The organism is Chryseobacterium sp. CBo1 (genome assembly GCF_001693475.1).
Lineage (GTDB): Bacteria > Bacteroidota > Bacteroidia > Flavobacteriales > Weeksellaceae > Chryseobacterium > Chryseobacterium formosense.
Genome location: NZ_MAUH01000001.1, coordinates 1 through 57,671, shown reverse-complemented (window position 1 = coordinate 57,671; position 57,671 = coordinate 1). Strand labels below are relative to the sequence as shown.

Genomic DNA, 57,671 nt, shown 5'->3' with positions numbered 1-57,671 from the left:
AAGCGGCGATGAGCTTGTAGCTCCACCGAGCAATAACAAAAAGCAGGATGTACCAAAGGAAACCAAGCCAAGGGAAAAAGCCCGTAACAGTTCATCAAAAAAAGTGGACTATGAGGAAACGTTTTTGGTCAATCGATTTCCATCGGGGCGTAACGGCAAGGTCGTTTACATACGCCCTGAATACCACGAAAGATTGCTCCGCATCGTTCAACTGACAAGGGAAGAAAGAACAACGCTCTACTCTTACATTGACAACATTCTCGAACATCATTTTAGGGAGTACGGTGAAGATATTACCGATTATTTCAACGAACATTTTAAACCTATTCTATAAGCTATGGAAATAGTAATTGTGATATGCCTACTCATAGTCATTGTCCTGCTATTGCAGAATAAAATTGTAATTCATAAAAGGTCGAAACAAGACCCTCCGCATAAAAAAGTCAACCCGAACTTACCCGATATTATGGGACAGCCCAAACCTGTAGAACGCCTTTCCCTGCCAAACACTGCCACTGAACGCCAAATTCAGGAAAACGAAATAAACCCTGCTAATTTAGACATTGAGTACGACGAAAATGAAAACGTAAGTGTTCAAATTCCGCAGGAAGAGCTGGACGAAGTTTTCAGAAATATGCCTGATTTGGATGAAGAGGAAGAAGAATGGAACAGGTACGGAATATCCGGTGGTGATAACGGTTTTGCCCAAGGGGTTACCTTTGAAGAACTAAGCTCCGTGGGGGTGTTGCTCCAAAAAGAAGAATTGGAACCAGCCCAAAAGGAAACAGCGATATACAGAACGATTTTCCTTTCGAGGTAAACGTGATGCCAGTTCCAAAAGATGTAGCCAATGGACAAACGGTAGAAATACGCATTGCCATACAGCGAACAGGCAATTACAGCAACACACAGTATTTTCTTCGCTATTTCCAATTTGACGGACAAGGCACATTGCGGTATTACGATGAGCAACCATATTTACCGAACGATTTATACCCATTACCCACAGAGCAATTTCGGTTGTACTATACTTCAACATCTGCCGTTTCGCAATCCTTTGATGTTTGGATTTCGGACAGCTTTGGAAATGAAAAACAGATAAGTTTTCAGTTTAATAGTGCTGATTAAAAACAATGAAATCCTGCCACAAAAAGCAGGATTTCTCTTTTTAAGGAATATTAAAACTGTTTTTTTTTTAAATTTAAAAAGTAGATTTTAAGTGTTTTGTTATGGTCGCATCATTGGTTATAGGAATAATATTTTTGATTGCAGGTTTAGGACTTCGCTATTGGCTTAACCGACGAAAGTTTTACAGGCGTGGTCCGATGGGAGCCGAAGGTTTTTCATCTTATGAAAGTTCGGTTTTCATTAAATTTATTGAAAAGGTTGGTAAATGGATAGCTTATGGATTGATTATATTTGGACTTTTATCACTTTGGGTTTATTCTCGTGAGAAAAAAGATAGGGAAATCCAAAAATTGGAAATCCAGAAACAGAATTAATCATTTTTAAATGACAAAATCCTTTGATGACATAACCTTGCGAAATATATCTGACATTATATCAAATCTATTAACGCATACAAAAATCACAGAACATTTAGCTGGTGCTAATATTTCTCAATCGCAAATTGGTACAAACAAAACCGACAGACTTTTTTATGCATTAAAAGAAAAGCAAATACAAGACAATTGTGGAAATAATGTATTGGCATTTGTAGTTAGGTTATTAAATCCTAAAAGATATAATTCCGAAGACGAATTTGAAAGAGACAGAACAACTATCAATGAAAAATTAGTTTACGAAGGGATAGAAATTGATAAAACCGGACAACCCCGACTAGTTGAAAAGGCTAAAACCATTTCAGAAGCTAAAAGCAGGTCACTTAAAATCAAAGAAAAAGTACACGGTATCGGAGTTCATTCAGAAATTTTACCATACTGCGAAGCCGAATGGCTGAAAGAAAATTATTTTCACTCTATACTAGAAATCACAAAAAGTGTTGCGGAAAGACTTAGGCAGAAAAGTGGCTATACTTCAGATGGAGCAGATCTGGTTGATGATTGTTTTGCTTTAGGAAAAGACAAAAGACCTATGCTTGCTTTTAATATGCTGAATAATCCAAGCGAAGAAAGTGAGCATAAGGGTTTCGGCAACTTCTGTAAAGGATTTTTTTCTATGTACCGAAATCCAAAAGCGCATAACCCGAAAATATTAGAAGACACTCAACTTTCAGAAATGACTGAAGTATTGGTTGTAGCTACAATTATTCATAACAAACTTGATAACACTTACAAAACAGGACTTAAATAGCGCAAATCGGATAACCCAAAAGTTATCCGATTTTTTAACTTACAAATCGGTGCATATAAAAGATGAGAGTTTTAGAGGTAAATAAATTTCGTCTGGACTGTGTTTTATGTAATCTTCTTTATCATAGTCCCACATAAAGCCAGGTCTGATTAAAGTAAAATCGTTTGTTTTATTTACGTACTGAACGTAGCTATAACCCCAAGGCGATTTGTAAATAATTTGCCCGTTAACTGCTGATGTATCAAAGTTCTTATCTTCAATCTGTTCAATCACTTTTATAAACGAAGGACATAGTCTTTCGTAAAATATCTCTAAGTTTTTTTCAAATCCTTTTGTTCTGTTTTTCAGCTCGGAAATTCTAATATTAATTTTGGATTTTAATTCTACAAAATTGCTATTGAAATCATCTACATTCCTACAACCTAAATAATGAAGTGCATTTAAAGCCATAGTAAAAAAGTAATGTAATTCATCATCTTTCCATCGATTGTTAATTAAGCAAACAATTGTATTTATGAGTGCCTCTTTTTTTAGTTCCTCGATTTTCTTTTTTGTATAGTCAAATTCATACGCTTTAAATCCGCTTCTTGCCAGCATCAAAAAGTCGCCAATTAAGTTTAAACAACAACCCTTTACATTGTTATTGTCATAATCGTCTACAAATGGTAAATAACTGAAAAAATGGTGCGTGTCTTGTTCGTCATACTTTGCAGATTTCCCTCCGTATTCACTTATCAACTCAAGAGCGATTAAATATTTAGTCAAATCTGTAAGTGTAGGCCTATATGTTTTTGGTCGACTATTCCCATAGAGAATTTCTTGTTGGTAATTGTAAAGGTTATCAAAGTAGTTCATCAACTTTCTTTTTTCAGATTTAAGAATGACAAAAGAGAGGTTACGAACCGTTGCCACTTCTCCTTCCTCATTTCCATTTATGTTGCCTAAATCGTCTTCTTGCTCATCAATACTTATATCAGCTTGTTTATTTGTTGAAATTCCATTTAAATTGATGAACTTCAAAACATCTAAAACACGTAGGGAAAGAGAAGAGAGTAGAAGGTTTTTTTCAAATCCAGAATTTTCTATTGCTTTATAGGAAGAGAGATCGTAAAGTTTTTCAGGTTCTTTGTCATCATTCAGCTTTGTAAACGTGCTTCTCCTACTATCTAAAAAGCTGGCTCCTGTCTCATTTTCTGTTTCGTCAAAGATGGCGTAATGCAACAAGTCAAGAACTTTACTTAGTTCGCCATTTTGAATTTCGCTATAAATTTTCTCAATTTCCTCTGTTTTTGGGTTAGGATGCGTTTTCGCCAAAAGGAAATAATCGGAAATTAATAGTTTATTTGAGATAATCCCATCATTAACATTTGTCAATTGCACATATAGGAAACTGCCTAATTCTAAATTGACTGTTATTTTTAGCTCTTTCGCATAATTTGAGAAAGTTTTGGAATACAAAAATCGGTTTTGTTTATCGAAGAAAACAACCTTGAATTCATCGGTATAAGTTCCAGTGGAATGAAGTATAAATTCATCATAAATCAACTCTGCACAAAGCAACTGTACTTTAAATTGATTGTTCTTGATTATAGTTTCATAAATTGACTGATTTGTAGTCGCTGTAAATTCATCAAGGCTTTTACTATTGCTTGTTTTCAGTTTTATGCCTAATTGATTTAATAATCCACCTTTTTCTGACTGAATAAGGAGTGAAACTTCTGCATTTGAATTTTTGCCCAATAATCCCAATCCTGCAGGTGTAATATTGGCACTACCGAACAAGCAAAATTCTTTTCCATTTTTTGTCTTGAAATGAATAATCTTCCCGTGAAGTTTTGATTTTGAGTTTCTAGATTTTGCATATTGGATTTTGCTTACGCCTGCATCACACCAATCGTAAAATGTAAATGCTTTGCCAACCTGCATTGAAGAAGGAATTAAACAGCTTTCATCCAATATGACTTTTACTACTGCTGAAGGAAAAAGAGAATTGAGTTCTTGTAATACTTTCCCATTCTTGTCATAATATGGAGAAATGGTAGTTATTTCTACTACTTTCTCATTGCTAAGATGTTTTAAAAGTTCGTTCCAAATAGAAGTTGTTTCAGTATTAAACAGGAAAGCAACCTTCTCTTTTTGCGACGTTTCGAAAAATTGAAATGGTTTTGTCTTTGGCAATTCATTCAGCCATTTAGAATGTTCAAGTATCCATTTTGTAGTTTTTTCATTCATCTGTCCCTTAACTGACGAAGAAAAAGTTGATAGATAATCCCAAGCTGACGAAAAGATTGATGAATTTTCGGTTGAACGAATATCAAAATGAAATGCTCCCCAAATCTCATCATTGTTACCATTTCCAGAATTTGTAAGGTTTCCAGAACCAACAATAAGCAATCCTTCTTTTTCACCAAACAACATCCAAATTTTTGGATGGAATACTGACTTTTGAAAAACAGGATAAAGTGAATAACCGGCAGAAAGTTGCATTTCTTCTCCTGTCGCTTGTTGCATTAACTCTGAATAATAATGTCCGTCAATAAAAACGTTGATGTTTCTCACGCCACAAGAACGCAACCATTTCATTGCTTTCATTTCAAAAAAATAAAAGTCAAAGCTGAAGGTAGTAAGAATTGCAGAATGATATCTTCTGCTTCCTATCAATGTTAGTATGTTTTCTCTTTCTAGTATCATTAGTCAATCAAAAGTTTCTTATGTAATGGCGATAAAACCCTTTGGTCGTTGATTACCTGTAAATCAAACATTATGTTTTGCAAGGCGTTCATTCTTGGCGATGTGTTTCTTGGAGGAAATGTATCTATGAAACGGATGTATTGTTCCTCAATAAAAAATTTGTGAGTAGCCTGTGAACCGTTGCCCATTTTTCTGAGTGCAACCATTGAGTGCCTGTAAATAATTTTGCGTAAAATAAATTGTTCAACAAAATCTTGAAGTGTATCGTTTTCTGCTGTGTGAACTGTCAAGATACCATCAACCATATTCCCATCCCTTTCTATCTTTTTTCTGCTCATAAATTCTTTCAATGGATGAAGTTGCTCTCTATTATTTTTGAATATTTGAAGCAAAAGCATAAAGCCATATTTTGCGGCCAAAACAGGGTCGTTTGTTGCATCAATTTCCCTTTTGATGTTTTCCTCGTCTTCTGTTTCAGGGATTAACTCCAAAATTTCTGCAAGTGTACTTGTTGGCTCTATGGCTTGCTTTAGCTCTTTGCATATTTCATTTGTAATACTGCTTGAAAATTTCTTTACAAACAATGGCAGATATTGGTCTTGTTGAAAATCGTAAAGATGTTGTAATACAGCCCAAAATATTGTTCCGCAACTGTATTGCCAATACTCATTTAATTGATAGCAGTACCAACCAATATTAGTTTCCGTTTCAGGATAACTATTTGTGCCCAATTTCTTTCGGTAACTTTCCAATAGAAATCTATGCCAGTCGTAATTATTTTCATTTTTAACAGCTGTATTTAAGAGTGACAAAATTGTTTCCTTTCTGTGAAAAGTAAAGCGTTCTTCCATTTCTTGACTTGGTTCGTCTTTGTCCAAAAGCATTTCCACATATAGTTGCCATTCGGCATTTTCTGTTTGTATCGTGTCAATCGCAAAATATTTTATCAGTTCTGAAATATCAGAGTGGTAAAGTTTTCCTTTTTTAATATTACTATAAAATAACTCTTTTATTTGTGGTGACAATGAAACTTCAAAAGCCTCGGCTAATTGTTCCCCAGAAACTTTTTGTCTTGGGTGTGGTTTACTAATGTTGTAAATAACATCTCCATCATCATTTATTGCTGTAATAATTAAGGAAAGTGCCTGCATTGCTCCGTAATAATATTGTCCGAATGCACCGGACGGATATTTCCAATAAACATTTTTATCGGTATTGTCCTTGTCTGCTCCTTCGGCTAAGTCAAAATAAGTTTCCTCAGCTGTATTTATTAGGTTTGAAGCAAAGTTACTTCCTGTTATCTGTTGAACTCCTTTACGCTCGCTTTGCATAATTATGGCAATCATCAATTCAGCTCTGCGGATAAAACGATATTGTTCTTTTGAGTTGCCTTTCTTCTCGGTCTTGAAATAGAAGTCTAAAAGCCAACAATAAAACCCATAATAACGGAGACGATTAGTCAAATTGGAAATTCCAGGCAACATAGTGGCGTAAGTCGCTTCTGAGGTTGTTTGAAGGCCTAACGGGTCAAGTCCAGTGATTAGATTTATTGATGCTCCCCAAAACGGATAATTTGAATTGCCTTTTTGTAATACTGCCATTTAAAATTAATTTATCAGTAACCTATATTCTTCAAATTTACAAAATAAACTATCTTGAAATTTATATCGTGGCGACAAATACTACCTTTCAACGACAATCAATACAACATTTTCCAAGCCTTTACAAATCCTTGATAAATTCGACTTCCACAGCAAAATTGAGCAAAAAATGGAAGTTATCGCAATACAAAAATCCGTATTGGACGGAATGAAAAATGAACTGAAAGCACTTTTGGAATTGACCGAAAATGCCACACTGAAATACACTTCAATTTTTAAAGAAGAAAAATGGCTCGATAACCAGGAAGTGTGCCTGATGATGGATATTACCAAACGGACTTTGCAGACCTACAAGGACAAAGGCTTATTGCCTTATTCCAAACTAAACCGGAAGAATTATTATAAACGCTCGGATGTACAGGCTTTGCTCGAAGCCCACCAACCTTAAAATACCAATGACAATGGATTTATTGACGAATGAGAATGAAGAAATCATTTCCCATCAAGAAATGATTTTGATGTTGAGAAACCGTATTGAAAGCATATTAAAAAACTATCGTCCTGTAATGAATGGAGAAATTTATTTGTCGGGCGAAGATGTATGCAAACTGTTACACATTAGCAAACGCACTTTACAGCAATATCGTGATGATAATATCCTGCCGTATATTCAGATTGGTGGCAAAATTATTTATAAGGAAACAGATTTGATGACAATATTGGAGCAGAATTATATCAATCACAAAACTAATTCAGACTAAGCTTTTTTGTTGCATTAATACATCTAATAGCAAGAGTTTAGTATCTTTGCTATGTAAAATATAGAAATACTTAAAGTGTTTTTGCTTTAAGTCCCACATTGAAAACTGGTAATTTTTAGACAACGGGACAATAAGGAAGAACGCTCATGCCATAGGCGTGGGCGCTCGCTTATTCGTTGTCGGGTATACCAGTGCCTCAATGTGCGGTAAGTGTAGTTGCCTGCGCTTTCTTTTTGTGCAGGGCTACATCAACTTTAAAAAAGTATGATGATATGGAAACTGGTACAGCACAAAAAAAAATTACACTCGCCTTTATCAATGATAAAAGCCCAATTTTAGATTTCATTTGTAAAGACCTCATTGCTTCGGGAACTGAAGTCTTATTTCGTTCAGAAAGCATGGAAGATGGACTGTCACAATTATCTTCATTAAATGAACTCCCAAAAATTTGTATTATCGACCTTGATTTTTACAACAAGAATGTTTTTGTTGAACTTCAAGAATTAAGAACAAAATATCCAACTATAAAACTTATTGCACATAGTGATATTGATGATGAGAAAGTGGGTAAATATCTTTTAGATATTGGTTTTTCAAGTTACTTGCTGATTGGTAATGATGCGGAATATTTTAGAAAAGTAATAGAAGCCGTTATCAATTAGGATAAAATTCACTAATTCTCATACAAAATACTAGCGATTTTTTTATCATTTAGTACAAACCTTATCTGCTCATATTTTTGAGTAGGGTGCATATCCTTTTCTGTAACTGGCGGAAAATATTTTACTCCAATAGTCACGTTTGGTAAACTAAAACTCCAAGATGACCTGATTTTAAAATTCTTACCACACAATTGTTGATCGGATGAGTTCAGATATTCTTTGAATTTTGAAAGCCCTTCGATTTCAAATATTGTTTTCCAGTTTTTACGAACTTCAAAAACGATATTTTCGTCAAGATTTTTCAGGATACTACTTTCATCGGAACTGTTACAGGCGTTTATAAAATCTCTGATGATTTTTCGTGGTTGTTTTTGAATTTCTCTGATTTCTTTCTTTTTGTTTTCAAGATAAGTGCTAAAATCCTTGTCAACCAATTCAGATAACTTATAGTATCCTGAATGAAAAGCTTCTAATGGAGATTTGTATAATCTATCTTTAAAAAAAGTTGCTTCATCAGTTTCATTGGCTTTAAAATGATCCAGAAGCAAAAAACCTTTTTCTTCGGTTGTACTGTTAACACCATCCACAATGTTTACAAAGTAGAACTGCTCTTTATCTTCGAACAAAACTTTGATTTTAGAGTTGAATTTTTCAGACTTATTTGCCGATGCTTTCACAAGATATTTCGTTTCATCCAAAGGATTTTCAATCCGTCTTCCCCAGCCATCAGTCGATAATTCAGATTGGTATCGGGATATTTGTATCCGTATTTCCTTCCGTCCTTTTTCGAGGTCGGTGGTAAATTCATATCCAGGAAAAGAATTGAGAATAGCCGTGTCTAATTCCCATTCCTCATAATCACTTGTAAAATTTATTTGATAGCTAAATTCATATTCCCGAATGTAAACCGGAAATTGGAACTTGTTCCCGACGATTGTTTGCTCTAATAAGGTAATATCGGATTTCCTGTTTACGGTTATTGAGATTTCAGTTTCAATCATTTTGAAATTTATTTTTACTGACAGTTTTAAAGTAATGCCATTTTTTTGTTCAAACCATTGTGCTTGAGAGTAGAAAGGAAATCAAGTGAAGACTGCTTAATCATTGTCGTCACCCAATTGGTCAATGTATTTCAAAATTAGATTTACTTGTTTGTCCTCGGATTTTGTAGAGGATATTTTTTCAATAATTTTGATCCTATCTTCTTTTGGTAATTTATTGAACGATTTTAAAACACCCGAATTTCTAAAAGTATCTAATATTTCTTTTTCTGTAATCGGCTCCTTTGAAGTCAATAAGTAAAGTGTCACAGTTACAGTGTCGCCACCACTTTTGCTGATTGCTTTCCTGATTTTGTCATTAATTGAAATTAGCTTGTCTTGTCCTCCAATCGTAAACAAATTAATACTGTCAATTGTGTAGTTGTCAATTGTACCAGATACTTTCAATGAGCCCCATTTTCCTACGATATGTTTAGTGTTAGGTACTTGGATGTGATATGTCCAAGCACCTTTACCTGCTTCATATTTCAATTCGAGTTCCTCGTCCTTTACTAAGTATTTCATCTTTTATGACCTGTATTATAGCTTTACCGCTAACCCCATAATTTAGAAAATTTGGGTATTTTGTATAGGAATTAGTCTATTTGTTTTAAGGACAAATTTAATGAATTAGATGCTAGGGTTATCGCAAATATTCTATTATAAACCATCATTAATCAGGCGACGTTCTTTTGCTTCTTTTCTTTGGTCGCTGTGTGAAAAGAAAAGAAGTCATTACCAAATACAAAAAATGGGATACTGAATATCCCACGCAAAAAACTCGCAACCTGTTTGGTAAAATGTAAGGAAAGGGAATTGTGGGCCGGTGCATTTTTGCAAAGTGATTGCATCCGCTTTAAACCGCAAAAATGCGTTTCCGACCGTAGGAAGGAATTGCATTTTTGCCCGCCGATTTCGGCTTTTAGGCAACTTTTATCGGGTGGGTGCGGAAATCTTTCAGATTGTGAAAAAATCCTTTGTATTCAGTCATTCCCCTGCGAAACAAGTTCCATAACAAAGAACAACCCATTTGTGTAAGCGATGAATTGATAAACAAATCTTGGTGTTCCAACGCTTCGGCAAGCGAGCAACTTGGCGTGCTGTCCTCTTGTTCGGATTGCTTCAATAGTTCGCCAAATTCATCGGTAACAAATGGCAGGCTTGCCACCGTTTGGTATTTCTCTGAATTGGGTTGCTTTATCTCTCCGATGGTAGATAGTAACACTTGTCCTGTATCTTGGCTGTTGCCAAAATCCAGCCAATATTTTGGCTCATCTTGGTAGTGTCTGCGGTAGCTTATTTCTTTTAGAATTTCATCAACACCAAATCTCGCCTGTACATTGTCCACACATGTAATGGTAATTGTTGCCCTTGCTTTTTCGGGCAATCTGCCAAAATTGTCCTTTTCAAACTTTACCGTTTCGGCTTTCCAATTTGTTCCTGCCCAACGGTTGCAACGGTTGATTAAAGCAACGGATTTGTACAATCCTGTTTCACTTTCTGCAAATCGCTGTCTGCCTAAATTAGCACTCGTGATAACATCATCATCCCAAAGGTGGACTTGGAATCCTGCGTGTCCTAATGCTATCAAACTTTCGTTTATTTCCATTAAGGCGGTCAATACTTTTGAGCCTGTGCCACCTGCTCCGATAAGGTTTACCGAAATAGGGTTTGTCGGACTGAGCAGGTAATTATCCGTAAAATGAACTACTTTTTTTTGTGTATTCATCACAATAGATTTTTAAGGGTTTTATTATTCTTTTTCAATACCTCTTTAGGAAAGGGTTTATTAGTACCAACAAGGTCTTTCCAAAGGTTTACAATGTTTTTTCTTGTCACGTTTTCGCATAATGAATGACTGAAATAGGAATTGAAAAAATAATGTTCCCACGCCTGTATAAATTCCTCAACCGAAGCCGAATTTTTGACGTCAATACCCACAGTACCCATACATACATTGCCTTTTTCGTAGATATTGAAGAAAGGTGCATAATGCAAAGGTGCTTTCTCGGTGGGTCTTCTGTCGCTTGCCAAAGCAAATACCGTAAGATTGCTTTTGCTCGCTAACCAAAGCATTGGTGGTACTTGTGCTTTTCCATTGGATATGCCCAAACTATCCACAAAATACAGTTTCCGTTGCTGTGTTTTGGTGTACCAAAGTACCGTACCTTTTTCCGCATTTGGATTGATATGCAGAATATTGGTAGGCAAAATTCCCTTTGGTTTTAAAAAGGCTTGGTTCTTTTCTTCATCGGTCTGTAAAGACTTAGCTAAAATATTGGCTTCTTTTACGGTTAATGGATGGGCATTGATAGGCATTCCGTTGCTGTCCATATCAAAATGCTCCACGTACATATCGGTTTCAATTCCTTTGGTTTCATAGAAAACCAAAGCAGATTTTGAATAGTACAATGTCCCAAAATAGTCTGTTATATCTGTTGTTGTATTCATTTCTCTATTGTTTTGTATTCGTATAATATTCCACTCAAATCATTCAATAAACCAAACAATCGGTTCTCAAAATCAAGATTGGCTGTTGGTATTTCGCTTCCATCAAATCGCTTGGAAATGGTAGGTTCCTCCATTGCCCCGTACTCGTTAAATTCATTGTTGATGGTATCTGAAAGGCTTTCGTATAACCAGCCTCTGGTATCTGCAATAAATGAAATGTATTTCTCCATTCTGATTATTTCATTTTCGTCATCATCATTGTAAGGGTCTTTTTCGGGCAATGTGGCGTTTATGAAAATGGTTACGTTTGAATATTCCGTAAAAAGAGCAAACGCATTGTGAGCCACTTGCCAACATTCCTTGTCGAACGTATCAACATTTTTAAATCGGTTCAAACGCTGTTCAAATACCTTTAGATTGATACGGTTAAATAGCTTTTTTTCTATTTTATCGCCAATGTATTCGGCATTTCTCAATTCACGTTTGTTGGTTTCGGTTTCTGCCGTTTCCTCGTCTTGTTCCACCCAATCTGTCATCATTTCGTACAACCAATATAGATAACTTTCTTCCTGCCTATAATAGGGAATTTTGGGAAATGTGGTACAGATAACTGCATACGGATACTAAAAGCTGTGCGGTCTTTTTACGCTTCGGGTCTTTTAGCATTTGAAAGAGAGGCACAATTGGAATGTAATACAAGGTTGTTCCTGTGTTGTACCGTTCCTCACTTGTAAAGTAGGTTTTCGTACTGTCCTGTATCAATTTAAAACCCTCCCAATTTATATTGGTACGTTTTGCTTTGGTTTCCATATCCCACATAGCCAATGTTATATTGTATGGAAACTCAAAATCCTTGGTCTGCATTGGCTCAATGCTGTAATGCTCGGCAAGTTGGGAAAGGGACTTGTAAAAATCCCTCACCATTTTCTGACAAGCCTGTACGGATTGTGCTGTTTTCAGTTTAGGCAGAAACGTACACTTTAAAATACCATTGGTAGCATTGCTATTGGTACGGATTTCTGTTTGTCTTTCTGCACTTGGTTTGCATCCTTTGGTCTTTGCATCAAATTGGCGAACTCGCCCAACTGTCGGTGCAATTGCTGTTGTCGTTTTTGTTCGGGTATATTGATTGTTCCCGATATGATGTTGCGTTGCATAATTCATCGTTTTATAATTTTTGTTTATCCTTTCGTACCCATTACGCTCTCAAATTTGTACTCGACTGCATCGTCTTTTATTTGTGGTGTAGATACTTTTGCCGTTGTCAAAATCGGGTACATATTGGAGTAAAAATTCATTACTGCTTCCACGCTCCAACGTGGTTCGGGGTCGGTCAGTCTGATGTCCTGTCCTTTATCTTTGAGTATAAAAACTCGTTCTAATTGCGTTGCTAATAACATAATGTCTATTTTAATGATTACTATTCGTTTTCATCTTCGTCCGCTTCATCAATAGGATAATCAGCAGTAGCTTCTTCCTCTTTTTGCGGTTCGGGTTTTGTCTCGTCCATTGCTCCGAAAAGGCTCGGTGTTGCGAATTGGTCTGATAATGCTGTTTTACGTTTGCGTATCTCGTCTGCTTTTTCGGGAAACTCCGTTATATCGGGAACTTTTATCCACGCTTCACGGAATTTGCCCTCTTTCTCCAACTCGTCCGCCTTTGCCATTGCATCTTTAAACTTCTTGTCTTTGACTTCTTTTTCTTTTTTCTCTTTTTCGGTTTTTGCTTTCTCGATTGCCGATTGTGCTTTGGCTTCATCAAGTTGCTTTTGAAATTTCTCCATATCCACCATTAAGCCCGATACCTTTTGTATGGGTGTAGTTATCTGCTCAAAAAATCCCTCGTCAAACTCTTGGGGCATGGCGTTAAAGGTCAATGGGGGAATTAGATTTTTTGCACTATCTCCGCATTGTTCGTTGTTGAGCAATACAGTTACAATTAGGTTGCTTTCTATCCCTTTTGAAATGTTCAGTTGCAATACTCCTGTAAAGTCCAACTGCTGTATCTGATTGAAAAAATTGGTGTTCATCGTTCTAAAATTTTAATTGTTAATACTTTTTTCTTTTTTAAGTTTCTCGTGCATATCTGCCCAATATTCCTGTCTTTCCTTGTCTGTTTCTGTTGGTGGTCGTGCTGATATTCTTTATACCAACCTGTTTGTTGAATAGCTTTTATGAGGTCGGTAACTTCAATCCAATTCCCTTTTTTATCTATGATTTTCATCGTACTTGGCTTTAAGTGTTATTTGCTGATTTCCGCTATTTGGTCAATCCTACCATAAATGATACTTCTAAGACTTGTTTTGTCGGGAGCGTTGTATTCTGCCCAACTGCCGTACTGCTTTACGATATAGGATTTTAAAACATCCTCGAAACCAAAACGATAACCCATAAGCGGGACGGCTCTTTTGAAATAGGCGTTTCGGTTTACTGCTTCGGCAAGCCAATTTTTTTCGGCTCGGTTCAACTTGTCGCCTTTGTTCAGTTTTTCCCTTAATAGGTAAACCTTTGCATTTTGCAGGGTTGCCAATTCGGGTACATCTTGGCGTACAAACTTTGTAGCTATTGTTCTTGTTTCCATTGCCTTTGGTTTTAAGTTTCTTGAATTTTAATTTTCCGCTCCAACAAGTTTTCTAATATCTCGTAATCGCTTTCGTAATCATTACCCTCAAAATGGTAGGTTTCGTTTTCTTCATCAAATTCGTATTGCTCAAAATCCACGTCTTCCAAATAAACATCTGTGAGTAGCTTGTCATAAAATGTTGCCCTGCCATATACAAGATTGCCCATTTCTTCATAGTCGTGTGTGAAATTCACTTCGTAATGCTCCGCTATCTTTTGAATGATTTCCATATTTGGTGACCACTTTGTTTCATATTGAAATTGTCCTTCATCGCCTTCATTCCAATAGATATTGAAGAAATAACCACCATTATCTTTAGAAATAAATTCGGGTAATTGTCCTTCTTCGATTTTTTCTTCCTTTTCCTTCATTGATTGAAAAAGTTCCTGTATTGCTGTCATTGTTTCGGGTTTCCCCTCGAATACAACTGTATTACTGCACCAATTTGCCATAACTTTTGTTTTTAGTAGGCTACCACCGATTAAAGCGGTAGCCTGTTGTTATTTAATTAAGGTTTAGGGTTTCTGCACCATCTAAAGCAAAACCATTACACAATTCAAATGCTTTCTGTGATTTGAGTTGAGCAGTGCCACCCAATACAATGCTCTGCAACTTGGCTTCATCATTCTTGTAATTTCTTACGTTCTGATAGTAACCTGTAACCGCATTATAAGCTCCGAACAATGTTCCTTTTGTCGTATCCATTTGTTGGGTGTCGCTTATCATTGCGTATGCAAAAGCATCTTCAACGGTGTTTTTGAACACGGTTGAAATTTCATCTTCCGCACCTTTTTTGATTAAATCAAAGGTTTCCTTATTCGGGCAAAGTGCCAATTGAATTAGCTTTTTAACCTCTCGGTCTGTTACCTTTACTTTTGCCCATTCATTGAAAATTCCCTCTAATTGGTTGCTCAATGTGTTGGCAAGTCCCATAATCTTGTGAGCGTTCTCGATACGTCCTTTTGCTCCCGAAGTGTGTTTGATACGGACAACATTGGTCATATTGCGTAATGAAGCGTTTAAGGTATTTTGGCAAACGATACGGATTGGTGTAAATGCGGCTGTGATACTTCCGCTACCATCGTGCGAAGTGGTTAGGAAAATGTATTTTTCCGTAACATCATCGCCATTGCCTACACGGATATAGTCCGGCAGTTTGGCTGTGATAAAAATACGTTCTCCGTTGCCTAATGCTCCTGCGGTTTCGTACAGAATGCCCTCGCCACCACCTACAATAGCATCAAAGAAATTAAAGGCTTCACGGTTTTGTACGATATGGTAATCCTTACCGACTACGCCCAATACGGCATTGTTATCGGTGCGTATGTTGGCGAAATAGTTAGGTACTTCCAATTCGCTACTGCCTATCTCTATACCGTTGGTGGTTTCGATAATGCCCGAACCTTTGGTAAATAGTGGGGATTTTACGACTTCGTAATCTAATCTTGCGTGTTTGATAGCTTCCTCGCTTGTTGGGTATTGCTCCACGATTTGCCCTAAACCGTGCCACGCTTTTTGCTGAACGCTGAAAAATGAATAACGTCCTGTTCTCTCGTTGAAATTTATATTATGTGCCATAATGTTTAAAATTTTGATATAAAAAATGGATTGAATGTTCTTGATTAAAATGGAAGGTCGTCTTCTGTACCTTTTCCTGCTGTACTGTTGTTTCCTGTTTGTGCAGTAGCTTGTACGCTTTCGGTTCTCTTACTACCTCCGTGCAATTTGATTTGTGAGGTATGGAAATTCAGACCTGCTCTTGGCTCTCCATCATTACCTGTCCACGCTCTTGTACTTACTCGTCCCGATAGTTCTACCAAAGTGCCTTTTGTGAGTAGCTTGGCTACATTCGGGGTTATCCAATAGGAGCAGTCGAAATAGGTTGTTTGCTCTATGCGTTCGCCTTGCTTGTTACGGTAGCTGTCGTTGGTCGCTACTGAAAAATTTACTACTTGTTTGTCCTGTGACGTTGTGCGTACTTCCGCGTCCCTTGTCAGTCTTCCTGTGATGTTCATATCCCTTAATTTTTAGTTATTTATTTTTATTTTTTTAGATTTATTCGGCAATGAGAGGAGGTGCTGTTTCGTTTCATTACCATTTCCAATGTTTTTAATTTTCGTATCTGACATTTTTTTTATTCGTTTAAAGAGCCGGAGTATGCTATGTTTCGTTTCACGAGCATAAAAGGTTCGTGTTTAGCGGCACCAAGGTTTTGGAAAAAAATACTACCCAACGGGTGGAGATTATTTTCCAAACTTGCTTGACCTTTGTGATGCGTTAAGAACACGGAAATACCTTTGCTCTAGAAATGGGACAAAAAAGCATACGGGTCATTTGGATAAAATGAATGTGGAAGCCAAGAAGATGGCATTGAGAAATGGTTTACAATGAATTGAAATAACACTTCCAATTCGCTGAATTTTTAAAACACTTTTTTAAAGCGGTGGGTTATCAAAGCCACACTAGCAGAGGATTAGAAAATGTATTTGTGTGGGAGGCGTAGATGGCAACATTTTTTAATCTTCTGTTCCAGAAGTAGCCGAAAAGCTCTTTTACAGAAAGGGAATAGCAGAGCGAAGTAAATGTGCTTTGGCTATAAAATATGGGCATAAAAAAAGCAGAACCGTTAAGTTCTGCTAGTAATTATCAAATTGTGATTAACTATATAACCTGTAAAAACGCTTCTTCAATCTCCTTAAATTTAGGAGCTACTAAATCCATATCCTTACTAATCTTTTGGCTGGTAATTTTAGCATAAATCTGTGTAGTTGAAATGTTTTTATGTCCCATCATTTTGCTAAGGCTTTCAAGAGGTACGCCTTCGGTCAAAAACATCGTTCCAAATGTGTGTCTTGCGGTGTGAAAAGTTACTTTTTGTTCTGTAATAATTTCAGCTTTTTCAATTAATTTGCCAATGTGAGTATTGCAGGTTACATTAGTTGGAACTGGAAAGATAAACTCATTACGAGTGCTACCGAGGTATTTTTCTATAATACGTTTTGGGATTTCCATTAATCGAACATTAGAAGCAATATCTGATTTTTTTCTTCTGCTGATGATCCATTGATGGCCATCGAAGAAAGACTGAATATTGTTCCTTGTTAGTTTTTTAATATCCGCATAAGCAAGTCCGGTAAAACAACTGAAAATAAAAAGATCTTTCACAAGCTCATACCGTGGGTGGGGCGGTGCACACATCATCAGTTTTTCTACATCTTTTTTAAGAATATAACCCCTGTCGGTTTCTTCCATATTAATTTCATAATCTTGAAACGGATTATCACGTATCAAACCTTTTTTTATAGCCAATTCTACCAGACTTAGTACGGGCATCGTGTAAACCCAAACCGTATTATGTGTAGATTGTAAATCGTACCGAAGATAAAAATCGAATTCCCTAATAAAATCTCCAGTCAATTCCCGAAAGGCCATATCATCACGATGATAGCGTTCTTTGATAAAAGTGGTAAGATGATTATAAACCGTGATGTACTTGTTGTAGGTGCTTTGTGAACGTTCTTCCTTGTCAACCAATTTTTTAAAATCCTCATTTTTATCGTTAAAGACTTTTAGAATTGCATCATCCATTACACCAACACCCAAGAATGAGAGCTTTACTTTTTGGGAAGTAGCAAAGCCCTCGTGTTTCAGCATATCTTCATAAATTTTGTCGATACGCCCACGTATGTTATCCAACTTTTTATTAATATTTAAAGCTGTTGCGCTTTTGCCCTCAACTCTTCCATATTTTAGATCCCAATTGCTAGGGTCAATTTCTAACTTTGTCCCAAAAGTTTTAGGTGTTCCGTCAATGGTAATACGTGCCATAATTGGAGCATTACCATTTTTTTTCAGTTCGTTCTTTTTCAAGTAGAAAAGCAGTTTGAACGTTGATTTTTTTGTCTGCGTCATAACTCAAATGTTTAATGTTTAAAATTAATTTACATTGAGTTACAAGGAAATATAAAAATAAGTGCAAAACACTGAAATATAACCGTTTAAGCTAATAAGGAACCTCTATTAATCGGTAACGAATTAGTAACTTAACTTTGTCATTTCAAGCCCAAAACCTATCTGACACCGAGTTCCAAATAAAGACTACTTCTTTATAAAACATTGTATAGCAACGGATTTAATCGTTTTGCTTAACTTTGCTTTTTACTAATCTTTTTTGTAAAAAATAATAAATATTAAAACGTAATGCTGCAAAATAGATGTATAAATAATGCTGCAAATAATTGTTTTATTTTTTCACTGTAAATACCCAAAAGAAATGGTTGAGAAAAAGGGTGAGAAACTTTGTAGATTTTGAACCTCTTAGGTTTTGTCTGTATGTAATTCTTTAATTTTTTTTACCGCAAAAGATTTTACAGTGCTAAAGGAATTCAAAAGTTTGCAAAAATAAAATGGTAGATTCTTTAAAAGATGATAAACTTTCTGGATATTTTCAAATCATGAAAATAATGACTGCAACCCTAGCCTCGATTGCAGCATTTGTTTGAGCTCATTTTTTTGGTTCGGGGGCGCGGCTTCGCCGCGCCCCCGAACCAAAAAATTGCGAGTGCGGAAAGCGAGAATTGCTCTTACAAGCAATCGACATAGCCAAAATAGCTACAAATAAAAATAAAACTGCCTAACAAAAATATTTGTCAGGCAGTTTTATATTGAACAAGATTAAATTAAAATTATTTCACAACTCCTTTGAAAGAAAGTGTTTTAGGAGTTTTGCTGTCGCTGGTCGTAACATTTACCGTTTTCATAAACGCTCCTGCCGCAGCCGCGTTATAGCTTGCCTCAACAAAACCTTTTTTTCCAGGCTGGATAGGAGTTTTTGTGTAATCTGCAGTTGTACATCCGCAAGATGGCGCTACATTTTCGATGATAATTGGTTTTGAACTGGTGTTTGTAAATTCAAATCTGATTAATTTTGGTTTTCCTTGAGGAATATTACCTACATCAATCGATTCTGATTTCCATGTAATTGCAGCTTTAACTGTTTTTACGATAGGATTCGGAGCTACAGGAAGTACATTTGCATAAAACGGAGAAAATGCCATAACTGCAAGAAGCGCTGTAATTTTTAAATTTTTCATAGTGTAAATTTTAGATCAAATATTATTTTTTGTTGTAACAAATGTAGACATGAAAATGATTGTAAGTTGTTAACCGTTATCAAACATTTGTTAACGAGTTGTTAATGATAAAAAAATTATAGATATTTTTGGATAATATTGCTTCTGTAAATGGAAATCAAGAAACTCAATATTGTTATAAGCCTTGGTCTGGTTGCTATCATCGGGATTTTGATAGCTCAGTTGTTATGGACCAAGCAAGCCTATAATCTTGAGGACAGAAAATTCAATCAGAAAGTAAACATCGCTTTGATGGAGGTTGTCGAAAAGATGTCTGAAGGAAAAACCTCTTTTACGGAAAATCCGGTTCAGATTATTGCGAATGATTATTATGTGGTCAATATCAACAATGAATTTCACCCTTCGGTTTTAGAACATTATCTGAAAACGGAATTTACGAGATTCCAAATCAATACAGATTATGTTTATGCTTTATACAATTGCCACAGCGACCAGATGATTTATGGGAAATATATGACTCAACATCAGGAAGAACCGAGTGAAAAAGTAATTCAGTTTCCCAAACATAAAAATCTTACGTACTATTTTTCTATTCGTTTCCCTGATAAAACCACGTATCTTATCAGTTCGCTTCGTTTTTGGTATCTTCTGACTTTTGCGTTGATCATTATTTTGTTGGTATATGTTTATTCGATCTATACCATTATTCAACAGAAGAAGTTTTCAGAATTACAGCGTGATTTTATTAATAACATGACGCATGAATTTAAAACTCCCCTTTCATCCATACTTTTAGCTTCAGAATCACTCAATAAACAGGAAATTGTACAGGAAAATCCAAAATTAAAAACATACACTTCAATCATCATCAATCAAAGTTTTAAACTGAATAATCATATCGAAAAGATATTGAATATTGCTAAAAATGATGCTTCAGGCTTGTCATTAAAACCACAAAAAATTATTTTGCTGCCTTTTATTAAGGAAATTGCTGAAAATATCAAGCAGAAAAATGAAAATGTATCAATCATAGTAAATATTGAAGATCATACTTCAGTTGTGGCAGACGAATTCCATTTTACCAATATTATTTTTAACCTGATTGAAAACTCAATTAAATATTGCGAAACAAAGCCGGAAATTATTATTTCTTCAGATAAAGATTCAAAAGGTTTATATTTAAAATTTAAAGACAACGGAATGGGAATTCCTGCAAAGAGTATCAATCATATTTTCGATAAATTCTACAGAGTTAATGCCAATAAAAGTGACGAAATCAACGGCTTTGGACTGGGGTTATTTTACGTAAAAAAAGTGGTACAGCAGCATGGATGGAAAATTTTTGTCGAAAACAATACTGATAAAGGAATTACGGTTACTTTATTTATCCCGTTTTAATTAATTTGCGTCATAATGGAAAAATCTAAAATTTTATATGCAGAAGACGATCCAACCATCGCTTTCCTGATTCAGGACAGTCTGGAGAATTATTATGACATTGAACATCATTCTGACGGAAAATCAGCTTTTGAAGCCTTTGACTGTAAAGATTTTGACATCTGTCTATTAGACATTATGATGCCGGGAATGAACGGATTTGATTTGGCAGAACAGATACGGAATAAAAATTCAGAAGTTCCTATTATTTTCACCTCGGCAAAAGCACTGAAAGAAGACAGAATTAGAGGTTTAAAAATCGGAGCCGATGACTATCTGGTAAAACCATTCAGCATTGAGGAGCTTATTTTAAAAATTGAAATTTTTCTAAAACGTTCAAAAAAAACAGAATCCGTTGCTCAAAAATATAAAGTTGGAAAATATGATTTTGATCCTAAAAATTATACTTTAAACGATTTCGAAAATATCATTACGCTTACTCAACGAGAATCTGATTTGCTTTTCTATTTTATCCGTCACAAAAATTCTGTTGTAAAAAGACAAGATATTTTAAAGGCAATCTGGGGCGACGATGATTATTTTATGGGCCGAAGTCTGGATGTGTTTATATCGAGATTGCGCAAAATTTTTGCCGAAGAAAACAATATTGTGATTGAAAATATTCATGGGATTGGTTTCCGTTTTTCTGAGAAATAGCAATATTAATATTTGTTGGCAAATCGCAAAGGCGCAAAAATTTTAATTATTCGAATGTTTTTAAGACGCAAGAAAATCAAAGATTTTCGGCAAAGAATTAGGTATGCTAAATTTTATCAAAGATAAAATCCTTGCGTCTTAAAACGCACTGTTTTAATTAAAAATCTTTGCGCCTTTGCGAAGACCAAAAATCAATTTATTTTAAACAATAAAAAACGATAAACAATTATTGTTCAATTTTAAATAAATTTACTTTTCGAAAATATTCATCCATGAAAAGGTCAGGAACTTCCATTTTTCTATTTCTTTTATTTTTTGGTTTACATTTTAAAGCTCAAAAATTCGAAAAACTCTATCAATATGTCAATCCATTAATCGGAACAGAAAAAATGGGACACACTTATCCCGGAGCAACTGCACCTTTCGGAGCCATTCAACTCAGCCCTGAAACCGATACAATTTCTTATTCACTCAACGGAAAATACAACGGTGAAGTATATAAATACTGTGCCGGTTATCGATACGAAGACAAAACAATCGTAGGATTTAGTTCTACTCATTTCAGCGGAACAGGACATTCCGATTTAGGAGATTTCTTAGTGATGCCGATTGTTGGAAAATTACAACTCAATCCGGGAACAGCAACGAATCCTGAAAGCGGATACAGAAGCCGTTTTTCTCATCAAAACGAAACTGCAGAAGCCGGATATTACAAAGTAAAACTGGATGATCATCATATTTTGGCTGAATTGACTTCAACAACCAGAGTTGGAATTCACCGGTATACTTTTCCGAAATCTGATCAGGCTCATATCATTTTGGATCTGATGGCTGGAATTTACAATTATGATGGTAAAAACGTTTGGACTTACGTTCGTGTAGAAAACGGAAATACGATCACTGGTTACCGACAAACAAACGGTTGGGCAAGAACGAGAACGGTTTATTTTGCGATGAAATTTTCAAAACCATTTAAATCTTACGGTCAGAAAAACTTTGATGGGAAGCAGGTTTACAATGGCTTTTGGAGGAAATTCGATCAGACTAAAAACTTTCCGGAAATCGCAGGAAAAAATCTGAAAATGTATTTTGATTTTGACACCAATGAAAATGAAGCCATTGAAGTTAAGTTGGCAATTTCCCCGGTCAGTCAAATCAATGCTCTAGAAAATTTAGAAACAGAGGCAGGAAATCTATCTTTCGATCAGGTAAAAGCTCAAACTCAGGAAAACTGGAATAAAGAATTAAACAAAATCGTCATTAAAGGTTCAGAAACTGAAAAAACGAATTTTTATACGGCTATGTATCATACTTTTATCAATCCCACCACTTATAATGATGTGAACGGAGAATATAAAGGTTTAGATCAAAACATTCATACAGCAGAAAATTTTACCAATTATACGACTTTTTCACTTTGGGATACGTATCGTGCGCTTCATCCTTTCTTTAATATCATTCAGCCTAAAAGAACCGGAGATATGGTGAAATCGATGATGGCTCATTACAATCAGTTTTCCATGAAAATGTTACCAATTTGGTCGCATTATGCGAATGATAATTGGTGCATGAGTGGTTATCACAGCGTAAGTGTCGTTTCAGATGCGATTATAAAAGGAAATTACAACGGTGATGTAAAAGAAGCCTTGAAAGCATGTGTAGAAACAGCAAACAAAAGAGATTACGAAGGCATCGGACAATATATTGATTTGGGATATATTCCTGCTGAAAAAAACGGAACTTCGGTTTCCAACACTCTGGAATATGCTTATGATGACTGGGCGATTGCACAATTAGCGAAATATTTGGGTGAAACTGAAATTTACAATCAATTCATCAAACGTTCTGAGAACTGGAAAAATAATTTTGACAAATCTGTCGGATTTATGCGTCCTCGCTTGGCGGATGGAAGTTTTAAGAAAGATTTTAATGCTTTAAGCACTCACGGACAAGGTTTTATTGAAGGAAATTCTTGGAATTACAGCTTTTTTGTTCCTCAAAATCCGGATGAATTAATCCAATTAATGGGCGGAAAGAAAAAATTTGCTTCCAAACTGGATGAATTGTTCACCATGCATTTACCCGACGAATTTTTCGCAGATACAGAAGACATTACAAGAGAAGGAATTATCGGTGGATATGTCCACGGAAATGAGCCTGCACATCATGTTGCATATTTTTATAATTGGGCAGGACAGCCTTGGAAAACACAGGCACAAATCAGACGGATTTTGGAAATGCAATACAAAGCAAGTCCGGATGGATTGGGCGGAAATGATGATGCGGGACAAATGAGTGCTTGGTATATTTTCAGTTCACTTGGCTTTTATCCTGTTGCTCCGGGTTCGGAAGATTACGCCATTGGAAGTCCGGCTATTGATCATGCAATTTTAAATTTGGAAAATGGAAAAACGTTCGAAATTGAAGCCATCAATCAAAGTCCGAAGAATATATATGTTCAGAAAGTTCTTTTAAATGGAAAGGAAATTAAAAACTTTACGCTGAAACATTCTGATATTATGAATGGTGGAAAATTGAGTTTTTATATGAGTTCTAAAGCGAAAAAATAATTTTGTTTAAACACAAACTACACAAATATTTTACACGAATTTCACAAAGAATTTATGTGTGGCTTGTCATTCAGAATGGAGCGAAAGCGGAGTGAAGAATCTATTCTTATATTACAGATTTTTCCTTCTTCGAAATGACAATAACGCTTATTTTTTCTCGCTGATTTTGCTGATTACGCAGATTGTTTTCTCAAAATAATTAAATCTTTAAATAAAAACCAATCCGTATTTTGCATACGACAATCTTCATTTTGCATACATTCTATTCTTAATTTCTGCGGAATTTTGTATCAATAAAATTTACGATATGAAATTAAATCAGGTAAAATTAGGAAATCAGGGGTTAATTATCCCGAATATTGGTTTGGGATGTATGGGAATGACAGGTTTTGGCGATGCCGACATGTACGGCAAAACTGATGAAACGGAAGCTATCGCAACCATTCATCGTTCTTTGGAATTGGGTGGAAATTTTCTCGACACTGCCGATTTGTATGGTCCTTTCAAAAACGAACAGCTCATTGCAAAAGCGATTGAAGGAAATCGAGACCAATACATTATTGCCACAAAATTCGGGTGGGAAATTGATGATAATGAACAAATCACGTGGAAAATCAATGGGACAAAAGATTATGTGAAAAAATCGGTTGAACGTTCTCTGAAAAATCTAAAAACAGACTACATCGACCTTTATTATATGCATCGTCTTGATAAAAATGTTCTTATTGAAGAAACCGTCGGAGCAATGAGCGATTTGGTAAAAGAAGGGAAAATCGGTTACATTGGTTTGTCGGAAGTTTCTTCTGAATCGGTGAAAAGAGCGCACGAAGTTCATCCGATTTCTGCAGTTCAAAGTGAATATTCTCTGTTTGAAAGAACGGTTGAAGAAAAAGGCGTCATCAAAACATTGAATGATTTGGGAATTGGTTTTGTGGCTTATTCGCCATTAGGAAGAGGGTTTTTATCCGGAAATATTAAAAGCATTGACGATTTGCCGGAAAATGATTTCAGAAGAGGAATTCCGCGTTTTCAGGGAGAACACTTCCAAAAGAATATCGAATTAGTGGAAGCGATTGAAAATATGGCGAAAGAAAAAAATATCACGTCTTCACAATTGGCTTTGGCGTGGATTATCAGCAAAGGAATTGTACCAATTCCGGGAACAAAACGCAGAAAGTATGTTGAACAGAATATTGATGCAAGTAAAATTGTTTTGAGTGAATCTGAGATTCAGAAACTGGAAAGCATTGTACCTCTGGGAACGGATACGGGTGCACCTTATGACGAATTTAGTATGGGACTTTTAGATTATTAATCTTTTCTAAAATTAATTTATTTGCATTTTGTCATTCTGACGAAGGAAGAATCTCAACTTTATTTTTAGAGATTCTTCACTACATTTCATTTCGTTCAGAATGACAATCCGCTTATAAACGCAATACAATTGCGCCCCGGCTTGAACGGAGCTCTTTTTGTGGAGCGAAGCGGAACAAAAAAGCGGGAGTGGAAGACGGAAATCGGCGCCATAAAAAAATAAAAACTTTAATTCGATGAAGTTAAAATGGCTCTCAATAATTATTACCTTTACTATTTAGAATTTCAAATTATGAACACGATAAAATCTATTTCGGCTTTTCACAGGTTGCTTTCGCTTCCAGAACCGAAACATCCGATGGTGAGTGTTGTGAATCTTTCGGAAAGTGTTTTCATTGAAGATGATATGTGGAAGGGATTTGTGAGCCGTTACTACTGCGTTGCTCTGAAACGAAATGCGACCGGAAAAATAAAATACGGACAGCAACATTACGATTATGATAAAGGTGTACTGAGTTTTACTGCGCCGAACCAGGTGCAATATCTCGATTTGAAGACGATGGATTGTGAAAACACGGGCTACCTTTTGATTTTTCATGAGGATTTTCTGCTAAAACATTCTTTGGCGAATACGATTTCGTCTTATGGATTTTTCTCGTATGCCGTAAATGAGGCGTTGCATCTCTCTGAAGATGAGGAAAACGATTTACTTGAAATTTTAAATAAAATCGATAAAGAGTGTGCGCATATCGACCATCACACTCAGGAAATTATTTTGTCGCAAATTGAGTTGCTGTTGAATTATTCGAAGCGTTTTTATGAAAGACAATTTATTACCAGAAAAAGCGGGAATCATCAGCTTTTAACTAAATTTGAAACTTTTCTGAACAATTATTTTGATAAAGAATCTTCTGAGAAAGGTTTGTTGACCGTTCATCAAATTGCAGAAGCAATGAATCTTTCCCCGAATTATCTGAGTGATCTATTGCGCGTTCATACCGGACAAAACACGCAGCAACATATTCATGAAAAGCTGATTAGCAAAGCGAAAGAGAAACTTTCAACGACTGAACTTTCAGTAAGTGAGATCGCGTATGAACTGGGCTTTGAGCATTCTCAGTCTTTTTCTACGCTTTTTAAAAAGAAAACAAATATGTCGCCTTTGGAATTTCGGCAGTCTTTTAATTAATTATAAAATTTATTCTCTCGCAGATTTTGCGGATTGGGCAGATTTTTTTTAAACATGACTATCTGAGAAATCTGTAGGAAATAAAATAAAAGACTGCATTTTGAATTTTTGATTATTAAAAATCTTCTTTAATCTTTCGCTTGTGTGTTTTTCCCCATTGTGAAAGCGCCATGATAACAGGCTTAAGCGTTCGGCTGTAATCCGTCGAAATATATTCAACCACAACCGGTGTTTGCTGGGCATGAACGACTCTTTTAACAAAACCATTTAATTCAAGATCTTTCAATTCGTTAGAAAGTACTCTTGCTGAAATCCCCTGAATATTTCTTTGTAATTCATTAAAACGAATATTCCCGCTCTCTTGCAGGACAATAATGATTTTCAGTTTCCATTTTCCACCGATCACATAAATTGCATCTTCAACAGAGGAAAGATTTTCGGAACATTTCTGAGCTGTTATAGGTTCTTCCAAAACTATCGTATTTTCCATAAACTTCATTTCTTAACTAACCCAAAGGTTACTACTAACCTTTTGTTTACTACTAACTTTTGATAAGCAAATGTACATAATTTTGCTGAAGAAATTTTAATTAAAAAAAAATGAAATCGTAAACGAAGCGATTCCATACGACATTAAAAAAATAAATATTTATTTATGAAAAACATACTTCACATTATTTCAAGTCCAAGAGCTGAAATATCTGCAAGCAGAAAATTAGGAAATGCCGTTATCGAAAAAATTCAGGAAAAATATGCTGATGCTGTTGTAAAAGAACGCGACCTGACGAAAAATTTAGTTCCGCTTTTGGAGGAAGTTCACATCAATACTTTTTTCTCTCCGGCAGAAAGTCATTCTTCTGAACAAGCCGAAATTAATGAATATTCAACAGGATTAATTTCAGAATTGCAGGAAGCTGATATTATTGTTATTGATTCTCCGATGTACAATTTTTCAGTTCCGGCAACTTTAAGAGCTTATTTTGATTTTACTTCAAGAGCAGGATATACCTTTAAATATGATGAAAACGGACCGAAAGGTTTGTTGAATGACAAAAAGCTTTATATTGCTTTTACATCAGGAAATATTTATTCAGAAGGACCTTATCAGATTTATGACTCTAATGTTCCTTATATCAAAAATGTTTTTGGTTTCTATGGCGTTACAGACGTTAGCGTTTTCCGTGCGGAAGGTTTAGCGATTCCGGGGATTCAGGAAACTTCTTTGGAAAAGGCGATTGAGGGCATTACAATAGATTAATTTTTTAAAGTGTTAGTGAAATTTATCCTTGTCAAGGTTTCGAGCCTTGACAAGGATTTTTTTAAGGTATTATTAAAATGCTTCAAATTATTTCTCTCGCTGATCAACCAGATTTAGCAGATGATTGTGTTAAAAAATCTGCGTAATCAGCCAAATCTGCGAGAATAATGAATAAGTTTTGGCTAGATTGTCTTAAATAAAAAAACGGGCTTTAGCCCGTTCCTATTGATAATTTGTTTGTAATATTTATTCCTGAACTTCAAAAAGCAATCGCTCTCCGAATTTCTGTTCGTTTATTTTTCCGTTTTCGTAAACCAGATTTCCGTTGACAAAAGTGTGGGTTACTTTAGAATGAAACTCAGTTCCTTCCAACGGACTCCAACCACATTTGTAAAGAATATTTTCTTTTTCAACGGTCCAGTTTTCATTTAAATCAACCAAAACCAAATCTGCTTTGTAACCTTCTTTAATGAAACCTCGCTTTTCAATTCTGAACAAAATTGCAGGATTGTGAGCCATTTTTTCAACGATTCTTTCCAAAGAAATCTTTCCGTTTTTGTAATTCTCCAGCATCACCACCAAAGAATGCTGAACCAAAGGTGCTCCGGAAGGACATTTCGTATAAACATTCTGTTTTTCTTCCCAAGTATGTGGTGCATGATCGGTTGCAATCACATCAATTCTGTCATCCAGTAGCGCTTCCCAAAGTCCGTCTTTGTCTTTTTGAGTTTTTACTGCAGGATTCCATTTGATTAATCCGCCTTTTGTTTCGTAATCTTCATTCGTAAAAGTCAGGTGGTGAACGCAAACTTCCGCTGTAATTTTTTTGTCTTTTAAAGGAATATCATTTCTGAAAAGCTCAGTCTCAATGGCTGTTGACAAATGGAAAACGTGAAGTCTTGCTCCGGTTTTCTTTGCTAATTCGATTGCTTTTGAGGAAGACTTATAACAAGCCTCTTCACTTCTGATTAAATGATGAAATTTTACCGGAATATCTTCACCATATTCATCCAGATATTTTTGTGTATTGGCTCTGATTGTCGCTTCATCTTCACAGTGAACCGCAATCAGCATTTTGGTATTGCTGAAAATATTTTCTAAAGTTTCGGGATTGTCAACCAACATATTTCCAGTCGAAGAACCTAGAAATAATTTAATTCCGGGAACGTTTCTTGGATTTGTTTTTAATATTTCTTCCAGATTATCATTCGTTCCTCCCATCATAAAACCGTAATTGGCAAACGATTTTTGAGAAGCGATTTGATATTTATCAGCCAATAACTCCTGGGTAACCGCATTGGGAACAGTGTTTGGTTGTTCGATAAAACTAGTCGTTCCACCTGCAATTGCAGAGCGGGATTCAGATTCAATATCGCCTTTGTGCGTCAAACCCGGTTCACGAAAATGAACCTGGTCATCAATAATTCCAGGCAAAAGATATTTTCCGGAAGCATCGATTATCTGGTCTGCCTCTTCAGAAATATTAGGTTTTATTTTGGAAATCAAATCGTTTTCAATCAGAATATCGCTTTGAATAATCTTTCCTTCGTTGACGATCTGGGCATTTTTTATCAGGATTTTCATGTATTGCTTTAAAAAAATTAGATTGATATTGCACAAATTTAATATTTTCAAAAATGATTTTTAAGCATAACTCAGAAAATTGTGAATTCTAATATTTACATTTGCATTTTAAAAACCTGAAATTGTATAAAAAATTATTTGGACAAACTGCGGTTTACGGGCTCAGTTCGGTATTGGTAAGAATTTTCCCTTTTCTTATTGCACCTATTGTTACAAAAGCTTTCGGACCATCTGCTTCGTCACCATTCGTAGATTGGTATTCAATCGCCGGAGTTATCACGGTTTTCCTGACTCATGGTATGGAAACTTCTTTTTTCCGTTTTGCACAGGAAGGAGATATTGATAAAAAGACTTTAGTTTCTACGTGTGCCTTAAGTATTTTATCTGCTGGTTTTATTTATTTAATTCTTGGGTATGTATTCAGACAAGATTTAGCAAATGCTTTTGAAACTCCTGATCAGGTTAATTATCTTGTCATTTTCCTTTTTATGCTTTCGATCGATGCATTTGCAACAATTCCTTCGGCAATATTAAGACTTGAAGGCAAACCCGTTCAATATATGCTTTCAAAAGTAATCGGAGCTTTAGCATATTATTTTCTTGTTGTATTTTTTATAAAATGGCTTCCCAATTATCCAAATGGTATTTTAGGAATTAAATATGATCCTGAAATTGGTGTAGGCTACGTTTTCATTGCTAATTTGGTACAAAGTATCATAACATTACTTATTGTAGGAAAGGAATTTGTAAACTTCAGCTTTAAAAAGTTTGATTTTAATCTCTGGAAAAGAATTATGAATTATTCCTGGCCGGTAATGGTAGCAGGCTTGGCAGGAATTATCAATCAGACTTTAGACCGACAATTTTTGAAATTTGGGCTTCCCAAAGAAGAAGCAAAACATCAGATCGGAGTGTATGGTGCAGTTTATAAAATTGCAACCTTTATTACTGTTTTCAGACAGGCTTATCAATTGGGAATTGAACCTTATTTCTTCTCAAGTTTTAAAGACAAAAACAATCATAAGACTTACGCTGTTCTGATGGATGTTTTTGTAATCTGTAACTGTCTTATTTATATTGGATTAATGGTCAATCTTCAATGGATTGCTGAAAGATATTTGGGAAATGCTCAGTATTTTGAAGGAATCGAAATCATTCCTCTTGTAATGTTGGGCGCATTATTCTTAGGAATTTATCTGAATCTTTCGATTTGGTATAAACTTTCAGACCAGACAAGAGTGGGATTATACATTTCTCTGATTGGAGCAGCGATTACCATTTTTATCAACTTTACATTTATTCCCAAATACGGATATTGGGCAAGTGCTTTTGCAGCATTGATTACCTACACAAGTATGATGATTATTTCGTATTTTTGGGGGAGAGCACAGTATCCCATTCATTATAACATAAAAAAAATCCTTATTTACCTTTCATTATCTATAGCAATTTCTCTGGTTTCATTTTTGTATTTCAGAGAAAATTATTTTATCGGAAACGGTCTGTTTTTATTATTCATCGCATTTTTAGCGTATAATGAAAGAACGATGATCAACAAAATACTTAGAAAAAACTAAACATTAATATAAAAAATAACAATTATATATGAAAATTATTGTTCCGATGGCAGGAAAAGGCTCAAGATTGAGACCTCATACATTAACAGTTCCAAAGCCATTGATTCCTATTGCAGGAAAACCAATTGTCCAGAGATTAGTAGAAGATATTGCTAAAGTTGCAGGAGAAAAAATAGATGAAGTAGCATTTATTATTGGAGATTTCGGAGCTGAAGTTGAAGCTTCTTTGATCAAAATTGCAGAAAATCTTGGTGCAAAAGCAAGCATTTATACTCAAGATATTGCATTGGGAACAGCACATGCTATAAAATGCGCCGAAGCTTCTATGACAGGAAATGTAGTGGTAGCTTTTGCAGACACTTTATTCAGAGCAGATTTTACTTTAGACACCAATTCTGACGGTGTAATATGGGTGAAAAAAGTAGATGATCCTTCTGCTTTTGGGGTTGTAAAGCTTGATGATTATGGCTTCATTACCGATTTTATAGAGAAACCACAGACGTTTATTTCAGATTTGGCAATTATCGGAATTTATTATTTTAATTCTGGTGAAAAACTGATGGATGAAATCAACCACATTATGGATAACGATATTAAAGTAAGTGGTGAATATCAGTTGACAACTGCCTTGGAAAACCTTCGTCAGAAAGGTGCAAAATTCTCTTTAGGAAAAGTAGACGACTGGATGGATTGCGGAAACAAAAATGCCACAGTAGAAACCAATGGTAAAATTTTAGAATACGAAAAAGATGAGTTCACAGAATTCCCTCAATCGGCAAATATTCAGAATTCTCTTATCATTCAGCCATGCTACATCGGTGAAGGCGTTGAAATTTCAAACTCTAAAATCGGACCTTATGTTTCTTTAGGAAAAGGTACAAAAGTGATTAATTCAAATATCGATAATTCTCTAATTCAGGAAAAAACGATTATTGACCACGGAAACCTTTCCAATTCGATGATTGGAAGTTCGGCTCAGTATTTCGGAGTCGCAAGAGAGATTTCACTGGGAGACTTCTCAGTTTTAGATTTTTTATCGAAATAAATTTAAGTAAATAACGTTGAGAAAAACCACACAATCCCATTTGTGTGGTTTGGCGTTAATATTGTAAAAGATTATTAAAATTTACATATGAGAAATTGGGCTATCTTATTGATGATCACACTCACCATTCTTTCCTGTAAAAGCAGAAAAGCACTCAACCAGAATTCTTCTGAAAATGACAGTATTCAGGTAGAAAATTCCGGCAATAAGAATGACCCGAAAGATGCCAAAAATATTCAGGATCGAATAACTTTCTATGAGAAAATACTTATTCATCCTAAATTTGATCATGTAAAAATAAACAGTAAAATCACGGCGAGCGATCTTAGAGTAAGTCCGCTGGATGCAACTATTTATATTGAAAATGATAAAAAAATCTGGGCAAATATTTCTTTTCTGATCATTCCTGCTGCAAGAGCAATAATTACTCCGGAAGGAATAAAGGCAATCGACAGATACAACAAAAACTACATTGATTCTGATTTTGATTATCTGAATAACCTTTTGAATGTAAATTTTATCGATTACAAAACACTGGAAAAACTCTTGATGGGTCGTACATTTCTACTTATTTCAAACAGCAATTCTAAGATTGTGAAAAATTCTGATGGCTATCAGCTCACCTCAATCACCAATCAGAAAATCGTCACCAACGATGTAGTTCGTGAATATAAAGTTGAAATGCAGTACACGAATGATTTTAATCTTACTTGGATAAAATTGCAGGATGTAAAATCCGATGATGCCATTGAAATCGTATATGAAAACTGGGAAACCTTTCCGAACGAGGTGAAACTCCCGAAAAATGTTAAAATAATTATAAAAGGCTCAAAATCCAGCCAAATTTTACTGGAAAACACGAAATTTGACTTTTCGAGGATGGAAACACCCTATTCAGTTCCAGCCAATTATAAGAAAATTGAGATTAAATGATTAAAAAAATTAGCTTTTTAATAGGTATTTTGCTGTTCGGATTACAATATGCCCAACAAAATAAGGAACAGTTACAAAAGCAAAATGCTGATCTAAAAAAACAGATCATTCAAATAAATTCAGATCTGGCAAAAACCAGAAATGAATCTAAATTATCAATATCATATTTAAATAACGTTAATAAAAAATTAGCGCTTAGAGAAAAGGTTTACAACAATACTCAGAAAGAAAAAAGATTTATTGAGGATGAGATTTATCTTCGTCAGCTTGAAATAAACCGTCAGAACCGAGAACTGGGAGTTTTAAGAAAAAACTACGCTCAGGTTTTGGTGAATGCTTATAAAAATAAAGGTGTTCAGAATAAAGTAACTTTCATTCTTTCATCAAAAAGTTTGGGTGAAGCGCTGAGAAGAGTGCAATATTTAAAACAATACTCTGATTATCAGGATAAAAAAGCAGCTGAAATCACCAATGCTGCGGTAGAATTAAAGAAATCAGTAGAACAGAAAAAAAGATCGGCAGTAGAAAAAGAAAACCTTCTTGCTAATCAGAAGAAAGATTTAACGACTATTACCGTTGAACGTCAGCAAAAAGAACAGTTGGTAACAGAGTTCAAGAAAAACGAATCTAAACTAACTGGTGAGCTTAAGCAAAAACAATCTCAGTCTAAAGCTTTAGAAGGACAGATTAAAGCGATCATTGCTGAAGAGCTTAGAATTGCAAAAGCTGAAGAGGAAGCGAAAAAGAAAGCAGAAGCTGAAAAAATCCGTTTGGCAAAAATTGCTGCAGAAAGAGAAAAAGCAAGAATTGATGCTGAAGCGAAAGCAAAAGCTGAAGCATTAGAAAGAGAAAGAAAGCTAGCTGAAGCCGAAGCAAAAAAAGCATCAGAACTTGCTACTAAACGCGAGGAAGAAGACAGAAAACGTACAGCTGAAGCTGCAAAAGCAGAAGCAAGCGCAAAAGATGAAGCCAGAAAAATAGCAGCAAAGAAAGCTTTGGAAGAAGCTAATGAAAGGTCAAGAGAAGCAACAGAAAAGCTGAAAGCCGCAAGAGATGCTGAAGCGGCATTAGCCAAGAAAAAAGAAGATGACAAAAAAGCTGCAGAATCGAAAGCGATGACCAATTTTGGGGTTTCTGCACCTTCCGCAGGAAGCAATTTTGCAGCGAACCGTGGCAGAATTTCAATGCCTGCTTCAGGAACTATTACCCATAGATTCGGAAAACAGCAGCATCCGGTCTTTAAAAATATTTGGGAAGAAAATAACGGAATCAAAATTTCCGTAGCGAAAGGAACTTCGGCAAGAGCGGTTTTCCCAGGAACCGTTTCGCAGGTAATTCCTTCCGCAGACGGTACTAAAACTGTGATGATTAAACATGGTGATTATTTTACCATTTATTCTAATCTTAGCAGCAATACCGTTTCAAAAAACCAGCAGGTTTCTGCAGGTACGATTGTAGGTAGTGTCGCACAGGATTTCGACGGCACTTACACTCTTGATTTCCAGATATGGAACGGAAGTCAGGCAGTTGACCCGTTGGGTTGGGTTTCGTATTAAAAAAAGATTAACTTTGCAAAAATTTTAGAAATGAATACATTAACAATATTAGCCTTATCTTGGCAACACATCCTTATCGTTGCCATCATCCTTTTATTACTTTTCGGAGGTAAAAAAATCCCTGAATTGATGAGAGGTATGGGTTCTGGAATTAAAGAATTTAAAGATGCTATCAAAGAAGAAGACAAACCGGGTTCAAAAACAACCGACAACAATTCTTCCAACAATAATACAGCTAGCCACTAAAACTTCTTTATTTCAATGAATTTTACCGATACTGCCTGGAAAATCTTCAACCAGTCTATTGAAGATTATCATATATTAGACAGCGTTGAAACTCCTATTAAAAACCCGTTTGAAAGTGATACTTTGGAACGGATTTTGTATGCTAAAAACTGGATTGATACCGTTCAATGGCATTTGGAAGATATAATAAGAGATGAAAATATAGACCCTGTTGAAGCTCTTCAATTAAAAAGAACAATAGACGCATCAAATCAGAAAAGAACAGATTTGGTAGAGTTTATAGACAGTTGGTTTCTAGATAAATACAAAGATATTACTCCAAAATCTGACGCTAAGATTAATACTGAAACTCCAGCTTGGGCTGTCGACAGATTATCTATTTTAGCATTAAAGGTTTATCATATGTCGTTAGAAGCAAATCGCGAATCTGCTTCTGAAGAGCACCGTTATAATTGTCAGCAAAAATTAGACGTATTGCTTACCCAGAAAGAAGATCTATGTGCTTCAATCATTCAATTGCTTAATGATATTGAAAACGGTGATGTTAAGATGAAAGTGTACAAACAAATGAAAATGTACAACGATGAAAGTCTTAACCCAATCCTTTATCAAAAGGAGCAAAAATGAAACGACTATTTTTTCTTGGAATACTGTTAATAATCACTTCTTCATGTGCCACTGAAAAACTGAATATGTCACCTGTATCTGGTAGTTTTTCGAGTGACGCAAAAACTGAATCTGACAATAAAAGTATAAGCATAAACATTACAGAAAACGTTAATGCATCAGAAATCACGAATCTGATTTCTTCTTTTCCTAAATTTTCAAATCCGGCATTGAACGAAGAGACCAGTAATCTTAAATACACGCTCCAAAACTATCTTTATGCGATAGAATCCGGGAACAAAGCAGGAAAAAATAAAACAATCCGCAACTTAGAAAAATCTTACAAGAAAATTCAGAAGCTTAGAAAAAATCTTAAAAAAGACGAAGACGAGGTTCTAAACAGATATTTGGTAAGATTAAAAACAAACGTCACTGTAATAGAAGATTCCATAAACGGAAAAAAATAAACAATACAATTCAATGATAAAAATTCAGGCGGAAGCCAATGTTCCTACAGAACACGGTAATTTCCGAATGATAGCCTTCTCAGAAGATCAAAATGACTGGATGCCACACATGGCAATCGTTGCAGAAAATACTGATTTTTCTCAACCTGTCAATGTACGTTTTCACTCTGAGTGTATTACCGGAGAGGTTTTCCATTCTAAAAAATGTGAATGCGGACAACAGCTGGATGCAGCTATGAAATATATGCACGAGAATGGTGGTGTCATCATCTATCTTCGTCAGGAAGGAAGAAATATCGGGATCATCAATAAACTTAAAGCATATTCTCTACAGGAAAAAGGATTAGATACGGTACAGGCAAATTTAGAATTAGGCTTACCTGCAGACGACAGAAATTTTGGTATTGCCATTGAAATACTGAACCAGTTAAAAATTGAAAGCATCAATCTTTTAACCAACAATCCTGAAAAGGTAAAGTTTGTACAGGAGAGCAATATTAATTTAAACTCAAGAGTGCCTTTACAAATTCCGGCAAATGAGATCAGCAGAGGTTATCTTCAAACTAAAAAAGATTTTTTCGGTCATTTCTTAGATGACAATGACAATTAATAAAATCAAAAGCTCCGAAACTAAGTTCCGGAGCTTTTTTGTTATAAAAATTTGAAAAGATATTCTTATTTTATTTTTACAACTTTTGAATCATCAATGTTGTAGTACTTAATAACAGCATTATAATCGCTATAATCTACTTTTGGTGCAGTTCCTTTATTTAAAAATCCTGCAGGAACCAGAACAATTCTAAAGGTTTGATTATTATAATATGCAGGAGTTGTAGTTACGTCATAAGTTCCGCTAAGATAAATCTGTACATCATTTTTTGTGAAATCAAAATCATAGTCTATTTCATTCCCGTTACTTAGATATATTGTTTTAGGAATCTGCTCCCAAACATCATTAGTTCCTGAAACAGCTTTTAGTCTATAAACTAAAACCATATCAGAATCCAGCATACCATAAGAAGTTAAAGATTGATTAATAAAATGTTGTTGAGTCGAACTATTATATTGAAAACTTCTTGTAATTTCTAAAACTCCGGAATATGTATCATTATCGACATACTGCACCTCATCATCATTGTTATCGCAGCTGTAAGTAAATAAACTCACAAAAGCAAGCATTAAAATTGGGAAAAACTTTCTCATTATATAAATTTTAAGATTATTATTATTGAATATGCCGAATCAAAACATATACCAAAAATTATAAAAACATTGTCACTCATCATTTTTTAATCGTATTTTTGTTCATATTCAATACATCATGAAGAAATTAGTTTTTAATTTTCTCTTAATTATAGCTTTTTCTGCTTCCGATCTTTCGGCGCAATATCAGCCTAAAGATATTTCCAGGTCAGATATTAAGAAAGCAAATCAATGGGTTGACCAAACTTACAACAGTCTTTCTCAGGACGAAAAATTGGGACAACTTTTTATTGTTGCATTGTACACCAATAAAGACGACAACCATATCAACCAGGTGAGAAATATTGTCACAAATGATAAAATTGGAGGATTAATTTTAATGCAGGATGACGCAGCAAGAGAAATTAATCTCGTGAATGAATTTCAGCAGAAGTCTAAAGTTCCTTTAATGATCGGAATGGATGCAGAATGGGGATTGTACCAAAGAATCAATACCGCTCACAAATTTCCCTGGGCAATGACTTTAGGAGCTATCCAGGATAAGGATCTGATTTATCAAATGGCTGCAAAAATTGCGGAAGACTGCAAAAGAATGGGGATTAACTGGGATTTTGCGCCGGTTGTTGACGTAAACACAAATCCGAACAACCCAATTATCGGAAACAGAAGTTTCGGTTCTGAGGTTTCTAATGTAACACAATCTGCTCTATCTTACGCAAATGGTTTGCAGGACAACAATATTCTTGCTGCCATTAAACATTTTCCGGGGCATGGTGACACCAGTACAGATTCACACCTTGATCTTCCGGTGGTTTCTCACAGTTTAGAAAGATTAAATAAAATTGAGATTGCTCCTTTCAAAGCTTTAATGAATAAAGGAATTGGCGGTGTGATGGTTGCACACTTATACGTTCCAAGCCTTGAATCAGGAAAAGGAATTCCGGCTTCAGTATCAAAGAAGATTATCACAGATTTACTAAAAGATAAATTAGGATATAAAGGTTTAATTATAACCGACGCTCTGAATATGGGCGCTGTTGCCAACAAATACAAACCGGGTGAATTAGATGCTTTAGCTTTTAAAGCAGGAAATGACATTATGCTTTTTTCGCAAGGTGTTGCAGAAGGTAAAAAATTGATTCAAAAGGCGATTGATAAAGGTGAAATCTCTCAGTCAAGAGTTGAGGAAAGTGTAAAGAAGATTTTGTTAACTAAGTATTTTTTAGGTTTAAATCAATACAAACCAAAAAATCCTGACAATGTAATCTACGATATTAATAATGAGTCGCATACAAAACTGGTTCAAAATCTTTATGCTAATGCATTAACATTATTGAAAGACGAAAAAAAATTGCTTCCTTTAAATTCAAACACGACTTACTATTATGTTCCGCTGGAAGAAGCTCCTTATCAGACTTTTGCAAATCAGTTAAATATAAATTCAAAAATTATCATTAAAAAAGCTTCTGAAATCAATTCAATTCCTGCAAATTCTACTGTAATTGTTGGTTTCCATAAAGATAATTCTACAGCTTACAAACCTTACAAAATTTCATCAGAATCAAAAAAGATTTTAGCTGATCTGAGTAAAAATCAAAATGTGATTCTTAATGTCTTCGGGAGCGCATATGCTTTAAAAGACATTGATATTTCTAAAGTTTCGACCGTTTTGGTTTCTTATGAGAATAATGATGACTCGATGACAGCAACTGCAGATGCAATCAACGGAAAAACTAAAATTTCGGGAAGACTTCCCGTTTTAGTCAACGAAAAATTAAAACCAGGTATGGGAATCGATTTAAAAGTTTCCCACACAAAATAAATTGACATCAAATAAAAAATAAAAGATGAAAATAGGCATACTTTGCTACCCAACATACGGCGGAAGCGGAATCGTGGCAACAGAACTCGGAATGTCTTTGGCAAACAAAGGCTATGAAGTACACTTCATCAGTTCGGCACTTCCGGCTAGATTAGATATTACCAATCCAAATATTTTCTTCCACAAGGTTAATGTTCAGACCTACCCTCTTTTCCAATATCAGCCTTACGATATTGCATTGAGCTCGATGATTTACCGTGTTGTAAACCTTTATAAATTAGATTTACTTCATGCTCATTATGCCATTCCGTACGCTTACGCAGCTTTTACAGCCAAACAAATGCTGAAGGAAGATAATAATGATATTCCTTTGGTAACGACACTTCACGGAACAGATATCACTTTAGTTGGGCAACATCCGAGTTACAAACATGCGGTTGAGTTTTCGATTAATAAATCTGATGCGATTACATCTGTTTCTGAAAGTCTGAAAAAAGATACGCTGCAGTTTTTCAATATTAAAAAAGAGATTCAGGTGATTACCAATTTCATCGATAACTCCGAATTTGATGACTGCAATGAATGCCAGAGAACACAGTTTGCGAATCCTGACGAAAAAATATTGATTCACGTTTCCAATTTACGTCCTGTAAAGCGTGTAGAAGAAGTTCTTCAGATTTTTAAAAATGTTGAGAAAAAGGTTAAATCTAAACTGATTATCATCGGTGAAGGTCCCGATATGGAAAAAGTCAACCAGTTTTTGGAAGAAAATCCTGATTTAATTTCAAAGATCCGACTTTTAGGAAAGGTAAATGATCTGTACAGAATTCTTCAGCTTTCAGACGTCTTTTTACTTCCTTCCGAGCAGGAAAGTTTCGGTTTGGCAGCCTTGGAAGCAATGGCGGCAAATACTCCGGTAATCAGCTCAAATGCAGGCGGAATTCCAGAAGTAAACATTCAGGGAGAAACCGGTTTTTTAGCAGAAATCGGAAATGTAGAAGCGATGAGTAATTATTGTATTAAATTATTAAGCAATGATGAGCTTCTCAATCAGATGAAAGTCAATGCTAAAGAACAAGCCATCAGATTTGATCTGAAAAATATTCTTCCTATTTACGAAGATATGTATAAAACAACGATTGAGAATTTTAAGGGTGAGCTGACAAAAGCTTAAAATCATTTAAATATCTAATAAAATCAGAGCAATGCTCTGATTTTTTTGTTTTACTGAAAATTTAGGTTCGGCTCCTTCGGAGCCGAACCTTTTAGCAGGGAGAAATTAATTGCCGATTGGCGCGCTCCGTAGGAGCGCAACCTTTGTACAAAACCAATTATCATCACAAAATACATGCTCCGGAGGTGCGACACAGAAACGTTATAAAGTTTAATCTCAACAAAAATAATTTTCACTAAATTAGTTGTCACACAAAATCACAACTGATGAACGAAAAATTGCTTCAATACCTTTGGAACTTTAAAGTATTTACCCATTACAATTTTACAGATACCGAAGGAAATCCTGTTGAAATTTTAAATTTCGGAAAATTGAACACCGATTCCGGTCCGGATTTTCTGATGGCAAAAATCAAGATCAAAAATGTTATTCTTGCTGGAAATATCGAGCTTCACGTAAAAGCTTCAGATTGGATTTTTCACAATCACACCAAAGATCCTGCTTATCAAAATATTATTCTACACGTAGTTTATCAGAATGATATTGACATAGAAGAATTTAAAAATCGGAATATTCCGACATTAGAATTGAAAGACCATATCGATAAGAATATTTTTGAGAAATATGAAAATCTGCTGAAAGAAAGTCAGTTTATTCCGTGTGAAAAGATTTTCAATACCAAGAAAATTCCAGTTCAATTTCACGAAGAAAATTTATTGAAAAAACTTGAGGAAAAATCAATAGAGATAGAAACCGATTTACAGCGCTTTAAAAACAATTATGAAGCCGTATTATTTCACCATCTCGCCTACTCTTTTGGCCTGAAAGTCAACGCTTCTATTTTCAAGCAAATTGCAGAAAGTATTGACTTTATCGTTATCAACAAAATACGGCAAAACAAAACACAGCTTGAAGCTTTATTTTTCGGAGTTTCCGGATGGCTAGAAACCCCACAAGACCCACAAATACAGTTGTGGAAAAGAGAATTTGATTTTATTAAAAACAAATACAATATTTCCGATGTTAAGATTTACCCTAAATTTCTAAGATTACGACCTCCTAATTTCCCGACCATCAGATTATCACAACTCGCTGATCTGTATTTTCAGCATCAGAATATATTTTCTAAAATCATATCAGCACAGAATACAAATGGTTTAATTGAAATTTTTAAAGAAATAAAAGCATCAGAATATTGGGATAATCATTTTAATTTTGGAAAAATATCTCCTGTTAATCAAACAAAAACATTAACGAAAGATTTCATTGAACTGATTATTTTAAATACCGTTTTACCAATAAAATTCACCTATCACAAGCATCAAAACGAAAACATCAATGATGAAATCCTTACTTTTTACAATAAAATTCAGGCTGAAAAGAATTCGGTTATTGCGCAATGGAAACAATTAGGCTTAAAAGTCAGAAACTCTTTAGAAAGCCAGAGTCTGATTTATCATTTCAAAAACTGTTGCGAAACAAAAAATTGCTTAAATTGCGGTATCGGATTTAAAATTTTAAAAGAATAGTAAATAATGTTTGATAATCTACGTCATAAAATGGAACGCGAATGGTTTGGTGTACTCACAAGAATGGGTGCTAAACTGGGAATTCCGGTTTCTAAACTGAGAGTTTTCTTCATTTATTCAACTTTTGCGACGGCAGGTTTTTTCTTTTTAATTTATCTCGGTTTGGCTTTTACACTTTGGATCAAAGATATTTTCATTACCAGAAGACCGAGCGTTTTTGACCTTTAACCATGGAATTTCTACAGATTACTTCACCCGATGATTATCGCGTGCAACAGATTTACAAATCCTACTCAACTTCTTTTCCGGAAGATGAAAGACGGGATTGGTATAAGTTTCTACAATTATTTGAGCATCCGAAAGTAAAAGTAATTTCGGTTTTGCATGATTCTGAAAACATCGGTTACCTCATCATTTGGGAATTGAGTAATCATATCTTTGTAGAGCATTTTGAAGTTTTTTCTCAATTCAGAAACCAAAAACTAGGTTCTCATATCACAGATTATTTGTTTAAAAATCATCCGAGAATTATCTTAGAAATCGAACCTGAACATTTGAACGAAGATTCTAAACGACGTTTTTCGTTTTATCAAAGAAATGGCTTTAATCTCATTGATGAAATGTATGTACAGCCAAGTTACGGCGAAGGTAAAAACAGCCTTCAGCTTTGGCTTCTTGCTAATTATTTCCCGGAAAATTTAAAAGAAGTAAAAGACGAGATTTACGATATTGTTTATCATTAAATAAAACATTCATTTATTCTTTCGATTTCATATTTTCTTTAAGTCTTTCAACATAAACAGGAATCACCTCATCCAGACTAAACATCACTCCTGAAACATTTTTAGCTCGTACATATTTTCTCACATCCGGTTTAACAATAAAACTGAATTCCAAAAACTCTGAAATTTTCTCGGCCGGAACTCCATCTTTTACAAAATCTTCGTCAGCAATTCTCTTTCGGATCCAAGTAATATCTTTCTGTACATCTTCATACTTATACCATCTTTTCTGTCTTCTTGCTTTTCCGCTAATCAAATCATATACACCCTGAACATCAAGATTCCCGAGAGCTGCAGCAAATAAAACTCTTTTTATTTCAGCCGGAACTTCACGAGGTTTCTCTCCTGTTTTAGGCTTAGGCAAACCAATATCTTTTTGAAGCCGGTCTTTTTTATCAATTTTCGTAAGTCTTTTTGAGTCTTTGGACAGATCACCTGTTACAGAAACAATTTCTACTTCTTCAATTTCCTCAGGTATTCTTATCAGGACAACATTCATCGGAACATCTACATTATAAACCTTTCTGGAAACTCTTTCATAACCTTTTTTCACAAATCTGATCTCGTCTTTTTCTGATGCTTCAATCGAGAATTCCCCGGAAGAATTACTGTAAACCTTCTTATCATTAGTCATATTCACAACTAAAACTGAGGTTACTATCATATCATTCTCACTCATTATAGTCCCCGAAACTTTTTGCTGGCAGAAAAAAAGTGTCATAACATGAAAGAAAAATACCGCAAAAATATTTCTCTTCATTAGACTTATTTTTGAGTTTGTGGAGCTTTGTAAGAATCAATTCTCATAAGAACAGCATTCTGAAACCTTCTTAAATCGGCATCACTTACAAAACCATATTTCAGTATTTTTTGCCTTTCGAAACCTCCCGTAAGGATATAGGTAATAAAATGATGAATGAAAGGTTTTTCTATTTTTAAGTCTGCAAAATACTGATCTCCAAGAGCATAAGCCAGGTAATTAGACAAATCAAGGTCATCCCATTTATTTTTCACTTTTCCAATTGAAAAACCTTGTCCTTTTGGTTGTACAAATTCTCCTGGTCTTGCCGCTAAAATTCTCGGATCAGATTTTTGCTTGAGATAATTATTGATCTCCGCTTTTAGTTTTTCAACTTTTTTTGGAGGATTAAGCGTTTTAGAATCAATCTTTAAATCTCCGCTGAGTCCTTTTTTTATTTCGACTTCAGCAATTAATTGAGCAGCTCTCGTCAACTGGACATTCATTGGCGATACTAAATTTTCTTTGGAGACTTTACGGTCAATTCTTTCATAGCCGCTTTTAAAAAAACGCAGAATATCACCCTCTCTCCCGGAAACCATAAAATGACCGTCTCTATTGGTAAGAACCTGTTCGTTAGTTCGTATATTAATAACTGTAACGGCTGGAACTTCGGTAAGGTCTTCTGAAGAGATCTTTCCAAAAATATAGCTTTGAGCATTAATTTGGATATAAAAAATGAATGATAAAATAAAGAGTAGTTTAAACTTCACAGATTATTGTTTTATGTAACAAAACTAAAGTTATTTTTTAATTCTGTTATAAGTTTAACCAGACTTAACGCGATTTAATATTTTTTTTGAATTTAAAGTTGAAAACTGTTAAAATATAGGCTCCGATTTGTTAAATTTTAAATTAAATTTTATCTAAATTGCATAAAATCTTTCGCTAAAAATGTCAAACTCTTATACAGTAATCAATGCATCGGCCGGTTCCGGTAAAACTTACGCTCTTGTACAGAGGCTTTTGATGATTTGTCTGAGATATCCCAATCAACAATCGTCAATAAGAAATATTTTGGCATTGACGTTTACAAACAAAGCCGCCAATGAAATGAAGGAGAGAATTCTTTCTTGGCTAAATAAATTTACAGCAGAGAATTACGTCGAAAACAACGATTTAAAAAACATCCAAAAAGCATTTGAAACAGAAGGCTTAAAAATAACCATTGATGAACTTCATTATCGTTCAAAAAAACTTTTAGATTATATCCTTCATAATTATTCAACCTTAAATATCGGAACGATTGACCGTTTTAATTCCCGATTGGTGCGAAGCTTTTCTTATGAGTTAGGTTTGGCTAAAAATTTTAATCTTGAAATTGATGCAGAGCCATTTTTAATTGAAGCAGTTGACAAAATGCTTGACCAGATTGGGGAAAATGAAAATATTTCCAATTCATTCATGGATTATGTAGATTACAGTCTGGAAAATAATGAGAGAATTAATCTTAATAAAAATCTATACGATTCAGCGAAAGAATTTGTAAAAGATATTCATTATGAACATCTGAAAGACAACAAAGAATTTGACGATGCGAATTATGAAAACATCAAAAACACTTTAAGAAAAGAAATTACTTCCAATAAAAAGCAGTCATTGGATCTTGCATTAAGCTCGATTGAATTGTTTAAATCAAGAAATATTGATATCGAAGATTTTGCACAAGGAAAAAACGGATTGGGTGGATTCTTCCCAAAAGTGGTAGAATTTTATCAGAAAAAAAGACCTGGTTTCCCATTTCCAAGTTCGACAGAAGAATCTGTTGTTGAAAAATACAGAAAAGGAGCTGCTGCAAAATCAAAACATAAAGAATCCGAAATTTCAGAAATATTAGAACAGCTCTTGGAAAACAGAATGAAGCTGATTCTTTTATTCATCGAAACGCAAAAAAAAGAGAAAATTCTTTCCGCCTTGCTGCCTTTGAAAGTGAATAAAGACATTCAGGATGAGCTGAGAAAAATTGAAGAAGAAAATGATTTGGTTCTGCTTTCAAAATTTAATATTTTAATTAATGAAAATCTTAAAAATGAGCCTTCAGCTTTTATTTACGAAAAAGTAGGATCGCAGTTTCAGCATTATTTCTTTGACGAATTTCAGGATACTTCAGAATTACAATGGCAGAATTTTGTTCCATTGAGAGATCACAGTATTTCGACAGAAAACACTTCTTTTACCTTAGTGGGAGACCCGAAACAAAGTATTTACCGATTTCGAGGCGGTGAAAGCAAACTGATGCTGGACATCATTAATAAAAAAGAATTTGCACCGAGAGAAGCAGAATTATTAGTGTTAAAAGACAATTGGCGAAGTGCTAAAAATATTGTTCAGTTTAATAATGAACTGTATCATTTTCATTCTTTAAACCTTGAAGAAGAGCATCAGCATATTTTCGGAACCGATGGTGAGCAAACCCCAAAATCGGGTATTGAAGGACGTGTAAAGGTTAATCTTATTGAAAATCTAACCAATGAAGATTTTTATAACGATGTTTCCGAGAAAATGCAGAAAGATATTCAGGAATGTCTTGATAACGGATTCAGATTTTCAGATATTACGATTCTTTGTCGTGGAAATTTTGACATTTTCTCTTATTCGCAAAAATTAGGGAATCTGAAAGTCAATTATCATGGTGAAGAAACCAATATTAAAACGATTTCGGATAAAGGTTTAACCTTAGAATTATCGGATACCTTAAAGGCAATTGTGGAGTTTCTGAAATGGGAAACCAATCCGAAAAACAAACCTCATCTGATCATGATGATGTTTTACCTGAACCGACTCGAAAGAATCAATATGCCGGATTTTACTTTAGGAATGAAAGAAATTCTGGCTTTGGAACAGCATGAAGAAATCATTCAGTTTATTGAAGAAAAATATCATGTAAAGCTTAAGCAAGACCATTTTCCGAAATTTAATCTTTATAATTTTATTGAATATTATATCAACGAATTTTCGATTGAAAATAAGGAGACCGACTTTTTGCTCAACTTCTTGGAAATGCTTTTCAATTTCACTCAGAATGCTGGAGCAAGCACAAAAGAATTCCTGAAATATTGGGATGAAGAAGCTTCCACGTACACCATTCAGGCTTCAGAAAATATTGACGCCATTCAGATTATGACGATTCACAAAGCAAAAGGACTTGAGTTTCCTGTTGTTTTCATTCCGATGATGAATAAAAACCGAGATTCTGAATTTACCAACTGGTTTGAAAATGATGAAAATTCGCCTTTAAAATCAGTCAACATCAATCAGTTTAATAAAAATCTTGAAGTCTACGACCAAGGTATCCAAAAATTTAACCTTGAAAACTCTTATAAGAATCTTGTCGACCGATTATGTCTGCAATATGTTGCAACAACGCGGCCTGTAGAACAGTTGTTTTTCTATCTTCAGAAACAGAATAAAACTTCAAATAATTTAGAAATTCTGGAATTTGTTCAGTCTAAAAACCTGCAGGATTTGGATGAATTCGACTTATACAAAACTCATCCTGAAATGCTGAAAAAACAGATCAGTCATAAAAATTCTGAGTTTAAAACCAAAAGTATTGAAAACCTAAGAAACGAACATGAAAATACAAGTTCGATAAAAATTGCAACACCATCAAAAAATTATCAGGTGAGAAACGAAAAAGTAAGAATCGGACTTTTCGTACACGAATTACTTTCAAAAATCAACACCGAAAAGGATATTGATAAAGTTTTGGAAACCTATGTTTTGGAAGGTCAGATTACGCTTGAAGAAAAAGTAAATATTAAAGAAGACTTAAAAAAAATCATCGGCCAATACGCTGAATTCTTTGATGAAAAATGGAAAGTAATCAATGAAAAAGACATCATGATTTCGGAAAGAGGCATCAGCAGAATTTATCGTCCCGACAGAATTTTAAAAGGCGATGAAGGCTACATTATTGTCGATTTTAAAACCGGAATGGAGACCGAAAAGAACGACAAACAAATTGAAACCTATAAATCGGTTTTAGAAAATCTGGGAATGAAAGTGATTAAAACGCAGTTGATTTATTTGTAATTTGCTGTTTATATAAAGCTAAAAAATTTTCGGCGGCACCTTTGGTGCCGCCGAAAATTTTTAATGATATTAAAAATAATTTACGCTGTTGGATCTCCCACAAAAACTCTTTTCGCCAGTTCCTGGTCAAAAAGATATAATGCAGAAGGGTTATCAGAAACCATTTTAATTTTTGTTACATACTGAGAAGCAATCGCTTCCTCTTCTACCTGCTCGTTGATAAACCACTGCAAGAAAGAAGTTGTTGCAAAATCGCCTTCATCGTTAGCATTTTTCACAATGTTGAAAATACTTCTTGTCACTTTCTTTTCGTGCTCCAGAGCTTTTTCGAAAATATCGGTTGCGCTTTCAAAAGTGTGAGGCGGTTTTGGAATTTCTCCCAATACAATTTCGCCTCCGACATCGTTTAAGTAATCAAACATTTTATCGGCATGCATCAATTCTTCTTTGCTCTGCACTCTGAAGTAATTGGCAATTCCGTCAAGATCTTTTGCTGAAAACCAAGCAGACATCGAAAGATAATATTGAGCCGCATATTGCTCGTGTGCGATTTGTTCGTTTATTAACTGTGCAATTTTTTCACTTACCATAATAAAAATTTATACTCAAATTTACGGATTATCGGTCGAAAGGAAAAACAAACGCTTAAATTTAGATTTAGATTGAATACAAAAAGGGCAGAAAACTCTGCCCTTCCAACATTAAAAATCAAAATTATAAACCTCTCATCAGCTTATATAGAAGTTCCTGACTGTGTTTTCTTCATCATTCTTCTCTCTCCTTTCAGCCCTTTTTCTTTCATTATCGCTTTTCTTTCCTCCATCTTAGCTTTTCTTGAGGCCTGCCATTTATCATACTGATCAGGAGACAAGATGTTTTTCATTTCATTATCCATCTGCTGTCTTTTTGCTTTCATCTGCTCCATTTTCGCCTGTCTTTCACCTCTGTTTTTTTCAAATTCAGCTTTCATATCTGCTTTACGCTTCTCCTGAAGATCTTTAATTTTTGCAACCTGAGATTCATTAAGGTTTAATTCTTTCTGCATTTCAGCCATTCTTTCTTGCTGCTTTTGCTCCATTTTTTTATGCATTTCCTCTCTGTTGATTTTTTTATCCTGAGGATTTACCTGTTGTGCCATTGCAAAACTTCCTGTTACGATAAATGCTGCGGCTAGTACTAATTTTTTCATGTATTTAAAATTATTAATTGGTTTCTTATATCTTTTTGATGCTGAATTTCACGAGAAGTTAAAAATGAATTTCATAGTTTTTGTTAAATTTTATTGTTAAATATTTAAACATTTTTAAAATAAAAAAGAGAGTAGATAATTAAACCTACTCTCACACCACTCAAATATAATATATGAAAACTAATTGCTAACTAAATTTCCTCTAAAGCCAGAACCTCTTCCTTCACCGCCCCTGTTTTGCTGTCTCGGCGAATTATTCTGAATTCTCGGACTTGAATTTTCATTTCTCGGCTGAGACCTGAATCCTCCGTTTCCGTTGTTTCTTGGTGAACTGTTTTCTACTCTCGGAGAAACTGTTCTCGGAGTTTCTGATCTGAATCCTCCATTACCATTATTTCTCGGAGAATTATTATTTTCTGCTCTTGGACTTTCAGATCTGAAACCACCAGAATTTCCTCTTACTCCGTTATTATTTCTTACACCATTGTCAGAATTTCTGAATCCTCCATTATTTCCTGATCTCACTCCATTCTCATTTCTGAATCCTCCCGAATTGTTACTTCCGTTTCTGAATCCTGAGTTTCTTACAACATTCAAAGTAGGATTATCATTTCTTCTAAAGCTGTTTCTGTCTACTCTATAGATATTGATGTTTACATTTCTATATCTAGGAGTTACCCTGAATCTCGGAACATAATGCGTTCTTCTGTAATTCTGGAAATACACGATTGGGCTTGAGCCGTGATAATAATTATTCTGGAAAACCACAAAAACTCTTGGTCCTAAAATTCTTTCCATTGCATAGAATCTGTCATAATACCATCTGTCCGGATTGTATCTATAGAAGTTATTCCAAGCTGAAAAACTTGCGTAAAGATTATTCAGATATAAAATCTGGTCAATCTGCCATCGGTTTAATCTGTTCTGAACAAAAAACCCGTTCCAGTTGATATTGATAATACTCTGTCTGTAATCATTGTAATAACTCTGATAATAATCTGACGGATAATAATCTTGTGGATAATTGTAATAATAATCATCAGGGAAATAATTTCTATCATCCTCATCACTATAATATCCGTCGTTATTTCCGTAATATCCATCATTATCCCAACCGTTATTTGGATATTGCTGTGCAAACGTCAACGTTGCTAATCCAAGTGCAAATCCTATAAATATTTTTTTCATTTCGATAATCATTAATTGGTTAATGTAAGAATTCTCATTCCTGTCTTTTTGATGTAGATATAAAAAAGAAGTTAAATCCTGAGATAAAACTTCTTTATAAAACATTTTTAAATAACTGATTTTCAATCAAATAATTTCAATCACTCCCTACCACTATCTTTGATCCAATTTGAAATTTTATTATTAAACTCTGAATTTTCAATTAAATTTTCAATATTTAAGTGCATTCTGTATCGCCAATAATGCGGAAACACTGAAGGATCGTTAATCCTTTCGTTATTCATATTGGGATTTGTAAGACTTTCCTCAGTTGCCAGAAATTCCTGAATCGGAAAAATTGCCAGCATTGCATCATTGTAAAGATGCTGTTTCATGATGATTTCAGCTAAATATGGGTTCAAATCATCCGGTGCTTTTCCATATTGATTTAATTGTTGATTAAAATACGTCTGCGTTAAAACTTCATTTTCTTTCCACCATTGTCTAAGCGTAGAACTATCGTGAGAAGAAGCCGTAACAACATTCAGATAAGTTGCTTCTTGGGGATTGTAAAAAGAAAGATTTCCGGGAGGCATTCGTTGAACTTTTAGGGCAATAATTGCTAATTCATCCATCACTTCGGGAACACAATCAGGAACCAGACCCAAATCTTCACCACAAATCAACATATCTGTAGAACTTAAGATAGCAGGAAGTTTTTCCATTGCTTTTTCTTTCCAAAGATGATCTTGTCTTTTGTAAAAATAATCCTGATAAAGCTCGTAAATTGATTCTCTTTCCCAATCCGAAAGATATTGATACGATTCTGTCTTTAAAATATTGAATCTGGGATGATAAACCGTTTCACCATCCTTTTCTTCTATTACAAACAAAACATTTGCACATAATGAAATGAGTTTTTCCGCAATTTTATCTTTGGGAAGTTTGCTGAAATGATCAGTAAGTTTTCTTTGTGTACCAAACTCTTCTTTAAACTGATACGTTCCGTCTGGGTTTTTAATCAAAAATTCTAATGCTCTGAAATTTTCTTCTCCAAAATATCTCCATAAAATCTGATCATTGATGAAGGGTTTACAATATCGGTCAAAATCAAAAGGAATATGTCTTGCTTTAAATTCATCCAAAACCACAGGAATTGCCGGATAAAAATAACCTAAAATACCTTGAGTCGCAGAAATTGGCATTCTCCAGATTCGGAAAAAACCCAAAATATGGTCAATTCTCATCGCATCAAAATACTGTTCCAATGCTTTGAATCTATTTTTCCACCATTGATAATTATCATTCTTCATAGCTTCCCAATTGTAAGTTGGAAATTCCCAGTTCTGCCCAATCTCTGTGAACTGATCAGGCGGAGCTCCAGCCTGAAAATCCATTCCGAACAATTCAGGTTCTGTCCAAGCTTCAACAGAATATCTATAAATTCCTATTGGCAAATCTCCTTTTAAAGAAATTCCCAAACTGTGAACATATTCCACAGCATCTTTCAACTGTTTATGAAGTTGAAACTGCACCCAAGCATGAAGCATAGATGCATCATAATCTTTATTTTTAGCAGAGAAAAACGGAGCAACTTTTCCTGCGATATATTTTTTGTGGGTTTTCCAAGTGTTGAAATTTGGGGTTTTATATTTATCTCTCAACACACAGAAAGCCGAATAAGACAAAAGCCATTCTTCATTATCTTTTATAAATTTTTTAAAGCTCCTGTCTTTATAAATGCTCTCTTTCTCAGTATTAAAAATGATTTTAAGATATTTCCATTTTGCGGAAATCATCTTTTCATAATCAACTAATTCAAGAGCATTCAGTTCATTTCTTTCAGCTTGATATTCATCAACTAAATCCTTCGGTAATTTAAAATCAAGATTTTCAATAGAAATATATTGCGGATGTAAAGCGTAGACAGAAACTGCGGCGTATGGGTAAGAATCTGTCCATGAATAATTTGCCGTTGTATCATTAATTGGTAAAATCTGAATAATTCCTAAGGAAGTTTCATTTGCCCAATCTCCTAGTTTTTTAATATCTGAAAATTCACCGACACCAAAGCCATTTTCAGTTCTCAACGAAAATACCGGAACAGCAACTCCCGCATCATGATACATCTGATAAGACTTAAATTTAAAATAATGATCTGCAACAATCTGCAAAACATCTTTCTGTGTATTCGGAACTGTTGATCGATTTGCACCACTTTCTACATCTACTATTTTTTGCTGTGCTTTATCAAAAATGGCATATTTATACTGAATCAACTGAACTTCCGGAATCTCAACCGAAGCCTCCCAAATTCCAAAATCTGTCTGGGAAAGATGAATGAAGTTTTCGTAGCTCCAGTTGCCTAATGAAGAGGTATTTCCCACAAGAGCTATTTCCCAATCATGATTGTAAATGGGTGCTTCAATTCTGAATAAATGGGTATGTTTTTTTAAACTCGGAAGTTTTTGCGGCTTTAGCTGAGTGAATTTATTTCGAAGAATTTTATTGTTCAGATAATTTTCGGGAAAATTTTTATTATTCCATTCATCAAAAATTAAAAATTCTTTATAGTTGTGTGGAAAATTTAAACCATGTTTTACGAATTCTTCCCGCAAAACATTTTTTCTGTCATCTGTAAGCTGATATTTATAATCTATTGATTTTGAAAAATAATCGACTTCACATTTCCACAAACCATTTTCGGTATGAAACATTGAGTGACTTCGAGGAGCTGAATCTTTTTCATCGATGATTAATTCTAATTTTTCGCCGGGTTTTGTATGATATTCTATATTAAAATATAATTTCATCTATGCATATTTTCCTTAAAAATACGTTTTAAAATTGAAAAACAAGTTGTTGCAACATCAAATATTCATTAAAAAACCTTTCCTCAAAGCTGAGAAAAGGTCTTAAAATATTATAAAAAAAGTCAGTTATTTTGTCACGAGGATTTTCTTTGAAAGTAAAGTTTTCCCGGATTCTTCAATAATATTCACCAAATACGCTCCAGTCACCAAATTTCTTAACTGAATCTGCTGATTAAGATTACCATCTTTTACCGTCAGATTGGAAGACATGACAGATTTTCCTGAAATATCAAAAATATTCACTTTAATATTTCCTTTCACCGATTTATCATTCACATTTACCGTTATTGTCTGATCCTCAACTTTTGTAGGATAAATATCAATATTCGCAAAAGTATTGTTTGCTGCAACTCTGTCATTTGCAAAATACTTACTCGCTAAATCATAAATGTGAAGACTTTGTTCTCCCGGAAGCAGTTTTGCTTCTAGACTATTGAGATTCAATTCATATAAAGCAGCACCTTTTGCGCTTGCCACAACAATATTCCCTTTTGAATTTACAGCTGCCCCGTTTACGGAATAGTTTTCAGGAAGACCTGTAATTTTCCCTACGAATTTAGCCTTTAGTTCTTTAGTTGAAACTTTAAACACATTTCCTGAAGCCGAAAAAACGTAGAAATTATTATCTGCATCAGCAATAATATCACCACCAAAACCCGTCTCCATTGACGTAAACGAATTCTTACCATTGGAAGCATCATCTTTAATGATTCCAAGATCACTGACGATGTATTGATCGTGTTTTTTGCTGATCTGAAGAAATTGCGTTCCTGCATTGTTGATCGCATAAATATTTCCGTCATATCCGGTTGCCATTCTCGTGATATGCGAATTGATGTCACAAGAACTAACTCTCGCAACTGTATTTTCGACCAAAGTAATTTCTTTTGTTTTCTGATTTAAAACATAAATATTGGATGAAAACATTGGCATATACACCAAATTGTTTCCTGAAGCATCAAATGCTAATGTCGCTAAAGTTGTTGCCTGAGAATTACTATAAGAATTCTTAACCTCTGTAATTGCCGATTTTCTCGCCTGTGAAATCACTTTTGCTTCTGAAGAAACACCAAAAATACTTTCACCGGATGTTCCGTCTGAATTCATTGCACGAAAATCACTGAATTCAATTCCGGGAGAGTTTTTTCCTGTTAGTGCAAAAAAATCCTGCTGTGCGCTAACTGTGTTTCCAAGTAATAATAAGACAATAGGAAATAAATGTTTTTTCATAATAGATAAATTTTAATTTTTAATCATTTTAGTATGACTAAGTTACATAATTTTCGGATTGGATTATATTTTTTTTTAGGTTGAGATTAATATTTAAGTTAAAGATTGAAAATGGATTTCTCCTTCGTCGAAATGACAATTTATGCATAAAAAAACTCCCACAAAATGTGAGAGTCTAAAGTAAATATTTTTACGTTCTAATTCAAAACGTAAGAAGTTCCGTCTCTTCCGTCTTTTAATTCAATTCCTTCTGCTAAAAGCTTATCTCTGATCTGATCTGAAAGTTCGAAATTTTTAGATTTTCTTGCCTGATTTCTCAGTTCAATTAAAACCTGCAAAGTTTGATCTAATTTTTGATTGTTATTCTCTTCAATATTCTGTAAACCTAAAACATCAAAAACAAAAGCATTTAAGGTAGATTTTAAATCTTCCAGATCTTGAGCTGAAATCGTTTCTTTATTTTCTTTTAATTTAAATATGAAACTGACAGCTTCAAAAAGATGCGAAATCAGAATCGGAGAATTGAAATCGTCCGTCAATGCATCATAACATTTCTGTTTCCAACCTTTCAAATCGAATGATGACAAATCCGAAAGCCGAAATTCATAATTCGAAACAATTTTCAAGGCTTCCATCAATCTGCTGAAACCTTTTTCACTTGCCAACATTGCTTCATTTGAAATATCTAAAACACTTCTGTAATGCGCCTGTAAAAAACAAAAACGAACGATCGCAGGATGAAATGATTTTTCGAAAAAATCATTTTCACCTGAAACCAACTGCATCGGCAAAATATAATTTCCTGTTGACTTACTCATACGCTGGGAATTCATTGTCAACATATTGGCATGCATCCAGTAATTTACCGGAGCGGTATCATTGCAAGCTTTCCCTTGTGCAATTTCACATTCGTGGTGTGGGAATTTCAAATCCATTCCGCCACCGTGAATATCAAAAGTTTCACCTAAATATTTTGTGCTCATCGCAGTACATTCTAGATGCCATCCCGGAAAACCTTCTCCCCAAGGCGAATTCCATCTCATGATGTGAGCCGGAGAGGCTTTTTTCCACAATGCAAAATCCTGTGGATTTTTCTTTTCACCTTGTCCGTCTAAATCACGGGTATTTGCGAAAAGTTCTTCTATATTTCTTTTTGATAATTCACCATAATTAAGACCTCTTGCGTTATATTCCAAAACATCGAAATATACAGAACCATTGCTTTCGTAAGCGAATCCTTTTTCGATTAATTTTTGTGTTAACTCGATTTGTTCAACAATATGCCCTGTTGCAGTCGGTTCAATATTTGGCGGCAATAAATTAAACATATCCAGAACTTTATGAAAATCGACTGTATATTTTTGTACGATTTCCATTGGTTCAAGTTTTTCCAAACGGGTTTGTTTTACGAAACGATCGTTATTCACATCTCCATCGTCTGTAAGATGGCCTGCATCGGTGATATTTCTTACATAACGAACTTTATAACCCAAATGCATCAAACTTCTATAGATAAAATCGAAAGAAAGGAAAGTTCGTACATTTCCCAAATGCACATTGCTGTAAACCGTCGGTCCACAAACGTACATTCCTACGTTTCCTTCTAAAATGGGTTTGAATATTTCTTTTTCTCCCGCAAGCGAGTTGTATATTTTTAATTGCATAATTTAATTCAAAGTTTAAGATTTAAGATTCAAAATTTTTATAGAGGTTTTTAACAACAAATAATGGTTGCTATAAAAATCTTATCTGAAACTTTTTTAAATTTTATCATTACTAAATAGCTTTTAAATGATGTTGTAAATGACCAATATAATCATTAATAATAAATTCTAAAGTGAAAATCTGAGATTCCGTTTTTGTCATATCACAAGTTCTTTGGAGAGCTTCGTCAGGAATATTTTCAACAGTATTTACTATCTGAAAATTCAAAAATTTCCATAAACTAATAATATCTGAAGTCGGAGTATTCTGATAATTCTGAGCTTTCACCCAAAAATTCTGATCATAAACAATATTCTCGTTTTCTTTATATTGAGTGATTACAAATCTTCTGATATTTGATAAAGCACTATCACAAAGATGACCTAAAATTTCTTTTTTCGACCATTTTTCAGGCAAAATTTTTGCTGACCATTCTTCTTCCGAAATATTTTCAAACCTTTGAAGTTCTTCGTTCACAATATTCTTGAGAATCTGATAATCCATACTTATATTCTCTTAATTAATAATCCAATTTCGCATGGCTTCCCACATAATGAAGGAATTCCTGTCTCGTAATCGGATTGGTTCTGAAAATACCACTCAATTCAGCCGTAATTGTTGAACTTGCCGTATCTTTTATCCCTCTGCAATTTACGCAAAGATGTTTAGCATCAATGATACAGGCAACATCTTTTGTTCCTAAAGCTTCTTTTAGCGCATTAACAATTTGCATCGTCAGTCTTTCCTGAACCTGTGGTCGCTTCGCATAATAATCAACGATTCTATTGATTTTTGACAATCCGATCACTTCACCATTTGAAATGTATGCAACATGCGCTCTTCCAATGATCGGCAAAAAATGATGCTCACAGAATGAATATACTGTGATATCTTTTTCCACCAGCATTTGGCGGTATTTATATTTGTTTGAAAAGGTAGAAATTCCCGGCTTATTTTCAGGAAGAAGTCCTCCGAAAATCTCATTAACATACATTTTCGCAACTCTTTTTGGAGAATCTTTAAGAGAATCATCGGTCATATCAAGGCCAAGCGTTTCCATAATTTCTGCAAAAAGTCCGGTAATTTTTTCTATTTTTTCTTCTGGTGATTTTTCAAAAGCATCATCTCGTATAGGCGTATGTTCTTTTCCTGTGAAAATATCATCGTCGTTATCGGTAAAATCAACCATTTTTTATTTATTTTGCAACAAAAATACGGATAAAATCTTTTCGTGTATTTCAATTTATAATTAAAAATATTACCTTTCGGTTTTATACTGAGTAAAGAAGCTATGATTACTGTTGAAGAAGTTTTAGATACCCATCAAAAAAAGGAATTCCTCGATTTTCCGGCAAGACTTTATCAGTACGACAAAAACTACATCAGGCCTTTAGACAAAGACATCGAAAATATTTTCAACCCTGAAAAAAACAAATTTTATAAAGATGGCAAATGTGCAAGGTTTCTGTTTAAAAATAATTCTAAAACAGTTGGAAAAGTGGCCGTTTTCATCAATAACTTATACGAACAAAGCCAACCAACCGGCGGAATAGGATTTTTTGATTGTATTAATGACCAAGAAACTGCCAATTTCATTTTTGATTATTGTAAAAACTGGCTTCAGGAAAAAGGAATAGAAGCGATGGATGGCCCGATCAACTTTGGAGAACGGGATAAATTTTGGGGTCTTGTAATTGAAGGTTTTATCGAACCATTATATGGAATGAATTACAATTTCCCGTATTACAAAGATCTTTTAGAAAACTACGGTTTTAAAGTTTATTTTGAACAGCTTTGTTTTTCGCGACCGATTTTTGCAGAGGTTTCCAGAGTTTTCACTGTGATGCATGCGAAACACAGCAAGAATCCTGAAATCTCCGCAAAACCAATGACTAAGGATAAACTGGAGAAATTTGCTAAAGATTTTACTGAAATTTATAATAAAGCCTGGGCTTCTCACGGAGAAGGAAAATGTATGGAAGAAGCTAAGGTTCTGAAAATGTTTAAAATGATGAAGCCTATCATTAATGAGCATATTTCATGGTTTGTATACGAAAATGAAAAACCTGTTGCCATGTGGATGAATCTTCCTGATACCAATCAATGGTTTAAATATTTAAACGGAAAATTTGGAATCTGGGAAAAGCTAAAATTTATTTGGATTAAAAGGTTTAAGAAAAACGAAAAAATGATCGGACTCGTTTTCGGAGTTGTTCCTGAATGGCAAAAAAAGGGTCTGGAAGGATATATGATCTGGGAGGGCACTCAACATTTAAGAAAACACACCGATTTTAAAGTCACAGAAATGCAGTGGATCGGTGATTTTAATCCAAAAATGATAAAAATTGCTGAAAATCTGGACACAACTGTGACGAGAAAATTGGCAACATATCGTTATTTATTCGATCAAAATAAGGAATTTGAAAGGCATCCGATGTTGTAAAAGAGGTTTGGAGCGGTTTCGCCTTTGGCGAAACCGCTCCAAACCATC

The 57,671-nt window shown here is 34.5% G+C and carries 55 protein-coding genes and 3 pseudogenes (1 of these 58 running past the window's edge); 29 read left to right on the top strand and 29 right to left on the bottom strand.

Annotation, left to right across the window (positions count from 1 at the left end):
- The 5 genes and pseudogenes from BA768_RS00290 to BA768_RS00270 all read left to right on the top strand — a co-directional run.
- Window positions 1-334: the 3' portion of a DUF3408 domain-containing protein gene (locus BA768_RS00290; protein WP_059136911.1), read on the top strand. The gene continues 71 nt to the left of window position 1, outside the view; 334 of the gene's 405 nt are visible here — the last part of the coding sequence; the start codon falls outside the window, past its left edge; it ends in the stop codon at window positions 332-334.
- Window positions 335-337: 3 nt separating this feature from the next.
- A pseudogene (locus BA768_RS00285) lies at window positions 338-793 on the top strand (conjugal transfer protein TraD); the annotation flags it as partial.
- Window positions 790-1,128: pseudogene (locus BA768_RS00280) on the top strand (DUF3872 domain-containing protein); the annotation flags it as partial. The pseudogenes BA768_RS00285 and BA768_RS00280, both read left to right, overlap by 4 nt.
- A gap of 101 nt (window positions 1,129-1,229) precedes the next feature.
- On the top strand, window positions 1,230-1,502 hold the full coding sequence (locus tag BA768_RS00275; protein ID WP_065719246.1) for a molybdenum ABC transporter permease: 273 nt from the start codon (window positions 1,230-1,232) through the stop codon (window positions 1,500-1,502).
- A gap of 10 nt (window positions 1,503-1,512) precedes the next feature.
- Window positions 1,513-2,313: a TIGR02391 family protein gene (locus BA768_RS00270; protein ID WP_002978276.1), complete on the top strand. Its 801-nt coding sequence runs from the start codon at window positions 1,513-1,515 to the stop codon at window positions 2,311-2,313.
- Between the two features lie 39 nt (window positions 2,314-2,352).
- Here BA768_RS00270 and BA768_RS00265 read toward each other — a convergent pair whose 3' ends face one another.
- Together BA768_RS00265 and BA768_RS00260 are read right to left on the bottom strand one after the other, a co-directional pair.
- Complete coding sequence (locus BA768_RS00265) at window positions 2,353-5,004, bottom strand: hypothetical protein (protein ID WP_065719245.1); 2,652 nt, start codon at window positions 5,002-5,004, stop codon at window positions 2,353-2,355.
- On the bottom strand, window positions 5,004-6,605 hold the full coding sequence (locus tag BA768_RS00260; RefSeq protein ID WP_065719244.1) for a hypothetical protein: 1,602 nt from the start codon (window positions 6,603-6,605) through the stop codon (window positions 5,004-5,006). The genes BA768_RS00265 and BA768_RS00260 overlap by 1 nt, the downstream gene beginning before the upstream one ends.
- A gap of 169 nt (window positions 6,606-6,774) precedes the next feature.
- Between BA768_RS00260 and BA768_RS00255 the strand changes: the two genes are divergently transcribed.
- The 3 genes from BA768_RS00255 (at window position 6,775) to BA768_RS00245 (ending at window position 8,028) form a co-directional block, all read left to right on the top strand.
- The gene (locus BA768_RS00255) at window positions 6,775-7,053 is read left to right on the top strand and encodes a helix-turn-helix domain-containing protein (RefSeq protein ID WP_037438469.1); all 279 of its coding nucleotides are present in this window, start codon (window positions 6,775-6,777) and stop codon (window positions 7,051-7,053) included.
- A gap of 13 nt (window positions 7,054-7,066) precedes the next feature.
- Window positions 7,067-7,366, top strand: coding sequence for a helix-turn-helix domain-containing protein (locus BA768_RS00250; protein ID WP_037438468.1), 300 nt, complete (start codon window positions 7,067-7,069; stop codon window positions 7,364-7,366).
- A gap of 272 nt (window positions 7,367-7,638) precedes the next feature.
- Window positions 7,639-8,028, top strand: a complete 390-nt coding sequence (locus BA768_RS00245) for a response regulator (protein WP_065719243.1) — start codon at window positions 7,639-7,641, stop codon at window positions 8,026-8,028.
- 11 nt (window positions 8,029-8,039) lie between these two features.
- Here the strand turns inward: BA768_RS00245 and BA768_RS00240 are convergent, their stop codons facing one another.
- The 14 genes and pseudogenes from BA768_RS00240 to BA768_RS00175 all read right to left on the bottom strand — a co-directional run bounded on the left by BA768_RS00240 (window position 8,040) and on the right by BA768_RS00175 (window position 19,234).
- The gene (locus BA768_RS00240) at window positions 8,040-9,029 is read right to left on the bottom strand and encodes a hypothetical protein (protein WP_065719242.1); all 990 of its coding nucleotides are present in this window, start codon (window positions 9,027-9,029) and stop codon (window positions 8,040-8,042) included.
- 96 nt (window positions 9,030-9,125) lie between these two features.
- On the bottom strand, window positions 9,126-9,593 hold the full coding sequence (locus BA768_RS00235; RefSeq protein ID WP_065719241.1) for a DUF1905 domain-containing protein: 468 nt from the start codon (window positions 9,591-9,593) through the stop codon (window positions 9,126-9,128).
- 397 nt (window positions 9,594-9,990) lie between these two features.
- Window positions 9,991-10,797, bottom strand: a complete 807-nt coding sequence (locus BA768_RS00230) for a PRTRC system ThiF family protein (protein WP_065719240.1) — start codon at window positions 10,795-10,797, stop codon at window positions 9,991-9,993.
- Entirely contained in the window at window positions 10,797-11,519 is a 723-nt protein-coding gene (locus BA768_RS00225; protein WP_065719239.1) for a PRTRC system protein B, read from the bottom strand. Before BA768_RS00225 ends, BA768_RS00230 begins: the two co-directional genes overlap by 1 nt.
- Window positions 11,516-12,683, bottom strand: a pseudogene (locus BA768_RS21700) (hypothetical protein). Before BA768_RS21700 ends, BA768_RS00225 begins: the two are co-directional and overlap by 4 nt.
- 17 nt (window positions 12,684-12,700) lie before the next feature.
- Window positions 12,701-12,919 carry a PRTRC system protein C gene (locus tag BA768_RS00215; RefSeq protein ID WP_065719238.1) on the bottom strand — a complete coding sequence of 73 codons (219 nt, stop codon included), beginning with the start codon at window positions 12,917-12,919 and terminating at the stop codon, window positions 12,701-12,703.
- 20 nt (window positions 12,920-12,939) lie between these two features.
- Window positions 12,940-13,548 (bottom strand): PRTRC system protein E, encoded by a 609-nt coding sequence (locus tag BA768_RS00210; protein WP_065719237.1) that lies wholly within the window; start codon window positions 13,546-13,548, stop codon window positions 12,940-12,942.
- Complete coding sequence (locus BA768_RS00205) at window positions 13,545-13,742, bottom strand: 3-isopropylmalate dehydratase (protein ID WP_228388245.1); 198 nt, start codon at window positions 13,740-13,742, stop codon at window positions 13,545-13,547. The genes BA768_RS00210 and BA768_RS00205 overlap by 4 nt, the downstream gene beginning before the upstream one ends.
- An 18-nt stretch (window positions 13,743-13,760) precedes the next feature.
- Window positions 13,761-14,099: a molybdenum ABC transporter ATP-binding protein gene (locus BA768_RS00200; RefSeq protein WP_065719236.1), complete on the bottom strand. Its 339-nt coding sequence runs from the start codon at window positions 14,097-14,099 to the stop codon at window positions 13,761-13,763.
- Window positions 14,100-14,110: 11 nt separating this feature from the next.
- Complete coding sequence (locus BA768_RS00195; protein WP_065719235.1) at window positions 14,111-14,593, bottom strand: hypothetical protein; 483 nt, start codon at window positions 14,591-14,593, stop codon at window positions 14,111-14,113.
- Between the two features lie 52 nt (window positions 14,594-14,645).
- Window positions 14,646-15,719, bottom strand: a complete 1,074-nt coding sequence (locus BA768_RS00190) for a DUF932 domain-containing protein (RefSeq protein ID WP_065719234.1) — start codon at window positions 15,717-15,719, stop codon at window positions 14,646-14,648.
- 44 nt (window positions 15,720-15,763) lie between these two features.
- The gene (locus tag BA768_RS00185) at window positions 15,764-16,156 is read right to left on the bottom strand and encodes a single-stranded DNA-binding protein (RefSeq protein WP_003002511.1); all 393 of its coding nucleotides are present in this window, start codon (window positions 16,154-16,156) and stop codon (window positions 15,764-15,766) included.
- Window positions 16,157-16,802: 646 nt separating this feature from the next.
- Window positions 16,803-18,053, bottom strand: a complete 1,251-nt coding sequence (locus BA768_RS00180) for a site-specific integrase (RefSeq protein WP_065719233.1) — start codon at window positions 18,051-18,053, stop codon at window positions 16,803-16,805.
- Window positions 18,054-18,826: 773 nt separating this feature from the next.
- On the bottom strand, window positions 18,827-19,234 hold the full coding sequence (locus BA768_RS00175) for a DUF1573 domain-containing protein (RefSeq protein ID WP_047480354.1): 408 nt from the start codon (window positions 19,232-19,234) through the stop codon (window positions 18,827-18,829).
- Window positions 19,235-19,384: 150 nt separating this feature from the next.
- Between BA768_RS00175 and BA768_RS00170 the strand changes: the two genes are divergently transcribed.
- From BA768_RS00170 to BA768_RS00150, 5 genes are all read left to right on the top strand, one after another.
- Window positions 19,385-20,632 (top strand): sensor histidine kinase, encoded by a 1,248-nt coding sequence (locus BA768_RS00170; protein ID WP_065719232.1) that lies wholly within the window; start codon window positions 19,385-19,387, stop codon window positions 20,630-20,632.
- A 15-nt stretch (window positions 20,633-20,647) separates the two neighbouring features.
- Window positions 20,648-21,328, top strand: a complete 681-nt coding sequence (locus tag BA768_RS00165) for a response regulator transcription factor (protein WP_065719231.1) — start codon at window positions 20,648-20,650, stop codon at window positions 21,326-21,328.
- Window positions 21,329-21,600: 272 nt separating this feature from the next.
- A complete protein-coding gene (locus tag BA768_RS00160; protein WP_083206536.1) occupies window positions 21,601-23,898 on the top strand; it encodes a GH92 family glycosyl hydrolase in 2,298 nt (765 codons plus the stop codon).
- A gap of 307 nt (window positions 23,899-24,205) precedes the next feature.
- Window positions 24,206-25,213 (top strand): aldo/keto reductase, encoded by a 1,008-nt coding sequence (locus tag BA768_RS00155; protein ID WP_065719230.1) that lies wholly within the window; start codon window positions 24,206-24,208, stop codon window positions 25,211-25,213.
- A gap of 291 nt (window positions 25,214-25,504) precedes the next feature.
- The gene (locus tag BA768_RS00150) at window positions 25,505-26,401 is read left to right on the top strand and encodes a helix-turn-helix domain-containing protein (RefSeq protein ID WP_034678136.1); all 897 of its coding nucleotides are present in this window, start codon (window positions 25,505-25,507) and stop codon (window positions 26,399-26,401) included.
- A 115-nt stretch (window positions 26,402-26,516) separates the two neighbouring features.
- On the opposite strand, the gene BA768_RS00145 is transcribed toward BA768_RS00150, so the two are convergent.
- Complete coding sequence (locus tag BA768_RS00145; protein ID WP_065719229.1) at window positions 26,517-26,891, bottom strand: winged helix-turn-helix transcriptional regulator; 375 nt, start codon at window positions 26,889-26,891, stop codon at window positions 26,517-26,519.
- A 165-nt stretch (window positions 26,892-27,056) separates the two neighbouring features.
- Between BA768_RS00145 and BA768_RS00140 the strand changes: the two genes are divergently transcribed.
- On the top strand, window positions 27,057-27,659 hold the full coding sequence (locus tag BA768_RS00140) for an FMN-dependent NADH-azoreductase (RefSeq protein ID WP_034678134.1): 603 nt from the start codon (window positions 27,057-27,059) through the stop codon (window positions 27,657-27,659).
- Between the two features lie 246 nt (window positions 27,660-27,905).
- Here the strand turns inward: BA768_RS00140 and BA768_RS00135 are convergent, their stop codons facing one another.
- Window positions 27,906-29,243 carry a dihydroorotase gene (locus tag BA768_RS00135; protein WP_034678133.1) on the bottom strand — a complete coding sequence of 446 codons (1,338 nt, stop codon included), beginning with the start codon at window positions 29,241-29,243 and terminating at the stop codon, window positions 27,906-27,908.
- Between the two features lie 122 nt (window positions 29,244-29,365).
- On the opposite strand from BA768_RS00135, the gene BA768_RS00130 reads away from it, so the two are divergent.
- The 8 genes from BA768_RS00130 to ribA all read left to right on the top strand — a co-directional run bounded on the left by BA768_RS00130 (window position 29,366) and on the right by ribA (window position 36,283).
- Entirely contained in the window at window positions 29,366-30,820 is a 1,455-nt protein-coding gene (locus BA768_RS00130; protein WP_034678131.1) for a lipopolysaccharide biosynthesis protein, read from the top strand.
- Between the two features lie 28 nt (window positions 30,821-30,848).
- The gene (locus BA768_RS00125; RefSeq protein WP_034678129.1) at window positions 30,849-31,865 is read left to right on the top strand and encodes a sugar phosphate nucleotidyltransferase; all 1,017 of its coding nucleotides are present in this window, start codon (window positions 30,849-30,851) and stop codon (window positions 31,863-31,865) included.
- Between the two features lie 87 nt (window positions 31,866-31,952).
- Window positions 31,953-32,798: a DUF4292 domain-containing protein gene (locus BA768_RS00120; RefSeq protein ID WP_065719228.1), complete on the top strand. Its 846-nt coding sequence runs from the start codon at window positions 31,953-31,955 to the stop codon at window positions 32,796-32,798.
- Window positions 32,795-34,354 carry a murein hydrolase activator EnvC family protein gene (locus BA768_RS00115; RefSeq protein ID WP_065719227.1) on the top strand — a complete coding sequence of 520 codons (1,560 nt, stop codon included), beginning with the start codon at window positions 32,795-32,797 and terminating at the stop codon, window positions 34,352-34,354. The genes BA768_RS00120 and BA768_RS00115 overlap by 4 nt, the downstream gene beginning before the upstream one ends.
- A gap of 30 nt (window positions 34,355-34,384) precedes the next feature.
- Window positions 34,385-34,600: a twin-arginine translocase TatA/TatE family subunit gene (locus tag BA768_RS00110; RefSeq protein WP_065719226.1), complete on the top strand. Its 216-nt coding sequence runs from the start codon at window positions 34,385-34,387 to the stop codon at window positions 34,598-34,600.
- Between the two features lie 15 nt (window positions 34,601-34,615).
- A complete protein-coding gene (locus tag BA768_RS00105; RefSeq protein WP_034678122.1) occupies window positions 34,616-35,227 on the top strand; it encodes a DUF4254 domain-containing protein in 612 nt (203 codons plus the stop codon).
- Window positions 35,224-35,673 carry a hypothetical protein gene (locus BA768_RS00100; RefSeq protein ID WP_034678120.1) on the top strand — a complete coding sequence of 150 codons (450 nt, stop codon included), beginning with the start codon at window positions 35,224-35,226 and terminating at the stop codon, window positions 35,671-35,673. The genes BA768_RS00105 and BA768_RS00100 overlap by 4 nt, the downstream gene beginning before the upstream one ends.
- 13 nt (window positions 35,674-35,686) lie before the next feature.
- Window positions 35,687-36,283 carry a GTP cyclohydrolase II gene (gene ribA / locus BA768_RS00095; protein WP_065719225.1) on the top strand — a complete coding sequence of 199 codons (597 nt, stop codon included), beginning with the start codon at window positions 35,687-35,689 and terminating at the stop codon, window positions 36,281-36,283.
- 65 nt (window positions 36,284-36,348) lie between these two features.
- Here the strand turns inward: ribA and BA768_RS00090 are convergent, their stop codons facing one another.
- Entirely contained in the window at window positions 36,349-36,876 is a 528-nt protein-coding gene (locus BA768_RS00090) for a hypothetical protein (protein ID WP_065719224.1), read from the bottom strand.
- 118 nt (window positions 36,877-36,994) lie between these two features.
- Here BA768_RS00090 and BA768_RS00085 point away from each other — a divergent pair, with 118 nt between their 5' ends.
- From BA768_RS00085 to BA768_RS00065, 5 genes are all read left to right on the top strand, one after another.
- A complete protein-coding gene (locus BA768_RS00085) occupies window positions 36,995-38,698 on the top strand; it encodes a glycoside hydrolase family 3 protein (RefSeq protein ID WP_065719223.1) in 1,704 nt (567 codons plus the stop codon).
- 25 nt (window positions 38,699-38,723) lie between these two features.
- On the top strand, window positions 38,724-39,872 hold the full coding sequence (gene bshA / locus BA768_RS00080; protein ID WP_065719222.1) for an N-acetyl-alpha-D-glucosaminyl L-malate synthase BshA: 1,149 nt from the start codon (window positions 38,724-38,726) through the stop codon (window positions 39,870-39,872).
- 266 nt (window positions 39,873-40,138) lie between these two features.
- Complete coding sequence (locus BA768_RS00075; RefSeq protein WP_065719221.1) at window positions 40,139-41,401, top strand: DUF2851 family protein; 1,263 nt, start codon at window positions 40,139-40,141, stop codon at window positions 41,399-41,401.
- A gap of 6 nt (window positions 41,402-41,407) precedes the next feature.
- A complete protein-coding gene (locus tag BA768_RS00070; protein ID WP_034678114.1) occupies window positions 41,408-41,629 on the top strand; it encodes a PspC family transcriptional regulator in 222 nt (73 codons plus the stop codon).
- A gap of 2 nt (window positions 41,630-41,631) precedes the next feature.
- Window positions 41,632-42,144, top strand: a complete 513-nt coding sequence (locus BA768_RS00065; RefSeq protein WP_065719220.1) for a GNAT family N-acetyltransferase — start codon at window positions 41,632-41,634, stop codon at window positions 42,142-42,144.
- A gap of 13 nt (window positions 42,145-42,157) precedes the next feature.
- Here the strand turns inward: BA768_RS00065 and BA768_RS00060 are convergent, their stop codons facing one another.
- Together BA768_RS00060 and BA768_RS00055 are read right to left on the bottom strand one after the other, a co-directional pair.
- Window positions 42,158-42,943: a hypothetical protein gene (locus tag BA768_RS00060; RefSeq protein ID WP_065719219.1), complete on the bottom strand. Its 786-nt coding sequence runs from the start codon at window positions 42,941-42,943 to the stop codon at window positions 42,158-42,160.
- Between the two features lie 5 nt (window positions 42,944-42,948).
- Window positions 42,949-43,695 carry a hypothetical protein gene (locus tag BA768_RS00055; protein WP_065719218.1) on the bottom strand — a complete coding sequence of 249 codons (747 nt, stop codon included), beginning with the start codon at window positions 43,693-43,695 and terminating at the stop codon, window positions 42,949-42,951.
- Window positions 43,696-43,876: 181 nt separating this feature from the next.
- Between BA768_RS00055 and BA768_RS00050 the strand changes: the two genes are divergently transcribed.
- Complete coding sequence (locus BA768_RS00050; protein WP_065719217.1) at window positions 43,877-47,017, top strand: UvrD-helicase domain-containing protein; 3,141 nt, start codon at window positions 43,877-43,879, stop codon at window positions 47,015-47,017.
- An 80-nt stretch (window positions 47,018-47,097) separates the two neighbouring features.
- Here the strand turns inward: BA768_RS00050 and BA768_RS00045 are convergent, their stop codons facing one another.
- The 8 genes from BA768_RS00045 to folE form a co-directional block, all read right to left on the bottom strand.
- Window positions 47,098-47,607, bottom strand: coding sequence for a ferritin (locus BA768_RS00045; RefSeq protein ID WP_065719216.1), 510 nt, complete (start codon window positions 47,605-47,607; stop codon window positions 47,098-47,100).
- 143 nt (window positions 47,608-47,750) lie between these two features.
- Window positions 47,751-48,206, bottom strand: a complete 456-nt coding sequence (locus BA768_RS00040; RefSeq protein WP_065719215.1) for a hypothetical protein — start codon at window positions 48,204-48,206, stop codon at window positions 47,751-47,753.
- A gap of 180 nt (window positions 48,207-48,386) precedes the next feature.
- Window positions 48,387-49,499, bottom strand: a complete 1,113-nt coding sequence (locus BA768_RS00035; protein WP_228388243.1) for a hypothetical protein — start codon at window positions 49,497-49,499, stop codon at window positions 48,387-48,389.
- Window positions 49,500-49,534: 35 nt separating this feature from the next.
- Complete coding sequence (locus BA768_RS00030; RefSeq protein WP_065719214.1) at window positions 49,535-52,186, bottom strand: 4-alpha-glucanotransferase; 2,652 nt, start codon at window positions 52,184-52,186, stop codon at window positions 49,535-49,537.
- Between the two features lie 126 nt (window positions 52,187-52,312).
- On the bottom strand, window positions 52,313-53,476 hold the full coding sequence (locus BA768_RS00025; protein WP_065719213.1) for a T9SS type A sorting domain-containing protein: 1,164 nt from the start codon (window positions 53,474-53,476) through the stop codon (window positions 52,313-52,315).
- 197 nt (window positions 53,477-53,673) lie between these two features.
- The gene (gene cysS / locus BA768_RS00020; RefSeq protein ID WP_065719212.1) at window positions 53,674-55,140 is read right to left on the bottom strand and encodes a cysteine--tRNA ligase; all 1,467 of its coding nucleotides are present in this window, start codon (window positions 55,138-55,140) and stop codon (window positions 53,674-53,676) included.
- Window positions 55,141-55,252: 112 nt separating this feature from the next.
- Entirely contained in the window at window positions 55,253-55,684 is a 432-nt protein-coding gene (locus BA768_RS00015; RefSeq protein ID WP_065719211.1) for a DinB family protein, read from the bottom strand.
- 16 nt (window positions 55,685-55,700) lie between these two features.
- On the bottom strand, window positions 55,701-56,369 hold the full coding sequence (gene folE, locus BA768_RS00010) for a GTP cyclohydrolase I FolE (protein ID WP_034678095.1): 669 nt from the start codon (window positions 56,367-56,369) through the stop codon (window positions 55,701-55,703).
- A 102-nt stretch (window positions 56,370-56,471) separates the two neighbouring features.
- On the opposite strand from folE, the gene BA768_RS00005 reads away from it, so the two are divergent.
- Window positions 56,472-57,623 (top strand): hypothetical protein, encoded by a 1,152-nt coding sequence (locus tag BA768_RS00005; RefSeq protein ID WP_065719210.1) that lies wholly within the window; start codon window positions 56,472-56,474, stop codon window positions 57,621-57,623.
- Window positions 57,624-57,671 lie beyond the last annotated feature (48 nt).

What these genes read in the sequence shown, in the direction of transcription:
- BA768_RS00255 (WP_037438469.1), top strand. Translation starts at nt 6,775, where the DNA reads ATGGAAGTTATCGCAATACAAAAATCCGTATTGGACGGAATGAAAAAT.
- BA768_RS00105 (WP_034678122.1), top strand. Translation starts at nt 34,616, where the DNA reads ATGAATTTTACCGATACTGCCTGGAAAATCTTCAACCAGTCTATTGAA.
- BA768_RS00240 (WP_065719242.1), bottom strand. Translation starts at nt 9,029, where the DNA reads ATGATTGAAACTGAAATCTCAATAACCGTAAACAGGAAATCCGATATT.
- BA768_RS00100 (WP_034678120.1), top strand. Translation starts at nt 35,224, where the DNA reads ATGAAACGACTATTTTTTCTTGGAATACTGTTAATAATCACTTCTTCA.
- BA768_RS00270 (WP_002978276.1), top strand. Translation starts at nt 1,513, where the DNA reads ATGACAAAATCCTTTGATGACATAACCTTGCGAAATATATCTGACATT.
- BA768_RS00140 (WP_034678134.1), top strand. Translation starts at nt 27,057, where the DNA reads ATGAAAAACATACTTCACATTATTTCAAGTCCAAGAGCTGAAATATCT.
- BA768_RS00225 (WP_065719239.1), bottom strand. Translation starts at nt 11,519, where the DNA reads ATGAATACAACAACAGATATAACAGACTATTTTGGGACATTGTACTAT.
- BA768_RS00200 (WP_065719236.1), bottom strand. Translation starts at nt 14,099, where the DNA reads ATGGAAACAAGAACAATAGCTACAAAGTTTGTACGCCAAGATGTACCC.
- BA768_RS00030 (WP_065719214.1), bottom strand. Translation starts at nt 52,186, where the DNA reads ATGAAATTATATTTTAATATAGAATATCATACAAAACCCGGCGAAAAA.
- BA768_RS00025 (WP_065719213.1), bottom strand. Translation starts at nt 53,476, where the DNA reads ATGAAAAAACATTTATTTCCTATTGTCTTATTATTACTTGGAAACACA.
- BA768_RS00180 (WP_065719233.1), bottom strand. Translation starts at nt 18,053, where the DNA reads ATGACGCAGACAAAAAAATCAACGTTCAAACTGCTTTTCTACTTGAAA.
- BA768_RS00210 (WP_065719237.1), bottom strand. Translation starts at nt 13,548, where the DNA reads ATGAACACCAATTTTTTCAATCAGATACAGCAGTTGGACTTTACAGGA.
- BA768_RS00155 (WP_065719230.1), top strand. Translation starts at nt 24,206, where the DNA reads ATGAAATTAAATCAGGTAAAATTAGGAAATCAGGGGTTAATTATCCCG.
- BA768_RS00110 (WP_065719226.1), top strand. Translation starts at nt 34,385, where the DNA reads ATGAATACATTAACAATATTAGCCTTATCTTGGCAACACATCCTTATC.
- cysS (WP_065719212.1), bottom strand. Translation starts at nt 55,140, where the DNA reads ATGCAATTAAAAATATACAACTCGCTTGCGGGAGAAAAAGAAATATTC.
- BA768_RS00275 (WP_065719246.1), top strand. Translation starts at nt 1,230, where the DNA reads ATGGTCGCATCATTGGTTATAGGAATAATATTTTTGATTGCAGGTTTA.
- BA768_RS00120 (WP_065719228.1), top strand. Translation starts at nt 31,953, where the DNA reads ATGAGAAATTGGGCTATCTTATTGATGATCACACTCACCATTCTTTCC.
- BA768_RS00035 (WP_228388243.1), bottom strand. Translation starts at nt 49,499, where the DNA reads ATGTTTTATAAAGAAGTTTTATCTCAGGATTTAACTTCTTTTTTATAT.
- BA768_RS00145 (WP_065719229.1), bottom strand. Translation starts at nt 26,891, where the DNA reads ATGGAAAATACGATAGTTTTGGAAGAACCTATAACAGCTCAGAAATGT.
- BA768_RS00185 (WP_003002511.1), bottom strand. Translation starts at nt 16,156, where the DNA reads ATGAACATCACAGGAAGACTGACAAGGGACGCGGAAGTACGCACAACG.
- BA768_RS00260 (WP_065719244.1), bottom strand. Translation starts at nt 6,605, where the DNA reads ATGGCAGTATTACAAAAAGGCAATTCAAATTATCCGTTTTGGGGAGCA.
- BA768_RS00170 (WP_065719232.1), top strand. Translation starts at nt 19,385, where the DNA reads ATGGAAATCAAGAAACTCAATATTGTTATAAGCCTTGGTCTGGTTGCT.
- BA768_RS00245 (WP_065719243.1), top strand. Translation starts at nt 7,639, where the DNA reads ATGGAAACTGGTACAGCACAAAAAAAAATTACACTCGCCTTTATCAAT.
- BA768_RS00060 (WP_065719219.1), bottom strand. Translation starts at nt 42,943, where the DNA reads ATGAAGAGAAATATTTTTGCGGTATTTTTCTTTCATGTTATGACACTT.
- BA768_RS00075 (WP_065719221.1), top strand. Translation starts at nt 40,139, where the DNA reads ATGAACGAAAAATTGCTTCAATACCTTTGGAACTTTAAAGTATTTACC.
- ribA (WP_065719225.1), top strand. Translation starts at nt 35,687, where the DNA reads ATGATAAAAATTCAGGCGGAAGCCAATGTTCCTACAGAACACGGTAAT.
- BA768_RS00135 (WP_034678133.1), bottom strand. Translation starts at nt 29,243, where the DNA reads ATGAAAATCCTGATAAAAAATGCCCAGATCGTCAACGAAGGAAAGATT.
- BA768_RS00165 (WP_065719231.1), top strand. Translation starts at nt 20,648, where the DNA reads ATGGAAAAATCTAAAATTTTATATGCAGAAGACGATCCAACCATCGCT.
- folE (WP_034678095.1), bottom strand. Translation starts at nt 56,369, where the DNA reads ATGGTTGATTTTACCGATAACGACGATGATATTTTCACAGGAAAAGAA.
- BA768_RS00005 (WP_065719210.1), top strand. Translation starts at nt 56,472, where the DNA reads ATGATTACTGTTGAAGAAGTTTTAGATACCCATCAAAAAAAGGAATTC.
- BA768_RS00265 (WP_065719245.1), bottom strand. Translation starts at nt 5,004, where the DNA reads ATGATACTAGAAAGAGAAAACATACTAACATTGATAGGAAGCAGAAGA.
- BA768_RS00160 (WP_083206536.1), top strand. Translation starts at nt 21,601, where the DNA reads ATGAAAAGGTCAGGAACTTCCATTTTTCTATTTCTTTTATTTTTTGGT.
- BA768_RS00040 (WP_065719215.1), bottom strand. Translation starts at nt 48,206, where the DNA reads ATGAAAAAATTAGTACTAGCCGCAGCATTTATCGTAACAGGAAGTTTT.
- BA768_RS00085 (WP_065719223.1), top strand. Translation starts at nt 36,995, where the DNA reads ATGAAGAAATTAGTTTTTAATTTTCTCTTAATTATAGCTTTTTCTGCT.
- BA768_RS00150 (WP_034678136.1), top strand. Translation starts at nt 25,505, where the DNA reads ATGAACACGATAAAATCTATTTCGGCTTTTCACAGGTTGCTTTCGCTT.
- BA768_RS00175 (WP_047480354.1), bottom strand. Translation starts at nt 19,234, where the DNA reads ATGAAAAATTTAAAAATTACAGCGCTTCTTGCAGTTATGGCATTTTCT.
- BA768_RS00015 (WP_065719211.1), bottom strand. Translation starts at nt 55,684, where the DNA reads ATGGATTATCAGATTCTCAAGAATATTGTGAACGAAGAACTTCAAAGG.
- bshA (WP_065719222.1), top strand. Translation starts at nt 38,724, where the DNA reads ATGAAAATAGGCATACTTTGCTACCCAACATACGGCGGAAGCGGAATC.
- BA768_RS00125 (WP_034678129.1), top strand. Translation starts at nt 30,849, where the DNA reads ATGAAAATTATTGTTCCGATGGCAGGAAAAGGCTCAAGATTGAGACCT.
- BA768_RS00205 (WP_228388245.1), bottom strand. Translation starts at nt 13,742, where the DNA reads ATGAAAATCATAGATAAAAAAGGGAATTGGATTGAAGTTACCGACCTC.
- BA768_RS00230 (WP_065719240.1), bottom strand. Translation starts at nt 10,797, where the DNA reads ATGAATACACAAAAAAAAGTAGTTCATTTTACGGATAATTACCTGCTC.
- BA768_RS00090 (WP_065719224.1), bottom strand. Translation starts at nt 36,876, where the DNA reads ATGAGAAAGTTTTTCCCAATTTTAATGCTTGCTTTTGTGAGTTTATTT.
- BA768_RS00115 (WP_065719227.1), top strand. Translation starts at nt 32,795, where the DNA reads ATGATTAAAAAAATTAGCTTTTTAATAGGTATTTTGCTGTTCGGATTA.
- BA768_RS00195 (WP_065719235.1), bottom strand. Translation starts at nt 14,593, where the DNA reads ATGGCAAATTGGTGCAGTAATACAGTTGTATTCGAGGGGAAACCCGAA.
- BA768_RS00045 (WP_065719216.1), bottom strand. Translation starts at nt 47,607, where the DNA reads ATGGTAAGTGAAAAAATTGCACAGTTAATAAACGAACAAATCGCACAC.
- BA768_RS00065 (WP_065719220.1), top strand. Translation starts at nt 41,632, where the DNA reads ATGGAATTTCTACAGATTACTTCACCCGATGATTATCGCGTGCAACAG.
- BA768_RS00235 (WP_065719241.1), bottom strand. Translation starts at nt 9,593, where the DNA reads ATGAAATACTTAGTAAAGGACGAGGAACTCGAATTGAAATATGAAGCA.
- BA768_RS00215 (WP_065719238.1), bottom strand. Translation starts at nt 12,919, where the DNA reads ATGTTATTAGCAACGCAATTAGAACGAGTTTTTATACTCAAAGATAAA.
- BA768_RS00070 (WP_034678114.1), top strand. Translation starts at nt 41,408, where the DNA reads ATGTTTGATAATCTACGTCATAAAATGGAACGCGAATGGTTTGGTGTA.
- BA768_RS00250 (WP_037438468.1), top strand. Translation starts at nt 7,067, where the DNA reads ATGGATTTATTGACGAATGAGAATGAAGAAATCATTTCCCATCAAGAA.
- BA768_RS00050 (WP_065719217.1), top strand. Translation starts at nt 43,877, where the DNA reads ATGTCAAACTCTTATACAGTAATCAATGCATCGGCCGGTTCCGGTAAA.
- BA768_RS00190 (WP_065719234.1), bottom strand. Translation starts at nt 15,719, where the DNA reads ATGGCACATAATATAAATTTCAACGAGAGAACAGGACGTTATTCATTT.